This is a genomic window from Shewanella fidelis ATCC BAA-318, from assembly GCF_000518605.1.
Taxonomy (GTDB): Bacteria; Pseudomonadota; Gammaproteobacteria; order Enterobacterales; family Shewanellaceae; genus Shewanella; species Shewanella fidelis.
Map to the genome: position 1 here is coordinate 57,672 of NZ_JADX01000022.1, position 52,643 is coordinate 110,314.

Sequence of the window (52,643 nt, forward strand, 5' to 3'; positions counted from 1 at the left end):
GTTATTTGCGGCAGCGCTAAATTTTCCCGAGCTACTACCAGAGGTCGTTACTACGCTTGAAGCGTTAGTCGCGTTTGCTCGTAGCCGTAATGATTCAAACGATCTTTGGCTAGATGATTACAATGCCTTCGCTGTTGAGGGCTTGTATATGCTGGTGGTTACCGACAGTCGCTATAGCTGGATGCTAGCGCAGTTTTTGGTGCCGTACTGGGATACGCAAACCATGACGGCACCGCTTTGCTTACTCAGCGGCTTAGTTGGCAAGTATGGTTGGACCCGTGATTTGATCAAGGCTTATGTTTGGTGTGATAGCCCTGAGGTACGGCGCTATTTCTATGAAGATATCAACTATGATGCGGTGCAGACTGACTTACTTTCACACCTGCAATCTCACCATGATGATTACCTCTACTTTAAAGATGAACTGACTCTGCGATTGCAGTCTATGCCTATTTTACACATGGCAGATGAGGCTAGCTCGTTGACGCAAATGTTGGTGGAGTATTACAGCTCCATGGGCGCATGGCCACTGGGGTGTGAGCGCTGGGAGCTTGAAGATGATGCAGATGAGTTGAGCGATCGAGTTAAGCAGCAACTCATTTGTGGTGCCAAAGTTGAGGATGAAGTGAGCGCCATAGCAGCGACACTGACAGAAACTCGTAAAGCGTGTGAATTTTTTACACTTGCTGAATCACAACGTGATGGAGTTGAGGATAGCTATCAAGCTTGGAAAGCTCCCAAAGAGCCGGAGAACAGCGTTTCAGTTGCTGAGCCAGAGCCAGAAGCACCTGCAATTGAGTGGGATGAGGCTATGGGTCGCAAGATTTTTAGCTGTCTACATCCGAGAACAGATTTAATTACCCAAAGTCGACTTGAACGTCTTAACGATGAACTGGGCAATCGTGATGGCCAAGAGATTATTGAGGCGCTGCCTTTTATGCCATTGCATTTAGGCAGCAGTACTTATCTTGCGCTGCGATTGCATCAAGAGCCGAGTGAGGATGAACTCACAGCAATTGGCCAGTGGTTTGAGCAACACTTAAGTAAACTTCTGAGTGATTTTGTGCTTAAGTTTTGCAGCGTTGCCGATGAAGACAGTGAAGCGTTGAGACAGTGGATTTGCGGCTTAGATCTTGATGCTGGTCAAGCTGTTACTGCCGATATTGACGCCAAAATGATTGAACTTGTGCGTAGCCGGTCGGCAAAAGATGGCGGTAAGTCAGGACCTAGAATTAGCGCGAAACAAGCTGCGTACAGGAACTTGTTTAGTTACGATGCTGGTCAGCGCTGTATGTTAACGATTTTATTGCTACAAAGTGCTAGTCGCTTAACCCAATGCCGTACCTCTGAGTTGTTGAATTCATCTGGAGCTGTTGTTCAACTAGCCAAGCGTCACTGGCAATTGTGGTTAGCCATTGCGCCACAGCGAGCGATTAACCGTATTATCAAATTCCAAGCTAATTATGGCTTATATGCGGCCATTGATGATCAAGATGCTGAGGCATCGCTATTTGATTTATTACAGCAATTCGGTGTAACAGACGCCATGCTGGAAGCATTTACATTAATGACAGATCAACAGGTTGCCGATTATCGCCCTGCCGATGCGCGTTTTGGTCAACGTTATGCCGCCAAAGTTGAGCAATATGCTGCCGTCGATAGCACGGACACGAGTATGATTGGCCGCCAGCAACTCAAGCAGTTCGAGGCGTTATTACATGAGCTTGAGTATTGTCGTGAAGATCAAGTATTGGAATTTTTCCAACATCTTAGCGCATTCAACTCAGAGCTTGAGCTACCGATTATGCCGATGTTTGAGCAAGCCTTATTGAATACGTTAAAAGAAGGTTTTGACGACGATAGTGCACAAAGCTTATATGACAATATCATGGCTTACCTTATTAGTGGTGATGGCTTAGATAGCTTGAGTCCGCAGGCGCTAAATAAACCAAAATTACAGGGCTGGAATCCTTACCCTATGTATCGCAGTAAAGTGGGGCCTGCAGATTTTGTCTGGTTATTGCCACCTGAAATGGCACAGCGTTTAGTACTATTTTTAGCGCAGCTTGGTAAACGTGGTTTACATTGGTTGGGGCGTGCTTCAATGGAAGAGGCATATGTGGCTAGTCGTATGCAAGCGGGGGAGATCACCATGGCCGAGCGTTGGCGTCATCCTGAAGTTGGTAATGAGCGTCATGGTGACAGTGATATACGCGATGCACTCGATGTGGCGAAGCAGAATTGGGCGCTGAATTGGCTTGATAAAGCGGGTGTACCTGAGGCGGCATTGGTGTACTTTGCGGTACATGAAGGCTATGAGCAGCAACAATTTGTTTGCCGATTGGCCGCTGAAAACCGCTTACCCGATCTGCAAGATTGGTTAACTGCAAATGAGCGGGTGCAATTACTAGAAATGCTTGCAGATATTGAGTCACTGTCAGAGCCTAGCAAACAGAGCTTTCTACAGGATTGCTCAAGCGCGGTAAAACAGTTAGCGAATAAGCTGTTTAGCCATCGCTCTTAAACTGATTGCTATTATTAACAATTGTGAGGGGATTTTCCCCTCCTGTTGATTACTGTTAATTCCCTCCTTGTTATTCGTTACAGGCTCAAAGCCTGCTACTTCTTGTTGCACAAAGCTTAATCTGTTCTCTCCATTTGCTGTCACTTTAGCCAACAGCGCTGAAATTTCCTTGTTGAGTAGAGTTTAATTTTGTTGACCACACTCAAGGTGATGTAGTTCACATAAAAGTTGTCTTGGTTAACTTTTGTTGACATTGTTTTTGTTGGAACTATTACTTTAGTAACCCTTAAATTTGTTTATCTTACTTTTTGGTGTATTTCTCAGGTCAATAAATAGATGTTTTACTAGAGCTTTGTCACATAAAGTTTCTGTAATTTGAGGTTTGTTGCATATCTGGCTTTAAGCTAGCGACTTTAGCTCAAATAAACCCATCACGCTGCATTGGTCACATTTTTTAACTTAGCTATGGGTAAAATGCCTATCGAAGTAAACAAAACTTAACTGAAATCTGTGCTTTTCTATTTGCTCAATACATTTTGCATTATGTTAATGAGCAAAAAGCTTAGCGCAGATCCCAAGATCCTGATCTCCCTTGAGCCATCGCAATCTGCTCAAGCAGGACATTAAAGGTAAAATAACAATGAATATCACCAATAAAGATGTTGTACTAGGATGGACTGCTGCAATTGCTGTAGCTGTGATTTGGGGCGTAACTGGCGTAGTTTCTAAGCCACTATCTATGGCTGTAGATCCAATGACATTAGTGTTTTTCCGCTATGTAACTGCGGTGATTGGCTTATCTATTATTTTCTTTTTCACCTCTCGTAGTAAAAGCCTCAGTCAAGATCTAGGTGGTTCACTAAAAATTGATAAAAAAGATATTCTAAAAATAGCGCTATGCGGCATTATCGGCCAAGGTGCCTTTTCATTATTTAACTTCTTATCACTATCGCATATTGGTGCAACTGAAAACGGTGTTATTCAAGGTATGCAGCCATTTGCGACGGTTTTTTTCGGCATGTTGTTCATGAATTTCCGAATGAACAAAATCCAGTGGGGAGCGTTTATCGCTTCAGCACTATGTATTTATGCAATGAGCGTTGGACCAACTAATAGCATTGAAGGCGGCACGCCTTTACTTGGCTATGTGTTTGTAACTTGTTCTATGTTGTCTCTTGCTTGGACAGCTCACTTACGTGCGAGTTTAGCCGACAAATATGGTTCAGTGGTTTCAATGCTTTACCAATACATCTCGGTAGCAGTGGCTGGCTTCTTTGTTGTGATAGCTATGGGCTTAGACTTAAGCCAAATCTTTATCATTTTAGATAGCCCGTTATTACTAGGTTTGTTGATTTTCTTAGGTACAGGTATTTCTGGTGGTAGCTACTTAATTCAGCTGTATTCTTTTAAGCGTATCGGTGTTGAAAAAGCGACTATGGCGCTAAACCTTATGCCACTAGTGGGTTACATGGTAGCGGTATTGACACTAGGTGAGCAGATGGAGCTGAGCAAAACCATTATCGTATCGTTAATCGTGGCTGCTCTATATGTGTTCACTAAATATGAAACTAAAGCGGACATTGCTAATAAAACTAACCAAGACAAAGATGCATTGTCGATGAAGACTCAAAAAGCTTAAAGTTTCTCCCTGTTTCCCCTAAGACTAACTACCTTAGGGGATTTTTCATTGCGTGTTACAGAACGAGATATTTGAGAGCCTTTATATTACTCAGTATAAAGGCTCGCTCTGTAGGGGCCGCAATTCCTTATACTGCCAGCCTTAATCCCTTCTTTGGTTTTTATGTGATAGTTCTGTTTTTACTTTAATTCAGGATTATTAAGTCGTGCCAGTGTGTAGCAAGCTGCCCGCTTTAATAGCCTTAATAAGTTTTAATATTTTTTGAGTTCAATAATTGAACAGCTTGACTGATTATCTAGCAAATTCTATTGACCTACATGTGTGCCACATGACGAAACGAACCTCAAATAACCGTCTCACTTTTTCACTATTATTCTCTTACTGCAGTGTGTTGTTGACTATAAATTCACAAATGGCTGCAGCAACTGAATTTTCTGATCCTTTGCAACAACAAATTCAAACTGCAGACGCAGAGCAATTGGGGTTTTACCTTGGAGCTAAGGCGGGCGCTGCTTCTTATGTGGATAGTTGCTTCACTCAGGGAGTCTCATGTTCAGACTCCACCTTTGGCTATGGTCTTTTTGGTGGCTATACATTTGACCAATTATTCAGTGTTGAGCTATCCGTTAGCGATTATGGTTCTCCTCAAGCTAAGGGGGATATGTCAAATGTCGACGTTAATGTTCGAGGTGCAGAGGTGGGAGTTAGGTTCGCCCTACCTAAATTATGGCGGCTCGCGCCATACTTCCGCGTTGGCACCCACTACATCGATTCTGAACAAACATTACATAGTCCAGAAGGAATAAGTCGCTTCGGGTATAACGGTTGGCGACCTAGTTTAGCGCTGGGAGTGAGTTATCCGCTGGCTAAGCGTTGGGAGCTCCAGTTGGAATACCAGTATGTCAACGATATTGGAAGTAGCGAAACTATAGAATCAGACTTAGGGTTTCTTTCATTGGGAGTGAGCTATCGCTTTGGCCAACCAAGTTGGGGGGGGATTAGCGATAAGACTATCAGTGATGCTGATATGGATGGCGAATTTGAATTAATTTCACTAGATACATTAAAAGATCAATCCACCCCCGCAATAGATTCGACTTCCAGTGCGCTAGAAAGGCACTTCAAATATATACAGAAGTTTAGCTATGACTCTTATCAGTTGGAAGGGCGTCAGCAATTTGAAAAATGGCTAGTTACCTTACCTAATGAACCTGTCGATATAATCGTCATCGGCCACACCGATAGCATAGGAAATGCTGCATATAACCAGCTGTTGTCAGAACGTCGGGCTAAAGCTGTTGAAAAAATGATAACTGAGGCATTTAAGCAAAGGCATAAGAAAATTAACAGCATGATAATTCAAGGAATGGGGGAGCTTGTTCCTACTGATGTTAATGATACTGCCGATGGGCAGGCAAGTAATCGTCGTGTAGAGATTTTTGTTATTTATAAACAAGACGTTGAACAATGAAAAAGCAGTGCTTCACAGCGTCGAAAACTTTTGTGTATGCCAATTAAGTGATTTGTAGTTAGGAGGTTGAAATGTCGGAATTTCGAGCATGGAAGTTAGAAGCTTGGATGAAAGGTTGGCGATTGACCAAAAAGAAAATATTGTCTCAACGTGGGATAAATAACAATCAACGTAAGTATAAAAAGCAGCACAAACAAAACCAAAGTAAGTGAAATCATTCCGTTGTGATGACTTTTAGACTAAGTAACCAAGCTACTCATTACTTTTTACACTTTATTTTTAGATGGCTCAGATTTAAACGAAGCCAGTCTTTCGCTACATATTCACATGGGGATGGTTTTGAGCGAATATTCTTATAATGAACTTTTAAACAACGTAGTGAGCTCTGCACTGCTTCATCTATATTTAACCGTTGATGAAAGTACTCGCTTTATTCCTAAAGCCCAGCGTAATAGCTTGTTGGTTCGCTATTTAAAACCCAAATTAAAGTTATCTTCGCATCGGCCTGTAAAAAATGAGCTAAGAAAGTTGCTTGCGATAGGGCGCTCTGAAAATGAAAGTTTAGAGAGCAAGTTGAATGAGCTAAATAAATTGTTTGTACAAAGGGGCGCAAACCCGAATGATGCAGATAAGCTATTTAATTTGCTGGAACTATTGAGGATTGAGTACCAGTTAGATAGTCGTTTTGTATTTGAATCAGAACGCCGGGTACCAGGTATTATTTATATATTAAAAGAGTGTGTTATACGTGCTTTTGCTGATTCAGGCAGTCAATTATCACCGATCTCACTCTTTCTGGAATCGGCAAAAGCACTCGAGTTAGTCGATATCATCAATCAAACCAAGCTGTTTAGGGCTGAAATGAAACAATTTGACCGAGAGTTGCAGCTTGGTCATATAGTGTTACATCCGTTTTTGGCCAAGCAAGCTAAGAGTTAGAGTGTTAACGATACCCGTAGCGATAGACCATGGGCATACCGAATAGAGCTCAAGTGCCAAGTTGCTCGCTGTCTCCTGTGCTTTTGTAATCTTTTTTGTTTCTGCTGCTTGAGCTTCCAATGCCTTTGCTTTAAGTATTGTCGCTTCAATTGTTCATCACTTTAGTATTCCATACCGACTTTTAAAGACGCTTTCAGAATTTAAAATGTTCATTATTTGATGCAACCTTAATCTCAGAGCTTTAACTTTACATAAGAACTGTTGTGCAATTTGTATTTGTTTCGAACAATAAAGCTTCTCTGAAAAAGAACATTAATGATGTTCTCGTTAGGCTATGTCGAATTCTTGTAGTTCTTGCTTTAGCTGTCTTTGTTCCATATGCCATTCTATTCCACGCCTAGTCGCGCACCTTTTTATCGCTTGTTTACTTGGGGATTTTGCTTTTTGTCTATGAGGAGACAGAGCTTGATAGTTTGTTCGAATGCTTTGGTTCTTTGAACTGTTTTTATTCGTTTGCGGGCTCGGCATGGTAACTTCCTTTTTTAGCCTAAGATGGTTGTTTAGTGATTATCGCCTGCTGCTAAGTGGCATCTCCTATAACAGGGGACTAAGGTTATTTTCTTCACATGAACCTCAATCTTTAAAGGCAATGTTGATAAAGCTTTTGTTTAAAGTGTTTAAATAAAAGACCCCATAAGCAGCCGAGGGTTAGGACAGAACGACTTATGGGGGAAGCATTAACTTCTTTTGGTCTAATGGTTAGTTACTATTCACTTCAGACCCACTTGCGAATGAAACACAAGTACAACTAAGGTGTGCCTTTTATTATCAAATAGAGCCGAACTGAATAGTAAGTTCGGCCCTCAGGCTCATACCCAAACTAGCGGTTAAGAAGGCGGGGGATCAAGCTTTCTTCGGTTAAGAAAAATTAAAAATTTATTAAGGATTCTAATTTCGTAGCTAGCCGATTTTATATAGAGCGGGCTTAGTGTTTTTTTGGACAGTAGGTGATAAAGCAGGAGCTAGAGTAAAATTAAAATGTTTAATTGCCTTGATGTCTGCTTAATCGGTTAAAGCTGAAATGATATGGTTGTTACAACGGGCTTTTTTAGAAGGTTTCATTTGGCTTTAATAATGTTTAAGCGCCTATTTTAAGCATTTTTATCATCTCGTTAATAAGCTATTTATCGGCTTAGCTTCACAGGTTAACTTAGATTTTCCAGATGCTAGCCAGCCTTGCATCGTTCTAGTCAAAATAAACTCGTCATAAAAGTGAGTTGGCTAGGGAATAGGATTATTAGTTTGATAGTTTAAAATGAGAAGGATAAGTCTCAGCTATTTTGTGTTTTTCTATTTCCTTTCTTTCGCACGATTGGCTATTTTTCTGTGCCTTAAATCAGTGTTCATATTCCTGTAAAGGAGATTGTTTCAGGATGACAATTTCCAAACTGCTTGAATGTATTCAGTCAGTTTTTAGCACTTTTTTACGAGAAGTTAATGGGCAGAAAAAGGATTGGGTTAGTCAGCTTTAGCTGCTTGACGTACTACATCTTTTGAATTTTGGCTGCTTAAATTTGCTAGAAGTTAAAAATGCCGCCGTTTTATTGTCAGCACTGCCTTACTTTTATAATGATGGCTTACAAAGCCTTATCTAGTCTCTGTTTGCACAATCTTGCTATGAGTTGTTGCCTGTTTTTCAGTCATGCCTTTGTGATTTTTTGTGGTTCAAAAATCATAAAATGAAGATTTTTATATCTAAAAAGATCTTTTTATATCGCCCTATCTTATTGTTTTTAAATGCTTATACATTTTTTATATCTAATCGCTTCTGATGGATTTTTTAGTGTGCTGTAGCGCAGATTTTTACTGTTTTTTATGTGGAAAATAGCCCTTGCTCAGTTGTTTAGCTCAATCGGTGAACGGTTAGTTTTAAAAAAGTGTGCTGTTAAAAGCCCACAAAAAACAGTGAAAAAATAAATAAAATAAGTAGGAGTGAATGATGAGACGGTGGAAACACAAGGTAGCATTAAGCGTGCTGTTTTGTTTTGGTGCCATTGCCAATGCGAACGCTGCTGGAAAATATGACAGCATCCCTCAGATGGGTAAAACCGCTAAAGGGGTTATTGCTAATTACGACGGTATGCAGCAGGTCAATGGTGTGAAAACACTGCAAGACTATATCGTTCAAGAAGAAGAGTTATTCGACTATCTTTTTGAAAACCACCCTGTATTTAAGTACCACGAAGCGGGTAACTTGATTGGTGATTACCATATCAGTGACCGTGGTGAAGAGTATTTAGATACTGGCCACAGCCCTAACTATAGTGAGCGCGTAGGTACACCACGTGCGGTTCAGTATCGTTTAGGTGCTAAATCAATTCTAGATTATCCAAACAACTTCGTTGGTCCTGAAAAGTGTGCTGAATGTCATGCGACTCAATATGAGAAATGGCAGCGTTCGCGTCACGCTAAAACAATTCGTTTCCCAGGTGAACACCCTGAAGTGGATAACGATATTGAAAAGACCATGTATAACACTAAAGACACTTCAATCTTGCCTGACGGTATTACGCCAGACATGATCTATGCAACCGTTGGTACACCTCGTACTAAATACGGTTTCATTGATGCGTGGCTAGTACGTGGTACTTACCATATCAGAGACGGTTTATTACGTGACGGTACCGGTAAAATGGTAGCGGGTGCTAACCAGTTCTCTCGTGGTTGGGCTGAGTGGCTAACCCCAGAAATGTCTAAGAAAATTAATGATGTAATCCCTGAATTCCCAACAACCTTAGCAGGCTTTGGTGGTTCTGGTTCGCACCAGCAAGGTATGAGTTCATACGGTGCTAAGTACGAAAAAGAGATGTTGTTCCAACCAGCAAGTTCTTACTGTGAAGTTTGTCATACGTTCAAGTTTGACTTCCAAAACAAGCAAGAGTTCTTTGATGCATTAGGCGATCCTAAGAAGCTACAAGAGCACACCATTTCTCGTGGTATTGCTTGTGAAGAGTGTCATGGCGCGGGTGGTCACTTAGATGGCGGTACTGGCGGTATGCAGTCTAACTGTGAACGTTGTCACCAACGCTTCCAGTACGACCCTACACTTGCTGACACGCCTCAAGCACAAGAGAAGCGTGAATACGCATTCGGTGTGAAGATGAAGTCTCTATGTCCATCATGTGGTACTGAAGGTTCTCAGATGTATAACTCTGAGCACTACGAGAAGGGCATGCGTTGTACTACATGTCACGATCCACATGAAGTAACAGATGGCGACTGGATGTCTGGTTTCACCACTCCAAAGCTTAAGAAAGACTGTAAAGACTGTCACGAAGCACAAACTTTGATTGCTGAGAACTCTGATACTCACAGTAACCAAACTTGTCAAAGCTGTCACATGCCTAACATGGGTAGCTGTGAAAACTTCAAGGCACTGCAGTTCCCTGACCAAGCTGGTTTCGACGCAGTACGTAAGTCTCATATGTGGAAGATCCAAGTTGACCCAACTATGAAGACCCTAAACCCACCAGAAGGTGAGCCACGTATCCAAGGTCCTAAGGCTGGTAAAGGCTGGACAGTTGCTAAGAACGAAGAAGGTCGTAACTACTTAGACTTAATGTGGTCTTGTGCTCGTACCTCTATCTCTGACCACGACGTGGTTGAGAACAAAGGTTGTCACAGCCAATTCCAGTCTGAGCTTGAAAAAGGCCTACATTACGAAGACCAGTTAGAGATCTACGGTGAAGTAATGAAGATGCAAACACCAGTTAAAGAAGTGTTCTCGAAAGTTGAACAAGCTCTTGTACGCATCGACCAACTATTAGAAGTAACTAAGCTGTCTACTGAAGACAAGACTCAGGTTCTGATGTTGGCTGAGAAAGCGGCAGAAACTGTTGAACTAATCAAGAAAGACGGTTCTTGGGGTGTGCATGGCTTCCGTTATAGCCAGAAGCGTCTAGATGCAGCGCTAACTTATGTTACGCAAGCACAAAACATTCTAGATGGAACAGGTTACGCAGCTAAGTAAGCCGCATAACTAGTTAACCGCCTCGGCATGAATTGCTAAGCAATGATTGCCGAGGCAATTAGAGAGAAAAATGATGAAAAAAGCACTGGGTCAAATTCTGCTAAGTCTTACGTTAATTGCAAGTTCAGCTAGCTGTCTAGCTGGCGGTGGTTCTGAGATGGCACCTGCTCATCGCTATGAGCACCAGCTCAACACTATCAGCATGATGGAAGCTGAATCCTTAGTTGGCAAGGAAGGGGTTTATTTCTTTGATGTGAATACGCTGGAACTGTGGGCAGAAGGGTTCATTCCAGGTGCAATTTACTTCAACGTTAAAGATTGGAAAAAGTTACTGCCAGCTAAGAAAGATGCAGTAATGGTGTTTTATTGTGCTAACCGCTTGTGCAATGCCAGCGAAATTGCTGCACATGAAGCATTAAAGATGGGCTACACCAACGTATTACAAATGCCTGATGGTATTTACGGTTGGCGTTTGTCTAATCGAGTTACAGAAAAACCGTAACAGCAGGATGTTGGGTCAAAACGTATTACGTACTGAATTGATTTAAAGAGATAACTATTATGAAAACATTTACAAAAACTACCCTAGCTGTTGTCACAGGCTTCACCCTGTTTATGTCTGCCAATTCAATGGCCGCGACCGAACTTAACTCTGATGTTCAAAAAGAGTCATACAGTATCGGTGCTTCTTTAGGTAAGTACATTTCAAGCCAAATTTATAGCCAAACTGAGCTAGGCGCTGAAGTGGACGTAGACCTTGTCATTGAAGGTGTGGTGGACGCACTTAAAAACAACCCACAGTTTTCAGATGAAGAGATCCTCACCTATTTAAATCAGCGCGCGGAGCAGCTAAACACAGCTCGCGAAGCTGCTGAGGCGAAAATTGCCTTAGAAAACCTTACAGCTGGTAATAAGTACCTTGCAGAAAACGAGAAAAAAGATGGCGTTATGGTCACGGATTCTGGATTGCAATATGAAGTGATCAGTGAAGGTGAAGGCCGTAAGCCAAACCCTGAAGATGTGGTTACCGTGCATTACAAAGGTTTCTTAATTGACGGTACTGAGTTTGATGATTCTTACAAGCGCAACGAACCAAACCGTTTTGCACTTATGAGTGTGATTGAAGGTTGGCAACAAGGGATCCCATTAATGAATGAGGGGTCAACTTATAAGTTTGCTATTCCAGCAGCACTTGCCTATGGCGACAAGCAAGTTGGCATTATTCCACCAAGCTCAACGTTAGTGTTTGAGGTTGAGTTGGTGAAAGTCGAAGCCCCAGGCGAGAACTCACATGGTATGGGTCTTAGCGGTATGGGTATGGGCGGCATGATGGGTGGCGGTCATTAGTCACTTAGCCCAGACATTGTAGTTTGAATTAGTTTCGCTTGTAGAGAGTCACTATGAATAGTTTAGCTATCGGCATCGCTGTTACTTTGTGTGCAGTTATCACCCTTATTTGGCGTCATCATCACTCTAGTCAAAAACATGGTGCAACCCTGATAGCTCAGCCTTTTGCTGATGGATTAAATGAGCACTCTGTCAGCATAAAGGTGCCTATGGCACTGTCTGTAGTGCTCTTTACAGCGACACTAACTCTCTATGCACAATTAGGTCACTTCAATAGTTGGGACAAGGGAGTGGTCGACACCAATATTGATTATCTGATCACCGCAGAAATCAATAGAAATGCCAAGCTCGTTAGTGAGCAACCTAGCAATGAAATTGCATTGTTAAATCTGGCTCAAGCCTACGTGGACGGCGGCTTGTACAGCGATTCGGTGGCAACGCTTGATGATTTGTTAGCCCTTTCTGGCGACAGCGCAAGCGTACTTGGTATGAAAGCTAATGCCATGTACTACCGCGATCAAAGACAGATGAGTTTAGATATCGATTTAGTCATCGCCAGAGCACTTGCGCTGGATGAATATGAACCACAATCGCGTCTACTTCTGGCCACCCACGCTTATTTAAACGCCGAGTATGACAAAGCCATCGAGCAATGGCTGAAGCTACTTGAAAGCAAGAGCCCAAGCGTAAACCGTGCTGCAATTAATAATGCAATTTATAGAGCCGAGCAAAAATTAGCTAATCGTTCAGTGGCTGCATCTGAGTAAAGTCACGTAAAACCTAAAAAGTATAAATATGTCAGCCAAATAGCTGACAGCTGGAGGATGCTGTGAGTGAAAATATAGAGAGACGGAGGTTCCTTAAGTGCTTAGGAGCCAGCTCTTTGATAATAGCGCCCCTAGGGTGCAGTTCCGTCAAAGAGGGTGAGTCAGATGCAAACAAGCCCCATTATGCGATGGTGTTTGATCAAAATAAATGTACTGGCTGCGGCGAGTGTAAAGAGGCATGTAATCTAGCTAACAACTTACCAGCGGGTAAGTCGAGACTGCTGATGGAGCAGCACTCAGGTGGGTTAGAAGGTCAGCCTTGTCCACACTGCGGTAAAACCACTGAGTGTGGTTGTGAGCGTAAGTTTGTCCGTGTCTCATGTCAGCAATGTAAAAATGCTCCTTGTGTTACTGTTTGCCCAACAGGCGCAGCGCACAGAGATGAGAAAACAGGCATTGTTACTATGGACGCAGCTAAGTGTGCAGGTTGTAAATACTGTATCGCCGCTTGCCCGTATGACGCACGTTTTATCAATAAAGAAACCGATGTCGCTGACAACTGTGACTTCTGCTTAAACAGCAAACTTGCCATTGGCGAACTGCCTGCTTGTGTACAGAAGTGCCGTTATGATGCACTGATTTTTGGTGATATTAACGACCCGACATCCTATATCAGTAAGCTGCTACGAGTAAAAGATTCTGTGCGTATTAAGCCAGGGTTTGGTACTGAGCCAAGCTTACGTTACATACCTATTGTTAAGCTAGGAGTATAGATATGGACGGCAATATTGAATTTACAATGGGTCTGTCTGAGGGGCTTGCTTGGCCTTGGCCAATTGCTGTGTACTTGTTTTTTGCGGGTATTTCCGGTGGTGCGCTAGCCACTGCGTTATTCTTGCGATTCTACAAGAAGCAAACAACCAATACGCCATTTTATAAGGCTGCAGCATTAATCTCATTTGTGACGATTAGCTTAGGTATGTTGTGTCTGGTTTTAGACTTAACTAACCCACTATTCTTCTGGCGAATTCTGGTTTACTACAACCTAAATTCAGTGATGTCGATTGGTGTTATCGCGCTATCGGTTTATATCCCGTTAGTGGCACTAATCTGTCTATACGCTTTTGAAGAAGAGATCCGCGAAATACCAGCACTAAAAGTATTAGTGCCAGTCGTTGAAAAGCTACAAGGTATTCGTCGTCCAGTTGAAATTGCTGTGCTTGTACTGGCTTTAGCTGTATGTGCTTACACAGGTTTCCTGATCTCGGCATTGGTGCGTTTCCCTATCATCAATACCTCTGTTTTACCGGCGCTATTTATTGCTTCTGGTATTTCAGCAGGTGCAGCAGCGGCCAAAATGGTTGCAGTATCGATGTTTAAAGAAGATCTACATAGCCAAGATATGAAGATCCTGCACGGTGCTGAATGGCCAATTATGATTGCTGAAATGCTATTCATCTTCATGATTGTTAGCTCACTAATGACAGGCAATGCCGGTGCACAAAGTGCATTCGAAGCTTTCCATACTGGAGAGTGGGCTGCAGTGTTCTGGTTTGGTGTTGTGGGTCTAGGTTTTGGTGGCCCGCTACTACTTAACTTTGCTACAGGTAAAACCTTCAGCCACAGTGCTAAAGCGTTTTATCTATCAGGCCTGTGTGCCGTGGCAGGCATGATGTGCTTGCGTATGTTTATCCTATACGCTGGCCAAATCTTTGCAATTTAACTCTCCGGTTATATTGGCAAAGTTAGCAAGATATTCGCTCCTGATACACCGCCCCTGCAAGGTTTGTGTTAGGAGTTGAATTCTCTGCTAAACAACTAAGCTCACGCCTTGCCAGAATAATTTGGCAAGGCAGTGAGTGCCTCATTACTCGTATTCTTCCAATTGGGTTCGCTATGAAAAAATTATTACTCACCTTGTTATTCATTCCATTTTTATACGCTTGTGGTCAAGGTGATGCAGCAACGCAGTCAACCGAAGCGCAACCTATTCACGACCATGATCGCTGTCATTTGTGTGGCATGATGATCACTAAATATCCGGGACCAAAAGGTCAGTTGGGATTAAAGGGCGAAACCATAGTGCCAAAATTCTGTTCGACCCGAGATATGTTTAATTTTGCCCTGCAGCCAGAGAACAAGCGTCAGATCACGCATTTGAAGGTGCATGATATGTCGGTTACAGATTGGGAACATCCAAGTGATAACAGCTTTATTGATGCAACCGACGCTTGGTATGTTTACGGTACGAGCAAGAAGGCGGTGATGGGACCTGCAGTTGCGTCATTTTCAACTGAAGCAGCAGCGACTCAGTTTGCCAATGACTTTGGTGGCGCAGTGTTGACTTATGATCAAATCACCATTGAGCTACTCGCTGGCGAGTAATGTCATCTAAATAGCGATAAACGCTTATGAGTAAAACAGTTTGTTATCGTTCTGCATCTAGTTACCTTGCTATGGTTTTGCGCCTTAGCATCTTGTTAGCCTCAGGGGCTTATGGCATCACTTGTCATGCTGCAACAGTTGAGGTGAGCAATAGTGTTGAATTAACCGCGGCGTTGGCAACGGCCAATGCTGGCGATAAAGTCATGCTGGCACCGGGGCGCTATCAAGCGCCATTTGCTGTGCGAGAGTCGATCACCTTAGCTAGCCTTGGTCAAAGCGTTATTGATGCAGCAGGCAAGGGCAGTGCTATTACTGTGTTTGCGAGCAATGTAGAAATCTCAGGTCTCACGATAAAAAACTGGGGTAATGACCATTACGAGCGAGATGCAGCCATATTAATCGAGCCTGGCTGTGACGGCGTCTATATTCATAATAATCACCTGCAAGGCAATGGTTTTGGTGTGCGAGCGGATGAGCTAACTAACATTAAAATTAATAACAATGTGATTGTGGGTAACAACAGCTTATACACCTTAGACAGAGGTGACGGCATTCATTTGCAGCATGTTATAGGCTCTGAAATTTGGGGAAATACTATCTCTGGCGTGCGTGATGGCGTGTATCTAGAATCCAGCAGTCAAAGTAAAGTGTTTGATAACCATTTATTCGATCAGCAATACGGTATTCATTACATGTATACCCATGATGATGAAGCCTATAACAATCAGAGTTATCAAGTCGATGGTGGTTACGCCATCATGGATTCAAAGCGAGTTCATTTACATCGGAATAAAGTTTGGGACGCGATCGACTTCGGCATCTTGCTCAATATGAGCAAAGATTCACGCGTTGAGCTTAACCATGTTGAGCAGATCGTTAACCGCAGTGCAAATCAAGTGCAAGGTCAAGAAGGCAAAGGTATTTTTGTCTATGGTGCCCGTGACAACATCATTATTAATAATCACTTTGCCAACAACGATATCGGCTTTTATATGGCGATGGGAGGCGAGGGCAATCAGGTTTATGGCAATCAGTTTATCGATAACTTTTCACAAGTAAAATATGTCGGTGACGCCCTGCTAGAGTGGAGCTTTCAAGGTCGTGGCAATTATTGGAGTGGTTACTTAGGCTGGGATCACAACGCAGATGGCGTTGGTGTAAACGCGTATCAGCCTAACGATAATATCGACAAGCTATTTTGGCTATATCCTGAGGCGAGTTTTTTAATGGATAGTCCTATTGTAGTCGTATTGCGCTGGGTGCAGCGTCAATTTGAAGTGACTGCAGCCACAGGCATTATTGATAGCTATCCATTGCTTAAGCGTAATCCTATTTTTGCGGAATAATTGAACCGTGCACAGAGTGTTGCCGCTGCTAATCGCTGCGGTAAGTTTGGAGAGTAAATGAGTGCTTCTATAGCAGTATCAGCTAGCAATATACGTCATCATTACGCAGATTTTCAGGCGTTGGATGATATCAGTTTTGCTGTTGAGCGCGGGCAAACTATGGCGTTGCTTGGTCATAATGGTGCAGGAAAGTCGACTTTAATTAAGATCTTACTCGGGCTGATTAAACCTAGCGAAGGTCGAGTTAATGTATTGGGTAAAGATCTATCAAGCTTGCGTAATCGTGCAGATCTTAAAATGGGTTACTTGCCAGAGAATGTTAGTTTTTATGACAAGCTGACAGGAAAGGAGATCTTAAACTATTTTGCTGCGCTTAAAGGGATTGGCAAGGTACGGGTTGAGCAGTTACTACAAGAGTTTGGTCTCGAATATGCCCAAGATCGCACACTTAAAACCTATTCTAAAGGTATGAAACAAAGGCTTGGGTTTGCTCAAGCGATATTATCTCGACCTGAGTTACTTCTACTTGATGAGCCGACGGTTGGCTTAGATCCGGTTGCTTCTAAGTTTCTGTATAGCAAAATCGATGAGCTAAAACAGCAAGGCTGTGGGGTGATAGTGTGCACTCACGAGTTATCTTTGATTGAAAACAATATCGATATGGCACTGATCTTAGCTAAAGGCAAAGCATTAGCTGCGGGTAGCTTAAGCGATTTACGTGCTGCAAGCGGCCTTAAAACACGTTTAACTTCGCCACAGCTGTTAGAGGCGATAGCGCTGCAACCACAGCTCACATCTATGCTGTGTGATGACGCTTTACTATTGGATAAACAACAGAAGTCGGCAGTGGTGAAGCTGCTCACCAATCAGTGTCAGTTATTTGATTTTAGCCTCAAGGAGCCTGCTTTAGCTGAGATCTATCATTTTTATATGGGCCAATGCGCTCAAGTTGTTGAGGTAAGTTAGGGCTATGTTGATGTCTCCTGTATGTGTCATTGCCAAAAAAGAGATCCAAGATAGCCTACGTAATCGTTGGGTGTTATTTATCTCACTAATCTTTCTGATTTTATCTTTGAGTGTCACCTTTGCGGGCAGCGCTGTAGCGGGGCACCTGTCTTTGCCTGAACTCAATGCGTTGATCTCTAGCTTGTCGACAATTTCGGTATTTATTATTCCGTTAGCAGCGATGCTGGCTAGCTATGATGCATTTGTGGGCGAGGATGAGTCTGGCACTTTATTATTGCTGTTATCTTACCCTATTAGCCGAACGCAAATTTTAATGGGTAAACTCGTCGGCCATAGTTTAATTATGAGCGCGACTATCAGCTTTGCATTTGGTGTAACTTTAGTGCTGTTGTTGCTACTTGGTGACAACTATCAGCCGCAGCTTTTATTGGTTCAATTCGGGCAATTCATTTTTAGCAGCATCTTGTTGGCCATCGCTTTTATATTGCTGGGATATATTGTTAGCCTTAAATCATCTGAAAAAGCTAAGGCGGTCGCCAGTGTTTTATTGGTGTGGTTTATGTTTGTGCTTATCTATGACCTGCTGCTATTAACAATTTTAGTTGCAGACTTGTCCTTTTTTAATCAGTATATTATTAATGCCTTAATTGCATTAAACCCAACAGATCTCTATCGTGCGATAAATCTAATCGGTATGGAAACTGGTAACGGAAGTTTGGCTCTATTTGCATCTTCTGCATGGGGGCTATCAGCACTTTATGGGATCATGTTGTTATGGCTTGTTATTTTGGTGGTAATTACTGGGCAGATGTTTAAGCGCAGAAGCTTATAAGGTAAATAAGCTTTAATTCAGTTTCAGTGTTGTTGGTTTTTATTTTTGATGCTTGATTTTTAGGGTGTTTTATATAACCGTTTGCAGATATAAGGTTTACTTATATTGTTTTTGAATGATAAAAATGTGAGATATGTGAACACTAACATGCTGATTTTAGATGGCTGTTTTGATTTCAGGACAAAATCACGTTTTTAATAAATTATTTTAGTAAACTCAGGTAAAGATTTGTCAGTTATTGATTTGAAGCTAGTGTATTTAGGAGTTTAGGGTGCTGAAAGTTACTCCTTATTTGGAGTTGGATGAAGAAGCTAAGCAATTAGTTGATCATGCGAATAACAAGACCGTCACATTGACCGTTTCAGAGTCAGCGGTTTTACATCAATTAATTTTGGCGTTGAGTTCAGTTTGTACCAAGGAAGACTTGCTCGCAGCAGGTTGGCCTGATCGTGTTGTTGCTGCAACATCATTAACTCAATGTGTTAGTACCCTCAGAAAGAAATTAGAACCCTATCCCGAAGTTATGTTGCGCACCATTGCAGGTCGCGGCTATCAATTAAATGTTTCTAACCGCTCACACATTAAGATGTTAGCGGTAAATGATGCAGAGTCTGTGCGTGCAGCATTAGTGGATGTGTCATTACTGGTTAAGCTAAGTGGCATTCTTATCGCGATCTTAATCGGCCTCTCTTTTTGGTATTTCAGTGATTACCACGGCGTGATTAAAGCTAAAAATAGCTGGGATGCCGATAAGCAGATAACTTTGAATATTGGTGGCACCAAACAAGATGTGCAGTTGATCCATAAAAACGATGTGGCGCACTTGCACGCCTCAATGTGGCAAAAACACCTTGCCCCAGAATCTAATCATCTAGCTGATTTAAGCAAATTTAATGGTTTTGCGGTTACCGATGGTAATTATTACTCAATGGCTGTTTGCCCTGAAGCGGACAAACAAAAATGTTCAGGTAATGGCTTAATTAATATTACCGCGATTGATTTGACGCCTGCGGGTTTGAACATGCAAACCTTTACCGATTTAACCCACGTCATGGAACAGCGTATCCGCTATAACCGGGTGATTATTCCTCATGATGAGCCGGGTACCAGCGGTTTTATTGAACATCATTATCATGCTGATGTTTATTTTCCGGTAAAAGGTAACATGTTGGTACGTTCAGATATCAGTTTGTCGCTGATCTATGAGGGTGAGAAAACCGGTAAATTTTATTCTGCAGCGTGTGTTACCGATGAAGAGTGCAAGACCACGCCAATTAAGTACAAGATTAAAGGCAACTTTACTCAGTACCAAGAGAAGATTAATGACCTAGATGTAGACGTATTCCACGTTAAAGTGTTGCAAAAAGAGTTGATGAAACCTGAGCAGGTTAGCTCATCTGCAATGCATTTTTATCGTGAAATTCGTAAGCATGAGATTATTGATAGCGATCTGTATTTTTACCGTATATATAAAGATCCTGATACCGCTGTATGGATTGTGCCTCTATTAGGTAACCTTGTGGCTTGGTATGAATACGACAAAGTGAAGCTTTAATAAAGTTAAAGCGGGTTTAGAGCCTAGGAAGAACAGAACCTAGGGAAAGCGGGGTAAAGCAATAGTTCAAAAGCAGCAAAGGTAGTGCTTTGGCTGTTGCTTTTCCTTTCAGTGAAGCCCTTTAAGGGCTAGGGGCTGTTTGTTAGATCTGTTTTGCCCATCGTCTCTCCCTCATTCTTTATTCACATCTTTTCATCGAGCACAGGTATTTCTGTTAGAGCCTTCACAGATCAAATTATTACGTCATGCAATATCGAAACGTTTTTATTATTCTACTAATTATCGAAACGTTTCGATGGTGGTTTTAGGGATAAATCACAACGCTTAGCATAATTTGCCACACTCGTTTTTGCGTTAGTCGTTTTACTTGCAGACCTATCTTCCTCTGCGCTCACCCCTAAACTGCAGTGAGCGAAAGTCAGAGAACATCAAGGAATATGTAAATGTCTCAGTTAATTGTTTTAGGCAGTGTCAATGCCGACCATGTATTACAAGTGCCATCTTTTCCACGTCCGGGTGAAACCCTGCATGGGCGTAATTACCAAATTATCCCGGGTGGTAAAGGGGCCAATCAAGCAGTAGCGGCTGCACGTTTACACGCTGATATTGGTTTTATTGCCTGTGTCGGTGATGACGACTTTGGACAAAAGATCCGTGGCGCATTTGCTCAAGATGGCATAGAGATTTCTGCGGTACACATGGTTGACAATACTCCAACTGGGATTGCAATGATCCAAGTGAGCGATTGCGGTGAAAACAGTATCTGTATTGCTGCAGAGGCTAATGATGCACTCACTGCAGATATTGTTAATCAGCATAGCAACCAAATTGCAGCAGCCAAGTACCTATTGATGCAGTTAGAAACGCCACTTGCTGGAATTGAGCAAGCGGCGAGTATTGCCAAAGCAAATGCCACCCAAGTGATCCTAAATCCAGCGCCTGCACGTGCTTTACCTGATGGGTTATTGGCAATGGTTGATATCATCACCCCAAATGAAACTGAAGCCGAAGTATTAACTGGTATCGCTATTACCGATGACGCTAGTGCAGCGGAAGCCGCAGCGATTTTACACGCGAAAGGTATTGCAACTGTGATGATTACCTTGGGGGCTAAAGGTGTTTACTTAAGTCAGCAAGGGAACGGTAAGATGATCCCAGGCTTTAAGGTTAAAGCGACTGACACAACTGCGGCTGGTGATACCTTTAACGGTGCGTTTGTAACTGGGTTGCTTAAAGGTCAAACGATTGATGATGCGGTTGTATTTGCCCATGGTGCAGCAGCTATCTCAGTTACTCGGTTTGGGGCACAAACATCAATTCCAACGCTAGCGGAAGTTGAACAGTTTTTAGCTGAGCAGTAATTTTCATCACTGACAACATAGGACGTTAATCCCGATGGCTACCATGAAAGATGTTGCCAAGCTTGCAAGCGTATCGACCTCGACAGTAAGTCATGTCATCAATGGTACCCGTTTTGTAAGTGATGATATCGCTAAGCGGGTGCAAGACGCCGCGCAGCAATTGAATTATCACGGCCCGTCTGCGGTAGCTCGCAGCTTAAAGCAAAACTGTACCAAAACCATAGGTATGTTAGTAACGACTTCAACTAACCCGTTTTATGCTGAAGTGGTTCAAAGTGTCGAGCAAGCCTGTTATCAGCAAGGTTATAACCTGATTTTGTGTAATACCGAAGGTGATGCGCAGCGTTTGAAACGCTCGCTAAGCACCTTAATCGAGCGCCGCGTTGACGGTTTGATCATGATGTGCGCAATGCTTGAAGGTGATGATGCACAGATTTACCGCCGCTTAGGAGGCTTACCTGTAGTGGTGATGGATTGGGGAGAAGTCGATTTCTCCTGTGACAGAATCCAAGGTCACTCGCGTCAAGGTGGTATTCTTGCAACCCAATACTTGATTGATAATGGTCACAGCGAAATAGGCTGTATAACTGGGCCGCGCAATCGTCAGCAGGCTAATTTACGTTACCAAGGCTTTGTTGATGCGATGAATGCAGCGAACTTGCCAATTAACCCTGCTTGGGTCATTGAAGCAAACTTTGAAACCGAGGGCGGTAAGGCGGCATTTGCTAAGTTACAAGCTCAAGGGGAGCTACCAAGTGCGCTGTTTGTGTGTAACGACATGATGGCGATTGGTGTGCTGCATGAAGCTCAGCGCAGTGGAGTGCAAATTCCACAGCAGTTATCGGTTATTGGCTACGACAACATTCAGCTGGCTAAATTTATGACGCCAGCGTTAACCAGTATTCACCAATCAAAAGCGCGTTTAGGTGCCGCGGCAGTCAATGCGCTAATTGCGCGTTTGCATGAGCCACACTTACCTCCGCAGTTTATGGACATTGAGCCTAGAGTGACCGAGCGTGCCAGTGTGGCAAGTAACGAAGTTAAAGTTAAAAATTAAAGCCAAGAGTTTGGGCGATAAAAAAGGCGAGTGGATTATTCATCCTCTCGCCTTTGTTAAATCGTACTGATTAGTTTTACTTAATAAACGCAAACGCATCACCGTAGAGGTGATCTTCTTCAACGCCCATAGTGCGGAATAGCTCACGCGCGGCACCAACCATATCAAAACGACCAGCAATATAGATGTCATAACCTTTTAAACTGTCGAAATCGTTTTTAATCTGCTCTAGTAGGTTAGCTTCTTTGCCTTTCCAGTCAGCGCTGGCTTCTTCAATGACTGGAATAAAGTTTAACCATGGGTGTGCATCATGCCATTCACGGGCAATAGTTTCGTAATACATGGCATCTTGGTTGCGGCAACCCCAGTACAAAGTCGTTTCAATTTTTTGGCCAAGGGCAATTTTTTGCTCAACAATACTCTTGATATAAGAAAATCCTGTACCGCCAGCAATCAGTAGGCGAGGGCGCTGGCTATCTGCGCGTAAGTGAGCATCGCCACCTGGTACTTCAATTTCAATGCTGTTGCCTGTGGCTAGGCATTCCTTTAGACGTTCAACCACTTGCATTGGGTAGCTTTCGCTAACAGCTGCGCCGATATGTAGCTCAATATGTTCAGCATCTGGGGCTGAGGCGATAGAGAATGGGCGTTTATCTTTTTCACCCATGACTACGCAAAGGTATTGTCCCGCTTTAAACTCAAACGGCTTACTTGGTTTTAAGATAACCTGAAATACCGCGTTATTAAATGGCGCTACTTTTTCTATTGTACAGCTTATGGTGTTCATCTTTGTTCCTTGATGAGCCCCTCTTTGGGGGCTTATTCAGTCTAAATTTATCCACCTGCTAACAGGCAGTAGGCAATATAATGATTAACTAATGCAAAGCGCATTATCGTTATAGGGTTGGTGCATCGTCAATGCCTAGATCATCCCAGATAGCATCGACTTTTTGTTTAACCGCTTCATCCATTACAATTGGAGTTCCCCATTCACGGTCAGTTTCACCTTCCCATTTATTGGTTGCATCCATACCCATTTTTGAGCCAAGACCTGCTACTGGTGAAGCAAAGTCGAGGTAGTCAATTGGGGTGTTGTCGATCATTACGGTATCGCGCTTAGGATCCATTCGGGTAGTAATTGCCCAAATCACATCGTTCCAATCACGGCAGTTAACATCTTCATCCACGATCACAATAAACTTGGTATACATAAACTGACGTAGGAACGACCATGCGCCCATCATCACCCGTTTAGCATGACCCGGGTATTGTTTACGAATAGAAATCACTGCCATACGATACGAGCAACCCTCAGGCGGCAAGTAGAAGTCGATGATTTCAGGGTATTGCTTGCGCAAAATGGGCACAAACACTTCGTTTAATGCTACACCCAACATAGCTGGCTCATCAGGTGGACGGCCGGTATAGGTGCTGTGGTAAATGGCATCTTTTCGATGAGTTATGTGGGTTACAGTAAACACTGGGAACGAGTCTGTTTCGTTGTAATAGCCAGTATGATCGCCGTAAGGGCCTTCTTCAGCCATCTCTTCTGGGTCGATATAACCTTCTAAGATGATTTCGCTGGTGGCTGGCACTTCTAAATCACAGCTGAGTGCTTTACATACTTCAGTACGTTCACCACGCAGTAGTCCGGCAAAGGCGTACTCGCTCATGGCGTCAGGCACTGGAGTTACCGCGCCTAAAATGGTGACAGGATCTGAACCTAAAGCAACAACCACTGGGTAGCGTTCTCCAGGGTGCTTCTCTTTGAAGTCTTTAAAGTCTAGCGCGCCGCCGCGATGGTCAAGCCAGCGCATAATGAGTTTGTTTTTACCGAGTAGCTGCTGACGGTAGATCCCTAAGTTTTGGCGCTTTTGCCTTGGCCCTTTAGTGATAGTTAAGCCCCAAGTGACAAGGGGGGCTACATCGCCAGGCCAACAATGCTGGATGGGTAGCTGAGTTAAATCAACATCGTCACCTGTCTTAACGACTTCTTGACAAGCAGGGTTACGCACGGTTTTTGGCGGCATGTTTAATGCTTGCTTAAACATGGGGATCTTTGAAATAGCGTCTTTAAATCCACGTGGTGGCTCTGGCTCTTTTAAAAATGCCAGTAGCTCACCTACATCGCGCAATGCGAGAGGATCCTCTTTACCTAAGGCCATTGCTACACGTTTTGGCGTACCAAATAAGTTAGCAAGCACAGGCATATCCTTGCCGACCGGATTTTCGAATAACAGAGCAGGGCCTTTAGCGCGTAAAACGCGATCGGCTATCTCTGTCATTTCCAAATGAGGATCAACTGGATGACTAATACGCTTAAGCTCACCATTGGTTTCTAGGTGGTCTATAAAGCTGCGCAAATCCTTAAAACTCATAGGGGAATTCTCATCGCTATAAACTGTGATATGGCGCGCACTATAGCATTATTCGAACGTGCGTTAAACGCTTGTTCATCAAAGCGTGGCCTCAAAATATTTCAGCGATTACTGATGCAATAACCATAATGCATAAAGGCGTAGCGACTGACATTGGTTTACTGCTTATTTGCGCGTACACTGAATTAACAGATTCTACATTTGTTGGCGATAAGCCACATTGGAGGATAGAGATGCAAACGTCAAAGTTAAGCGCCTCTGTGGCAGCTTTATCAGGCTTGTTATGGCTGATGCCTGTAGCGGCAGAAACTAGCGCGTCAGCTATGCTAACGCCGTCGCTAGTATTGAACAATGTCAGTGTCGGGGTCGGTTGGAGTAACTCTGATTATCGTGATCCTTGGCGCTGGAATGTCGGGGTGTCAAATGGTTGGTATGGTTATCCTTACAACAGCCGTTATTATCGCCCCGGTTGGCGGCCAGGGTACAACTGGGGAATTGGCTCTCGTTGGCGTTACCCTTATGGCTACGATAACCGTTATTACACACCTTATCGTTATTCGCGCCCTGCATATAAAGCGCCCGAGCCGAAAGTTATCCGCCCGCCAGAACGAGTCACAACAAGTGTTAGTTATGCATCTGGCTTAAGCCGGTTGCCAGAAAATGCGCGAGTGATCCAGCGCGATGGTCGCACTATTTATGAGTGGCAGGGCGTTGAGTATGTGTTCGATTGGCAAACAAACACCTATCAGAAGATAAATTAAGTGGTTTTATTTAGCGCTAGAATCTTGTTAACCTGATGAGCTAAGCCGTAGCTTAAAAGGGAGCACCATGGACTGGATGCAATTTACAATCGCGTTAATTGATAAACTGATTTGGCCGCTGGTAGTCGTGTTTGCGGTGGTCAGCTTAAAACGGCCGTTGGCTAAGCTTATTCCGCTGGCTAAAAAGTTAAAGTTTAAAGATTTAGAATTGGAGTTTGGCCAAGGGTTAAAGGCGGTGACCGCTCAAGCTGAAGGTGTGTTTCCTGAACTAAAAACCGATAAGAAAGCTTTGCTCATTGCCTCTGCAAATAACTTACCCAATTCAGCAGTTTTGGAAACTTGGGAGCAAGTAGACTTAGCTGCTGAGCGACTCATAAAACTGCATTGTGACAATATCACCTTAGATAAAAACACCCGTTATAAGCACATTGAGAATATTTTAATAAGTGAAGCACTGATAAACACTAAGCAAGGTAAGTTGTTTAGTGAACTGCGCCAATTGCGAAACCGAGTTGCTCATGCGGTAAATTATGAGGTGGGTAAGGCCGAGGCGATTCAATATATTGAACTGTGCTTTAAGCTTATTGATCACTTAAACAGTTTAACACCCTCTGAGACTGGCAGTTGTCATGTACAGGTGAAAGGCATCGCGAGTTAGTATGAAATGACAACAAAGTCCGCTGACTCAAAAAGGGCTCGTTGGACTTTATTGTCACTATATTGATGAGTATTGATCGTTGTTAGCTTTTTAAATACATATCGTAACGCTGGATCATAAAGCCAAAGCTTTGAAATTTTTTGTTGAAATTCATACCTAGCTTTTTCAGTACGTTGATTGAAGCATGATTACGGTCTACGACATCGCCAACGATATAGTCGAGATCCATATGAGCTTTAGCATAATCAATACAGGCCTGATTGGCCTCGGTGGCAAATCCTTGTCCCCAATATTCAGGTGCAAAGCGATAACCTATATCGGTCTCATTAATGCGATAATCGTTTTTAAAACCGCAAAAGCCGATGACTTTACCAGTTTGCTTTAATACTACAGCCCAGCGTGCATAACCAAATTGTAGGTACTCAGTTAGCCAAATATCGCGAATGATGCGTTCGGCATCAGCCAGAGATTTAATCACGCCTGCGTCACCAGTATAGAGATTGACTCTTTCGTCAGCATTAAAATCATATACAGCTTGTACGTCATCGAGGTTAAACTCTCTGATAATCAGTCTTGGTGTTTCGGTGATGATTTTGCTCATAATCTTCCTTGTCTCTCCTTTGGCACCAATCGCTATTACCAAACGACTTCGTCTATTGTGTTTTCTTTCTCACCAATAATAGTTTTAACCACTTTATTATCAGGATCTAATAAGATCAATCTTGGAATACCGCTATTAGCAAACATTGAATAGATGCTGCGATCTTCATCTGCAACCAGTGGAAAATTCAGTTCGTACTTAGTAGCAAAAGCAGTTAACGCATCGGCGTTCTCTTCTCGGCCTATGCCTATAATGTCAATATTAGGGCTTAAGTGCAGGTCAGAATTTGCTAGTTGCTGCATGGTGCGTTGAGAGTCGTGGCACCAGGTCGCAAATAGGATCAGCAGTTTATTGTTGCTTGATTGGGTCAAATCAATGTTGTTACCTTGGGTATCAACAAATCGACTGATTGGCACCTCATCACCTATCTGTACATAGGTAAGATACTCGGGAGGCTTGTTGTGATTAGCACATCCAGCCATAGCCAGTATAAATAGGCTTAACGCGGCAGTTTTTAGGGCTTTCATTCTAGTCCTTTTATTATGTTGATTGGCTAAACCGTTAAGTTTTCAGGCGAAATAATATGTATTCTAAATGGCTAAACTAGCAAAGTGATGAGCAGATGCCTAATATCAGTATGTAACGAAGTTTTAATCCAAGGTGTTTTGAGTCTATTTATTAACAATTAATCTAATATGTTTGTTGACAGTAGTACGCGGACAACCTATCGTGGGAGTTCATCTAACTAACTGTTATATAAGTACTTGATTAACAGAACTAACTAAGGAAAGTCACGTGTTATTAACACCTGTTCAGGCTTACTACTATCTATAGCCACAATGGCGTAGATAGAGGCTTTTCATTCTTCCTCATGTTTTAATCACTCCATTGTGGCAATTCCATTTTTCGGAAGTAGGCCACTATCAATGCCGGTTCCGAAGCCTTATCAATTAATTTGGAACACCATAAATGAATAAAAGTAAAATTTTCGGCAGCATGCTTATTATCGCAGGTACCACCATTGGTGCTGGCATGTTGGCATTACCCCTTGCAGCATCTGGTTTAGGCTTTGGCATGGCTAGTTTAGTGATGTTGTTAATCTGGTCACTAATGACTTACACAGCACTATTGATGATAGAAGTGCACCAACATGCACCTGTTGATGCGACTCTGCACACTTTGGCTAATAAGCTGTTAGGTCGTAAGGGGCAGGTTGTTGCCAGCTTTTCGATGATGTTTTTATTTTATGCATTGTGCTCAGCATACATAGCCGGAGGGGGCGAACAGATCCATAGCAAGTTAACCAATTGGTTTGACTGGCAACTTCCGATACAAGCTGGAGCAATAATCTTCACCTTGTTAATTGGTACTGTGGTCGCAATTGGTACTCGTTCGGTAGATATGATTAACCGTAGCTTGTTTACGTTAAAGTTAATTGCGCTGGTGGTCATGCTGTTTTTATTACTGCCGCATGTGTCGGTGGAAAACTTAGTTGCCTTGCCTGTACACCAAGGTTTAGTCCTCGCGTCTTTACCTGTTATTTTTACCTCTTTCGGCTTCCATGGCTCGATTCCGTCGATTGTGCGTTACTTAGGAAAAGATACTAAAGCGCTACGCTGGATTATCGTTGTTGGTTCGTCTTTACCCTTGATGGTATATGTTCTGTGGATGTTGGCGAGTCAAGGTGTATTGGCGCAACCTGACTTAATGGCAAGCCAAAGCCTTAATGGTTTTATTGGTTCATTAAGCCGTTTATTGCATAACCCGATGATTGCCAGTGCGGTGTCTGTGTTTGCTGATTTGGCATTAGCGACATCATTTTTAGGAGTGAGTTTAGGTTTATACGACTTTATTGCGGATTTGCTAAAGCGTAGCTCATCACCAAGTCATCGAGTGCAAGTTGGCCTAGTAACCTTTTTACCACCATTAGGTTTTGCTCTGTTTTACCCACAAGGTTTTATTACAGCGCTAGGTTACGCAGCATTTGCTTTGGTTATTTTGGCCATTTTCCTACCTGTAGCTATGGTATATGCGCAGCGCAAGCAGCAGATTGAAGGTTATCAAGTTAAAGGTGGGATCTTAGGCTTAGCCGCTGCAACTTTGGCTGGTGTATTGATTATTAGCGTGCAGTTGCTGCAAATGTTTAATCTGTTGCCAACGGTAGGTTAAGTGTCAATGTGCTCGAGTTTACGGATATAGAGCTATTGTAAACGGACACTTTTTGGCTAAACAGTAAGCTAAATTACATTATTTTCAGATATTGGCTTGTTTTTTAGGCTTTTGAAACAAAATACACTTTACATTGCCGCGGGTAGCCCCTATTATCTGCGGCGTTCGGAGAGATGGCAGAGTGGTCGAATGCACCGGTCTTGAAAACCGGCATGGGTTTGTAGCCCATCTAGGGTTCAAATCCCTATCTCTCCGCCATATTCAAGATGAAGGGCTAGTCGAAAGACTAGCCCTTTTTCGTTGTAGCGGTAGTAAATTTTAACCCTAGGGTTGTTATTGTTTAGAATCTGCTATCTCTGTGTCATATTTAAAAAAGCCCGCTATTTTATAGCGGGCTTTTTGCTATCTGGAATTTTTTAAGAACCATATGGTTCCGGTTTTTCATAGAGAGTTAAAGCCAGCTATCTCTGTGCCATATTTTGATGAGGCTCCAGCAGAAATGCTGGGGCCTTTTTGAATTTAGGAAGCTCACTTCGACCCCTAGGTTTGTTATGGCGAGAGGTTTGGGCTGTTGGCCGACTTTATCGTCGACGAATAAGTCTAATGAACCTGTACTGTTGTATATGTTCGTTATATCTAAACTGTTATGACAGACTGAACAATTGCTATTGTATGGTTATTAATCGCGGGTTTACACTGACTTTGATATTTACCATGCGTTATTCAACGGAGCGTTGCATTCAAGAAGGAGCTTCATCATGCTTGTAACTAATAAAATAACCACGAAGAGCTGGCTATGTTCATTGTTGTCGGTAACTTCTCTTGCGTGTCTTTTTACACTTCCGGTAAATGCGGCAACTGAACAGGCTGATAACATTAAAGACAAATGGCTAAAGCGAGTCGTTGAGATTACCGGAAACCATCAAGCCTTGAAGCCCGAAAAAGGCAGTTATGGGATGAAACAAGACGGTAGTTTTATTCATCCTAGTGCAACCTATCACACATATGAAAATAACCCCTTCGATGGAATGTTAAGCTATTGGGATAAAGAGCAGTATATTAAAAATATGACGGTTGAAGCTTATTACCCTATTACCGTAGAACCATTTCATACATGGCAAAATATTGTCGATTTCGATGGGCGTCGTTATCTTTATCAGTATGTGCGCCGAGAACTTAAAATCTTTGATATTACCGATGTGAAAAAGTTAAAGCTTATCCATACTCGTGGTAAACAGTGGGGGCCTAATGGTCCAGAAGGGGAGGAAGTTAACCCCTATTCTGAAGATGATATGTTCGGGGCGGCATCAATACAATGGAGCGAAGCCAGACAGCAATATGTAATGGTGCAGGCCTTTGAAATCCGCAGGTTTGGTTTACTAAAAAACAAGTTTACCCAGCCTGATAAAGTTAACGAGATCCGCAATGCTAATCACCTCAAGGGCTTTAAAGTATATGAAATGCGGGGGCCATTACCTAAAGATTGGGTGCTGCTAGCAGAGCGTACCACTGATATTAATAATCCAGATGCTCCAGTGGGTAAACAGCAGGGGTCGGGAGTTCGAGATATTCCAGCATGGTTTGGTGGTGATACGATGTTTGTCGCTGCGGCTCCTGATGCCAGCTATGGCTTAACAGAATACGGTAATGATCTATATTCCGCGGGATACCAATCATGGGATATGTCCAACCCTGCAGATCCCAAGTTTTTACAACAATTATCAGTTCCGGGACAAATTGTGTTTGATAAAAAGCATGAGTCTGCATACCTAGCTAATAAACGAGCAGGCAATCGAACCTCTTGGATGGGCGCTCGGATGTCTTTGTTTATTCCAACTCCCGTTGAGGAAGGGGGAAAGTATGGTTACGCCGCAATGGGTGGGTTAGGCTTTTATGTGGTAGATATTTCTAACCCCGCTGAAATGAAGGTTATTAGTCACCTTAATTTTGAACCAAGCGTAGCTGGTACCGAAGGTGACTTTATCGATGTTTCGCAAGTTGAGCAAACAGGTATTGTCTATTTTAGCGGCTATCCATTGAATGAAGATTGCTTTGAGCCTTATAAAGACGTGCATATGATAGATGTTAGTAATCCTGAGCAACCGATTAAGGTAGGAGTGCTGCCTCGTCCCAAGCCGCCTATTGATGCTAAGTTTACTGATTTTTGTCAGCGAAAAGGCAGTTTTGGGCCAAAAAGGACTGGTTACTATACTCAACCTGGGCAATCTAAGCCGGGGATATTACCCTTTAATTTTTACAATGCAGGCCTACAGGTGTTTGATGTTTCGGATACGAGTAAGCCAAAAATTACAGCATACTTTGTACCTCCATTTGCCCAAGATAAGGTACCAGAATTTGCCATGGGCAACTTATCTCACGCTGTATACGTAGAATATGATCGTAATATTTTCTGGTTATTTACCAATCATGGGATCTATGCACTGTCGAGTCCCGTTTTAGGTGTTCCACACTTAACTGCGCCGTTGCAGCCGTGGCCGAAAAAACCAGCGGTATCGATAACCGATAAAGTAGTATTTGCGCACTGATTTTACCATAGTATCGAATGTTATTAATTACGGTCCTTGTGGCCGTTTTTTTCTTTTGTCATGCAGAGTACTATATGGGTTTTGTTATATCTGTTGACAGGAATGTTATTTTAAAGTTAAAGATTGACTAGTTAGTATCCAATAATAATCATAAAAATAAAGACGTTATTTAACGCTTTATATTGGAGAGCAGTCAATATGAATATCCTTACTAGACAAGATTGTGAACGCCTTGATATCGATGATCCCCTCGCATTATTCCGCGATGAATTTCAACTCCCAACTAATAATATCTACCTTTGCGGGAATTCTCTTGGTGCTATGCCTAAAGCTGCATTATCTGTAGCATCAAAAGTAATTACTGAGCAGTGGGGGACTGATTTAGTCAAAAGCTGGAACCAGCATAGCTGGTTTAGCATGGCAGGTGATTTGGGGAACTTATTAGCGAAGACTATCGGTGCAGCCCCTGGTGAGGTTGTCATGACCGACTCTACCAGCATTAATCTTTTCAAAGTTGTTTCTGCGGCGCTAACTTTGCAGCCTCAGCGTCATAAAATTTTGATGGAAGGCAGTAATTTCCCGACAGATAACTACACAGTGCAGGGATTATTAAAGTTGCTGGGCGAGCGTTATGAAATTGTGTTTGCTGAGGGCAATGAAATTATCAGTGCGATAGATGAATCAATTGCGGTGGTGTGTTTAACCCAAGTGCATTATAAATCAGGGTGTGTACTTGATATGAAAGCCATCACTCAGCGCACGCAAGCAGCAGGGGCTATATCTGTTTGGGATCTTTGTCATAGCGCTGGAGCTATGGATGTCGACCTTAACGGTTGCAATGTCGATTTTGCTATAGGCTGCACTTATAAATACTACAATGGTGGCCCAGGGAGTCCAGCTTTCATCTATGCTGCCAGTCGTCATCACGGTAAAGGCTTGCAGCCATTAACTGGTTGGTGGGGTCATCAAGCTCCGTTTAATTTTGAACGGGATTATCGACCTGCAGATGGCATTACACAGATGCTAACAGGTACCCAACCCATAATAACGATGGCGGTTTCAAAGATCGGTATCGAAATCTCTTCACGAGCTAATATCCAGCAAGTCAGACAAAAATCATTAGCGTTAGGAGATATCTTTCTGCAGTTGTTAGAAACACACTGTGCGGAGTATGGCTTTGAGGTGATATCACCAACAGATAACACTCGAGGCAGTCAAGTGGCTCTGCGCCATGAACAAGGTTACGCGATCATGCAGGCGCTTATCGATCAAGGAGTGATCGGTGATTTCCGCGCTCCTGATACTCTCCGCTTTGGACTCACACCTTTATACATCCGTTACGTTGATATTTGGGATGCCGTTATGGCGATTAAATCCATTATGAGTGAGCAGCTTTGGCAGCTTGATAAATATCATCATCGCCAAGCTGTCACTTGATTTAAGCCCTCAGGTACTGATGTTAATTTAATATTTAAAGGGATTTAGTATGTCATATACAAGCATATCAAATTCAAGCCAACCTGCTTCGGCAAGCTTGAATAGCGGCCATGAACAGTGGTCATCTAAGGCGGGATTTATTATGGCTGCGGTGGGCTCTGCTGTCGGTCTCGCCAATATATGGCGTTTCCCCTATGCTGCGGGTGAAAATGGCGGGGGCGCATTTGTATTTGTTTATATCCTCGCAATTTTGGTCGTTGTACTGCCAATCCTAATGGCAGAGTTGTTAGTTGGCAGGCGCGGCCAATTAAGTCCGCCTAATGCGATTGTTCGGGTAGCCAAAGAAGCCAAAGTTTCTGAGCATTGGCGTTGGATGGGGTTCTTTGGAGTGATAGCCGCGATCGTTATTTTTGGTTTCTACTCCGTGGTTGGTGGATGGACACTAGCCTATGTATTTGAGTCGGGCTCTGGACGGTTAACTGGGTTGGAGCAAGCTGCAATTGAACAAACCTTTGATGGGATTAATGCCAGTGCTTCACAGCTATTCGTTTGGGCAACTAGCTTTTTGGTCATTACGGTAATGGTGTCAGCTAAGGGCGTTCAATCGGGGATTGAACGTGCGGTAAAATTGCTTATGCCTGTGTTGTTTATATTGCTGATAGTGATGGTGATTTATGCAGGGGTTACTGGTGACTTTCTAAAGAGCTTCAAGTTTCTGTTTGTACCTGATTTCTCGAAGATTACAACTGAGGTGATTATTGAGGCGATAGGTCAAGCCTTCTTTTCGATTGGTGTGGGGATCACTAACTTGATGGCTTATGGGGCTTACCTTAATCGGAAAACCTCAATTCCTAAAGCCTCTATGGTGATCATTAGTGCTGATACCTTGATAGCTTTATTAGCCGGAATGGCTATTTTTCCGATTGTTTTCGCTATCGGACTTCCACCTACAGGCGGCCCAGGCTTAGTGTTTATGACCTTACCTTATGCATTTGGACAAATGCCGGGAGGCGTCGTTATTGGACCTGTATTTTTCTTATTACTTTTTTTTGCAGCATTAACCTCGGCAATTTCTATGATGGAGTGTGCTGTGGCGTGGTTACGTGAGAAAGCGCAAATGCGCCGTGGGACTGCTGCAATCGCCGTGGGCATGGTCAGTTGGCTGTTGGGATTGTTGTCAGTCCTGTCCTTCAATATATTGTCTGATGTTTACCCATTAGGCTTCATTGAAATCTTCCAACAGAAAACATTTTTCGACTTATTTGACTACTTCATAACCGCAATGATGATGCCATTATGCAGCATCTTTGTAGCAATATTTGTCGGCTGGATTTTACCAAAATCGATCACTGCCGATGAGTTAGATGCTGTGAAATCACCATTGACTTATCGAGTGTGGAGGCTGCTGGTACGCTACATTGCACCGCTAGGGTTAGGAGTTGTGTTTATCTCAATGCTCAGCGTGTAACGGCATAACTAGCAGGCCCTTACTAATAAACCATGACATTGTTATTTAATGTCATGGTTTTTTATTGTCCCTATTCTTATTGATATAACGTTTAAAATATAGCAGTTGGCAAAAGATATATTTCTAACCTTGCTCTGACTCCCTTAGGTTGAATTAAACGGTGAGTAAATTTTATGCAGCTTCTCATCTGAAAAAATTATAACAATGGCCAAGTTTGAGGGAGCAAACACATGAATCATTCGGCAAACATTCAACAAGCTAGAATTAGTAGACATTTTCAACAGAGAATTTCACCGATCTCATTTGCGATATTATTAGCGCTAGGGGCTAATCAGCAGGTGTTCGCACAGGACTCAGAGACACAAGATGACGAAGTCAGCACTAAAGGGATTGAAGTTATCGAAGTCAAAGCAAGGCACAGAGTTGAAAGTCTGCAATCGACTCCAATAGCGATTACGGCCTTTGGTGCTGAACAAATGAAGGAGTCTAAGATTGAGGGGCTAAACGATATCGCTGAACGAACACCGGGTTTTCAAATGAATGCTTATAGTGCTGGTGAGCCAGAACTATTTATGCGTGGTATTGGTAGTGATATCGAGAGTGCTGGAGCCGCAGCGGCTATTGGCATGTATGTCGATGGAGTTTATGTCTCACGTGGTACCGCAGCTGCGATGGATTTGTTTGATTTGCAAAGCGTTGAGGTATTACGTGGTCCACAGGGAACATTATACGGCAAGAATGTGGTGGGCGGAGCGATTAACTTTATTACCCGCCGGCCTGATTTTGGCGATGCCACAGGCAGCGCCGAGTTGACCTTGGGCAATTACGGACTTTGGGAAACCAAAGGGTATGTTACCGGCGGTTTTTCTGACTCAGTAGCAGGTAAAATAGCTGTCAGTGCCGTTTCTCGAGATGGTTATGGTGAAAACATTTATACTGGAAATGATGCCGATGATCTAAGTCGTTATTCAGCGCGAGGGCAGATATTGTGGGAGGCCAGTGCAGATCTAGAGTTACTATTTACGGCGGGAGCTTCAACGTCGGATGGGACACCAAGGGTAAAGCACATTGGCTATAGTGAAGGTCGAAATGCTGCATTTATTAGTGATGATCCTCGTCGAGATGACAATAGTGTTGACGGGTTTGAGAATGCCGATAGCTATAATTTTAGTGTGCAACTGGATTGGTTTACCGATTTTGGAGCGTTAACGTCGATTACGGCAATGCGTAGCAATGATTATGATTTCTTTGAAAATGCTGCCGCTGGTTTAGTCGATAGTTCTCAGGTGTTTGATCCTTGGGGAGACCCTGCTGATAACACGGTCGGTTCTCATGAGGAGCTTGCGTTGATGCAGCCTGATGACGAATGGTTGTCACGTAAAAAAGAGTCGTCAAAGCAATACTCGCAAGAGGTTCGCCTTTCTGGTGATGACGGTAACTTTACTTGGTTAGGCGGTGTGTTTTGGATGCGTGAAGATATCTCGCGCTATGAAGATGTGGACTATTGGTTCCATACTCAATGGGGAACTACGACTGGAAATGTGGCTAATACCACTGAAAATGTTTCCGATAGTTATGCTGTTTTTGGACAAATTGCTTACGATTTCACTGATGATTTAACCATAACCGCGGGTCTGCGCTGGAGCCAAGATGATAAAACATTTGGTGGGGCTGCTTGGGGACGACGTTTTGATAATGGCGATAATTTACACGAAGACCTTAATGGTAATCGAGTTGAGCGCTATGATTTTGAAACTGAAGATTCATGGTCAGAATGGACGCCAAGCTTCAATGTAGAGTATCAGCTCACTGCGGATGTGTTCTTATACTATTCGCTTGCTAAAGGTTATAAGGCTGGTGGATTTAACGGCGAGGGAATGGAAAAGGCGATTGAAGCGATAACACCGTTTAAACCTGAAATAGCATGGAACAATGAAGTTGGTTTTAAAACTCAAGGCTTCGATAACACTGTTCGCCTAAACGGTGCTGTTTTCCATACTGAATACACTGATATTCAAAATCAAGTATGGGTAGAAACAGGAGAACATACCCCGCCGAATCTGCAGGTTATGAATGGCAGCGGCCGTGCTCAAGGTCTAGAGTTGGAAGCAACAGTGCTTGCGACGGATAATTTGTCATTTAATCTAGGTTATGGGTATTTAGACGCTAAATTTACCGAAGATCTAATTGTTGATGATAGCAATCTTAATGGTAATAAAATGCGTCGAACTCCAGAGCATATGTTTAATATTTACACAACTTATGCATGGGAGTGGTCAAGCATGGGCGATGCTAGTGTGAACTTGAATTATCAGTACCAAACTGATTACTTCTTTGACAACTCAAATAACCCTTTGACCAAGGTTGACGCCGAATATTCTGTAGATTTAGTGATCATGTTACGTGATTTTAATGATGTGTGGAGCGTGCAACTGTGGGGTAAAAACTTAACCGATGAGCTTAATATAGGTTCTACTACGCTTTACTCTGCTTGGGATGATACGGTATATAATGCGTACAAAGCCCCAAGGACTTATGGTGTAAGTGTGTCCTATAACTTTTAACTATCCGGTCCTATACCAATCACACCTTTAGTATGATTGGCATTAATAACAAGGTGCATTTTGCGCCTTTTTTATTGGCTGGGATTTACGCTTATTGTGCAGGCATAACTGAATGGGTTTAGAAGATAGAGTTACTCTGGAGGTATTTTATAGCATGATTTAACCGAGAATATCGAAGAACTCCAATAGCCCTAAACGACAGGTCCCTCAGCTTTCACTGAGCGATTAAATCTTGATATATTTGTTATCAATCACCAATGGCTTCAGCTTCGATTCGTAGCGCGTTGAGTAAGCTGTGACACACTGGAGGTAACTCGCGGTTGGCCTTAATCGTGATACCAATTGCCCCAGGATCACAGTGTAAATCAATAGGTAATCGCTTTAAGATACCGACAGTTTCATAATTCTTAATCACTTCGTTGGGTAAAATTGAAATCATATCGGTTTCTTGTAGCAGGGTACGATTGGCTAGTATAGAAATCGATTCTGTAGCATTGGCTGGTACGATTAAGTTTTCGCGATGAAATAAATCCTCAATTTCTCGACGTAATAAGGTTTCTTTAGGCGGTAAAATCCACTCATATTGCAATAAATCTGTTAATGATAAGGCGCTCTGGAGCTGGGCGGGATGATCGGCTCGGGCAACCAATGAAAATGGGTCGTGATATAGCATTTCATTCTGTAGTTGTTCTTCATCATTGATTTCAGAAATACGACCAACAACTAAATCGATATCGTTGATTTTCAAAGCAGACATTAATTTGTCGGCGGTTCCTTCAACGATCACAACAGACACATTGGGACACTCGCGTTTTAATCTGGCAATCGCTTTGGGCAATAATATGGCGCTAGCGGCGAGTAAAGTACCGATAGTGACACGGCCTGATAAACCACCTTGAAGTGATGACAGTTCTTCGCTGGCATGCTTAACTTGCGATAGAATTAATTTGGCATGTTTGATCAGTACATCTCCAAATAACGTCGGGGTCACACCACGAGAGGAACGATCAAATAGCTTTATTTCTAATATATCTTCGATATCTCTGATGATCTTAGTGGCTGCAGGCTGCGCCATATTGAGTATTTGCGCCGCGCGAAAAATATTCCGTTCTTCCCCCACAGTTACTAATAACCTTAAGTATTTGAACTTTAGCCGTGAAAGCAGGTGCTGTTCTAAGTTATTAGGTCCCATCAAAATATACCGTTGATTAACGTTAATGTTACGTTATATTAAATTTGCTATAGTGTGAAGGTTAACTGTTATTTTTTTTATATGCTTGGCCTTTGTAAGCTGTTGACCATAATTGAAAGCTCATGAGGTCAGGAGTGCTAGAAGGCAAGTTAATAAGAACAATATGTGCAGTCACTCTGATTTTGATAGGCACGAATACGGCTTTAGCCTCAACCAATGAAATTGTTATGACCGAAGAGGTGATTAAGCTTTTTGAACGGAGTGACGATATTCAATCTTTGCTGCCATTCTCAGCGCAGAATCTGATTTATGCTGATGTTGATCGCTACCCTTTGTTGAGTTGGGGGGGAGAATGGGTAGCTCAGGCTGGGAGTAAGCCAAGTGGTGAGTTAGATAGTGATATTCAAGAGACTCATTATTTTGCCAATGAGGTTAAACTTGGGCTTAACTTAGGCGTAAATCAGTATATTGGCTCATATATTGATTTGGTATGGCAACGTACTTTTTATGCTGAAAAAGCATCAGATGTAGGGTCGCTTGCTATTGAATCAGCTTACGTAAATTTTTCCACTCAACAACAGGATCTGCAACTGCGTATAGGTCGGCAATACTATGAAGATAGCCGTGGTTTTGTGTTTCACGATAGTCTCGACGGTCTACATGCCGATGCTAGTGTGAATTGGTATACATGGCAGTGGCAATTGCGATTGGCTGTTGCTAAGCATGAATGGATATCGAACAATTTACTGACCAAGCAGCTGAGTAATGGTGATGATTATCAATTTCTTCAAGCCTCAACAAGCATGGGCAGTCACAATGGTGCAGTGTATTTACTCAATCGCTATCAGCAATCTCGCCCTAATACGGTACAGCGCGAACACGTGTTGCATACTGGTCTGCGTGGCCATGGTGTTTTAGATGCGGTGGCTATTAGAGAGCAACCCTTTACGTATTGGTATGAATTGATCTACGCCTCTGGTACTACTTGGCAAGATAACTCGAGTAGGCGAATTAAAGGGGTTGGCTTTGATTTAGGGCTATTAATTCCAGTCGACCACTTGCTTAGCGTGGTTGCCAATATCTTACCCACTACTTGGTTCACGGCTGGGGAAGATAATCGATTCATTACCGCGTATGCCAGAGGCAGTGGTGACAAGGGCGGTGCGAGTACAGATACTCGTTTCAGGCAATCTGGCTTGCAGTTAAATACCGGTTGGCTTGGCGAAGGAGGGGCAAAGCTCAAATATTATGGTGAGATAGTCAAGCCTGAACTTAGTAATATTAATATATCGACCTTAGGCGTTCGGTTTCGACCGAGTGCTCAGTCATCCATAGAGTTGCTTTGGCATGATTATCAGCAAGATGTTCCTTCTGCATCCTTTTTTGGCTCCGGTCTCAAAGCACTCCCTAACGGAATTCACTCTGATCTTGGACAAGCCTGGGATCTGGTATTAAGTTATCGCCATATTGACAATCTTGTTGTGGAGCTTGATTTTGCGTGGTTTCAACCGGGTAATGCTTTTCCTGCTGATAAACAAGATATTTATATGATCTATTCTGAATTAAGGTACTTTTTTTAGACTGTTTCCATCTGAGCTTGTTATATGTTTTTTTATATTTCAAAGTCTAATTTTGTTATTTTCCTATTATGTCTCGACATCGTAGAGTGGACTCATCACTCGATAACACTTGGATCATCTTCGGGCTAAGTGTTCAATGTCAGGACGGAATTATGCAGCTAGGAAAGCCTACCCATGTCCCCCATGCCGGCGGAATCTTAAAAAATTATATTAATGGTGCGTTTACTTGTGGTGAACGATATTTCGACAATATAAATCCCGTCAATGGTCAAGTAATAAATCGAGTTTGTGAGGCGAGTCAGGCACAAGTTGATGCGGCTGTCCAAGCGGCTAAGACTGCACTCACAGGCTGCTGGCAGCAACTTAGCGTAGAGGAACGCTGCGCGATTCTACACCGTGTGGCAGATGGTATAGAAGCACGGTTTGAAGAGTTTGTTGCTGCCGAAATGGCCGATACAGGTAAGTCGCTTACTCAAGCACAAACTATTGATATTCCTCGGGCTGCAGCCAATTTTAGAGCGTTCGCCGATGCAGTTAAATCACAGTCTGCTGAATGCTTTCATACCGATACTCCCGATGGTCGTGGTGCGTTAAATTATTCTGTTAATAAGCCCATTGGAGTGGTTGCAGTTATTGCGCCTTGGAATCTACCGTTATTGCTATTGACTTGGAAACTTGCTCCGGCTCTTGCGACAGGCAATACCGTGGTTATTAAACCGTCAGAAGAAACCCCTGCCACAGCAACGTTGTTGGCGGAAGTTATGGATGCAGTAGGGGTACCAGCAGGCGTGTTTAATTTGGTACACGGATTTGGTGATAATTCTACTGGTGCCATGCTGACTCAACATTCGCAAATTGATGCGGTTACTTTCACCGGCGAATCACGCACAGGTAGTGCAATTATGCGAGCGGCTTCGGCAGGGGTAAAGTCATTGTCATTTGAATTAGGTGGTAAAAATGCGGCGTTAATTTTTGCGGACTGCGATTTTGAAGCCGCTGTCGCGGGAACTCGCCGCTCGGTATTTACTAATGGCGGCCAAGTGTGCCTCTGCACAGAGCGTGTTTATGTGGAACGCAGCATATTTGATCGTTTCGTTGCAGCAATGAAGGAGCAAGCCGAAGCCATTAAGATTGGTTGGCCAACAGAGCTTGATACTGATATGGGACCACTTATATCGCATAAGCATCGCGATAAGGTGCTCTCATATATCGCGGCGGCTAAGGCCGATGGTGCAAAGGTCATCTGTGGTGGCGGGGTTCCAAGTTTTGGTGATGAAAGAGATTTAGGAGCCTTTGTTGAGCCGAGTATTTTTACCGGCCTGTCGGAAAGCAGCCAGTTACAGCGTCAAGAGGTCTTTGGTCCCATTTGTCATATCACTCCATTTGACTCTGAAGAGGAGGCCGTTGCGCTGGCTAATGATTCTGATTATGGCTTAGCTGCAACAGTATGGACTCAAGATTTATCCCGTGGTCACCGGGTCGCTCAACAAATGGATGTAGGCGTCGCTTGGGTTAACTCATGGTACCTCAGAGATTTAAGGACGCCGTTTGGTGGAATTAAGTTGTCAGGTGTCGGTCGTGAAGGTGGCATGCATTCATTAAGCTTCTACTCTGAGCCGATGAACATCTGCATTAAGTTATAAGGAAATATCATGTCTGATGAACAACTACAGCTAATTGCCGCACAGTTACGACAAGCCGAAATGACCGGAGTTGCTTGTAAACCAGTTAGAGAGCAACTCGAGAGCGGCGGTATTGATGCGGCTTATCAAGTTCAACAAATCAATGTTAAACATTGGAAAGAGCAAGGGCGTCGTGCTGTTGGTTATAAGATTGGTCTCACATCAGCATCGGTGCAAAAGCAACTAGGGGTTGACCAGCCAGACTTTGGCGGGCTCTACGCTGATATGGCCGTAGCCGACGGTGACGAAGTGTCATTTGGGCAGGTGTTACAGCCAAAAGTTGAAGCAGAAGTCGCATTAGTATTGGCTCAAGATTTATCGATGTCATCGCCAACCATGGCTGACTTGATTCGTGCTACTGCATTTGTGCTGCCAGCAATCGAAATAGTAGGTAGCAGAATAGAAAATTGGGATATAAGCATTCTAGATACGATTGCAGATAACGCATCTTCTGGAATGTATGTACTTGGCAATATGCCAACACAATTGCAAGACGTAGATTTACGTTTGTGCGGCATGGTGATGGAACGAAACGGTGAACCTGTTTCGGTAGGAGCGGGGCAAGCTTGCCTTGGTCACCCATTAAATGCTGCACTGTGGGTCGCTCGGACGTTTGCTGCTCGCGGGCAAGGGCTATGTGCGGGGGACACTATCTTAACAGGTGCATTGGGACCAATGGTAACAGTGAATCCTGGCGATAGATTTGAAGCTAATATAGCGGGCTTAGGTTCCGTTCGCGTTGGTTTTAGCAAGGAGGCGTAGCATATGAAACAGCACCTAAATAAAGTCAAGGTAGCTATTATCGGTTCGGGCAATATTGGCACTGACTTAATGATAAAAATCTTGAACAGCTCAGAGCTATTAACCATGGCGGCGATGGTGGGAATTGACCCCGATTCCGATGGGTTAGCTCGTGCTAAAGCCATGGGCGTTGCAACGACGAGTGAGGGCATTGATGGGTTAGTCGCTATGGATGATTTTGCGGATATTAAGCTGGTATTTGATGCGACATCGGCTCATGCACATCATCACCATAATGCCATATTGCAACAGCATGGTAAGCAAGTGATTGATCTGACTCCTGCCGCGATTGGCCCCTATACCGTCCCAGTCGTTAATATTGATGAGCATTTAGATAAAGGTAACGTCAACATGGTGACTTGCGGTGGACAAGCAACCATCCCCATCGTCGCTGCAATAAGTCGTGTGCTACCAGTGCATTATGCTGAAATTATCGCCTCTGTATCCTCTCGTTCAGCAGGGCCAGGTACTCGTGCCAATATTGATGAATTTACTCAAACAACAGCGCAAGCGATTGAATCAGTTGGCGGTGCTCAGCATGGTAAGGCCATAATTGTCCTTAATCCAGCAGAGCCACCAATGATAATGCGTGACACAGTGTTTGCCTTTGCCGCGTTACCTGAGATACACGATAAAACAGAACAAGATATTGCTGATTCTATCTCTGCTATGGTGGCGGCCGTTCAATCATACGTTCCTGGATACCGATTAAAGCAATCAGTACAGTTTGAGCGTTTTGACCAAGCCCCAGGGCTTAAAATGCCCGGCATTGGGACTTATATTGGCATCAAGATATCCGTTTTCTTAGAAGTTGAAGGTGCGGCACATTACTTGCCTGCTTACGCGGGGAATCTCGATATTATGACATCCGCTGCTTTAGGTACCGCAGAGCAAATCGCTTTATGTAAATTTCTTCCCAATAGGAGCAACAAACATGGATAGAAAACTCTATATCCAAGATGTCACCTTACGGGATGGTATGCATGCCATCAGACATCAATACAACATAGAGCAAGTGCAAAATATTGCTAAAGCTCTTGATGTCGCAGGTGTTGACGCTATAGAAGTTGCCCATGGTGATGGCCTTGGGGGATCTAGCATGAACTATGGCTTTGGAGCGCATTCTGATCGTGAGTGGATCGAAGCGGCTGCCGATGTGCTGACCAAGGCAAAGCTCACCACGTTAATCTTACCCGGAATCGCAGTTAAGAAAGATCTGTTGTGGGCATGGGATGCGGGAGTTCGTTCGGTACGCGTAGCGACTCATTGCACTGAGGCCGATATTTCTCGACAGCATATTGAATATGCGCGTGAGCTTGGCATGGATACCTGTGGTTTCTTAATGATGTCGCATATGAATAGTCCACAGCAGCTAGCGAAACAAGCCAAATTGATGGAGTCATATGGTGCGCAAGCTGTGTACGTAGTTGATTCTGGAGGTGCTATGAACATGGATGATGTGGCGGCTAGAGTCGATGCTTTTAAAGCGATTCTAGAACCCACGACTGAGATAGGCATCCATGCCCATCATAATTTGTCATTAGGTGTGGCGAACTCGATTGTTGCGGTACAGCACGGTGTTACACGAGTTGATGCGTCGTTGGCTGGAATGGGGGCCGGTGCCGGAAATGCACCTTTAGAAGTTTTTATTGCCGCGGCAGAACGTATGGGCTGGGATCATGGTTGCGAACTATTTGGTTTGATGGATGCGGCTGATGACTTGGTCAGACCCTTACAAGACCGAGTTGTGCAAGTGGATAGAGAAACGTTATCGCTCGGGTATGCCGGTGTGTATTCTAGTTTTTTACGTCACGCAGAGAAAGCAGCTAAGTTGTATGGAATTGATACTCGTTCAATTTTAGTCGAACTGGGTAAACGAGCCATGGTAGGCGGACAAGAAGACATGATAGTCGACGTTGCTTTAGATCTAGTGAAAAGACAGCTTAAGCAACCCCTCGTCCAAGATGCCGCTGAGGCTTAGCTCACCCAAATAAGGTCGCAAGATGAAATCGAATAATAATGGATCTATCAAAGAATTGGCTACGTTAGTTGACAGCGCCGCAAGTCAAGCATGTGCTATCACCCAATTATCTGCACAAGGGGTCTCACTATCTTTAGCGCAAGCCTATCAAGTTCAAGCTGCATCTGTCGCTAAACGCATTGCCCGCGGTGAAGTACAAGTCGGGATAAAAATGGGCTTCACTAGCCGAGCGAAAATGCTTCAAATGGGCGTTAATGATGTAATTTGGGGGCCACTAACGGATGCGATGTTAATTGAGGAGGGGGCACCATTGGATTTGTCCCGATTTATTCACCCGCGTATTGAACCTGAAATTGCATTTTTATTGAAAAAGCCACTCTCTGGAAAAATTAGCTTGCTTGAAGCTAGAGCTGCTGTTGAAGCGATAGCTCCAGCGTTGGAAATTATTGATTCACGCTATAAGAATTTTGCATTTTCACTGGAAGATGTCGTGGCTGATAACTGTTCATCTTCTGGGGTTGTATTGGGACAGTGGCATTCCGCCGATATTGACATTGCCAATATCGGCATGGTGATGGAATGCAATAGCCAAGCGACACAAATAGGTTCAAGTGCTGCGATACTCGGTAACCCCTGGCGTTCTTTAGTGGCAGCAGCCCGTTTAGCAGGAGAGGCCGGTGTTGAATTGGCGGCAGGAAGCATTGTATTAGCAGGAGCTGCAACGGCGGCCGAGCCATTAAGGGCGGGCTGTCATATTAAGTTGTTAACTGAAGCATTGGGCAGTGTTAGCGTTTCAACCTTGACTGATGAAAACGGGGAGCGGGCAGATGAAAAATAGTCAAGTGATTGCAGGAAAGGCACTGCCGAGGGGAACCTTTCCCCACTATAAGCGCGCAGGAGACTTGGTTTTTGTCTCAGGAACCAGCAGTCGTCGTGCTGACAATAGCTTTGAAGGGGTCGCCGTTGATGAGTTTGGGACTACAGAGCTTGATATCGAAGCGCAAACTCGTGCCGTAATCCGTAATATTGGCGAGATCCTTGAGTGTGCTGGTGGCAGCCTTGATGATGTGACTGAGATAAGTACTTTTTTAGTCAATATGAATGACTTCGGTGGTTACAACCGCGTATACAGCGAATATTTTGATGAAAGTGGCCCTGCAAGGACAACAGTCGCTGTTCATCAGTTACCTCATCCACATTTGCTGATTGAAATTAAAGCCGTAGCTTATTGTCCAGTAACAATAGCGCCGCAGACGACAACGAAAGGGATTTAGAATTATGACTACAGAATTGATTAGCAGCACGAGTAAATTGGTCGGATTTAATTTTCAACAATGGCTGCAAGAACATGAGCACCTTCTTAAGCCACCAGTTAATAATGCCTTGATCTGGGAAGATGCTGATTTAATGGTTACCGTTGTTGGTGGGCCTAACGCTCGCTTGGATTACCATGATGATCCGGTAGAAGAATTCTTTTATCAGTTTAAAGGTAACGCATATTTACGGATCATGACCGCAAGTGGTCCAGAAGAAGTGCACTTAAAAGAAGGGGATATATTTTTGTTACCGCCCCATGTTAGGCATTCTCCCCAGCGACCTGAAGCGGGTAGTTTATGTTTAGTGATTGAACCGAAGCGAGATGCAGGCGACAAAGACGGCTTTGAATGGTATTGCCAAGAATGTCATACATTAGTCCATCGAATCGAAGTACAGCTGAAAAATATCGCAACGGATCTACCTCCTGTATTTGATGAATTTGCAAATGATCCGCTGTTAAGGACCTGCTCTCAATGCGGGCTTATTCATCCTGCCGGTAAATAGCCGCTGAGCCAAAGAGGTCAACACAATGACAGTCGTAGATATGCACACTCATTTTATTCCTAAGCAATGGCCTGATTTAGCAAAAAAATTTTCTACCCCTAACTGGCCATGGATGCGGCATACAGAGGCTGGTAAAGCAATGATAATGTTGGGGCAAGATGAGTATCGTCCAGTGTATCAAGCACTGTGGGATCCGAGTATCCGCCTTGAAGAGATGGATCGTGATGGAGTGGACATTCAAATTATGAGCGCCACTCCTATTTTGTTCAATTATGAAAGGCCAGCAGCTCAAGCGATAGAGTGTGCAGAACTATTTAATGATCTTGCTTTGGAGCTATGCCAATACAAACCAAACAGACTTAAGGCATTGGCACAGGTACCATTGCAAGATATTGATGCATCTTGTAAGGAAGCTTCTCGTGCGATGTCTAATGGTCATCTTGGGGTGCAAATCGGTAATCATGTAGGAAGTAAAAACTTGGATGATGAGGGCATTGTGACATTTTTGCAGCATTGTGCCGCTGACAATATTCCAGTATTAGTTCACCCGTGGGACATGTTAGGCCGAGAGCGTATGAGTAAGTATATGATGCAGTGGTTGGTTGCAATGCCGGCAGAAACTCACTTGTCGATTATGTCGCTAATTTTGTCTGGTGCATTTGAACGTATCTCCACTGATTTAAAGCTTTGTTTTGCTCATGGTGGTGGGAGTTTTGCTTATTTAATGGGGCGTGTCGATAATGCTTGGCGTCATCGTGATATTGTTAGAGAGGATTGCCCTAATCTACCTTCATCTTATTTAAGTCGATTCTCAGTAGATTCAGCAGTATTTAGTGCAGATGCTTTGGCACTTTTGATTAATGTTATGGGTGAAGACAAAGTGCTTTTGGGATCTGATTCACCTTTTCCACTAGGTGAGCAAAAAGTTGGAAAGCTAGTTCGAGAGCAGTCGCTTTCTGAGCTAGGCCGCGAGCGTATCCTTGGTGGTAATGCGATTGATTTTTTCAACATTTAGTAACTTGATAATGTTGAGTTCCTTTAGCTCATAACTTAGGGAACAGGAGTTCGGTAGGGCGTATTTTCAGCAAATACTTAGTTGAAATAGCCTTTCTAGCTGCGTTTTTGTGCAAACAGACGATTTTGGCAAAATTAGGCTTTACATTGCCTCTGAGTATCCCTATTATTTGCGGCGTTCGGAGGGATGGCAGAGTGGTCGAATGCACCGGTCTTGAAAACCGGCATGGGTTTATAGCCCATCTAGGGTTCAAATCCCTATCCCTCCGCCATATTTAGAGAAAGGGCTTCCAGTAATGGAAGCCCTTTTTCGTATGTTCAAATTAAAGTTGAATCCTAGGGTTCCTATCGCTCAGAGTCGGCTATCCCTCTGCCATATTTAAAAATGCCCGCTATTTTATAGCGGGCTTTTTGCTATCTGGAATTTATTTATAAGAACCCTAGGGTTCCTATTGCTCAGAGTCGGCTATCCCTTAGCCATATTTAGAAACCATCACTGCTGATAAGCGGTATCAACTTCCGACTGTATTGTGCCTAAAAGGCTATAGATCGTGCATATCTGCTTGATATTGCGTCACAATTACTGATTTATCATTTTATGCGCTCAAATATTATGGGATCTTTACTATGCTGCTAGAATGTTTGATTTTCTTGAGATATCACACAGCTTCAGTAAAGTCTTGTATTCATTAACTATCAAATGCTGATATAACACACCCCACAACATAAGCTGCAGTATGCATTTGCCATCCGTAAGCAGCGATGACCTCAATTTATAGATACCCTGGAGCACCAAAATGAGCTGCGATATGACTCTTGACAGTTTTCTTTCAACCGTTGCCGAGCGTAACCCGAATCAACCAGAGTTCTTGCAAGCAGTAAAAGAAGTACTCACGTCTATCTGGCCTTTTGTTGCTGCACGCCCTGAATATTTAAATGCAGGGATCTTAGAACGTCTAGTAGAGCCTGAGCGCTTGATCCAGTTCCGTGTATCTTGGGTGGATGATAGCGGTAAGGTGCAGGTTAACCGTGCTTTCCGCATTCAACATAACTCGTCAATCGGGCCATTTAAAGGTGGTATGCGCTTCCACCCATCAGTGAACCAATCTGTACTTAAGTTTTTAGCATTTGAGCAAACATTCAAAAATGCGCTGACAACCTTGCCTATGGGCGGCGGTAAAGGCGGCAGTGATTTTGATCCTAAAGGCAAGAGTGAAGGCGAAGTTATGCGCTTCTGCCAAGCATTAATGTTAGAGCTTCACCGTCACTTAGGTGCTGATACTGACGTGCCTGCTGGTGATATCGGTGTTGGTGCTCGTGAAGTTGGTTACATGACGGGGATGATGAAGAAGTTAACTAACAGTGCTGAATGTGTGTTTACAGGTAAAGGACTAACTTTTGGCGGCAGTCTGATCCGTCCTGAAGCGACGGGGTATGGTTTGCTGTATTTCGTTGAAGCGATGTTAAAGGCAAAAGGTGAAAGCTTAGAGGGTAAAACCGTTACAGTATCTGGTTCAGGTAACGTTGCTCAGTATGCCATTGAAAAAGCAATGGAGATGGGCGGTAAAGTCATTACAGCATCAGATTCAAGTGGTGTTGTATTTGACCCAGAAGGCTTTACACCAGAGAAACTAGCTAAGCTGATGGAAGTGAAAAATGAGCGTCGTGGACGTGTTGCCGATTACGCACATGAAATGGGCTTAGAGTATGTTACTGGAGGCACACCTTGGCAGTTTGCTACCGATGTAGCTTTACCTTGTGCGACTCAAAATGAATTAGATGCAGAACATGCTGCAATGTTGATTGAAAATGGTGTGCAGATTGTAGCTGAAGGTGCCAACATGCCAAGCACTGCAGAAGCGATCCTGTTAATGCATGAAGCGAGAGTATTGTTTGCTCCAGGTAAGGCGGCTAATGCTGGTGGCGTAGCAACGTCTGGTTTAGAGATGAGCCAAAATGCATTACGTTTAAGCTGGACTCGTGAAGAGGTGGATGTGCGCTTACGTGACATCATGTATTCAATTCATGCGACATGTGAGCAATATGGCCGAGAAGGTGAGCACATTAACTACGAGCTAGGTGCAAACGTGGCTGGCTTTGTAAAAGTGGCTGATGCAATGAAAGCTCAAGGTGTTTACTAGTCTTGCGCGATAACAGAAAAGGGCCTTTAGGCCCTTTTCTGTATCAAATGCAATGAATAACCATGACAGGGTTGTTTATCTATAGCATTGCTGAATAATGAATTTGAGGGGATCAACATGATAGCTGTAATTTTCGAAGTGCATATTAGCGAAGATAAGAAAGCCGAGTATCTAGATATTGCCGCTGAGCTTAAGCCTTTGCTGGTAGACATTGATGGTTTTATTTCAATAGAACGATTTCAAAGCTTAAATGATGACAGCAAGATCCTATCATTGTCTTTTTGGCGTGATGAGCAAGCTATAAAGCAGTGGCGAGAGCTAGAAACACATCGATTGGCGCAAAGTAAAGGCCGAGCAGGGGTATTTGATAATTATCGTTTACGAGTTGCTGGTGTGATCCGTGATTATGGTATGCATCAGCGAGAGCAAACTCCTGAAGATAGTGTGATTGCCCATAATAGCTAAACATATTGTGGATAGCCCAAACATAGTTTGAGCTATCCAGTTTACTGAGTTAGAAAGTAAACGACGTTTGAATGACCGCGCCTAGCTCGTTGTCACTGGCGTAACTGGCAGATAGGTCGATATGGAAAGTATCGAATGGTGATAAGCCCAAGCCTGCAGTAAATTGATCGGCTAGATTATCTGATAAGTCAGTCTGATAACCTGCGCGCACCTGTGCCCAATCGAAGGCATTAAACTCGACACCGATACCTGCCATTTGCTTATTATCAGCTTTGGTATCGACAGCATTCAATGTGCCAGCAATTGAATCGTAGCCTTCTGCTTCATTTAGATCTACATCGACACCGACAGTAAATAGTCGATGGTTATAGCTTGCGCTAGCAATGTAAGTCGGGTTAATTACATATTCACCATTAATCCCTTTAGTCGCTGAGGTTTCATAACTGTTCTTGACTAAGTTTTTACCGACTAAGCCAAATGCGAAGCCATTATTCATGTGGTAAGCAAAGCCAATATCTAAGTTGATGTTACTTTCTTCAGTTTGATATTTATCATCATCCCAATCATCAAACTCATAGTTTTCAATATCAGTAACATAGTTAATAGTCGTTACTTGTTGGTATTTAGGTGTGATCCCGTAATAGAAAGTACCGTGGCTTGATTGATAAGATTTTGCAAAGCTCACGCCAGCTTCAGCAATCACTACACCCATCGTCAGAGCTTGCGATGTTAGTGAGCCGTTTTCGATCAGTTTGTCGGTATTTAGATCATCTTCCGCAATATCGGCAAAGATAAATGCGTCAGCATACGCCTTGATGAACATATTCACTGACACATATTCATTTGGTATGGCTACAGCTAGGCTAACGTTAGCTTGAACATTTGCACGGTTGCTCTGTAATTCTTCTAACGCATCGATAACCAACTGTGCGTCTTGCTCCGTAGGGTTGGTAATTGCTGAAAAGCGATCATAAATGTCAGAGAAATCTTCAGTCTTATCGATGATTTCTTCACTATCATCGACTTGAGCCCCTATAGATGGAATGAGAACACCTACATCATCATCCTCACCATATCGTGCCGTTAATGCTGGGTTGTGGAATGTCGCTGTTAAGTAGTCCGCCGTTGAAGCACCTATGCCTCCCATTGCAAAAGAGCGTGCGTCAAATGACTGTACTGCAGCGTAGGAATTAGCAGAGACAAGTGTTGCAATTAAAGTGGGAGCTAAAAGGTATTTACGTGCCATATCAAATCCTTGAATGTATTGCTTTTGGTTTAAAAACGGCAGGAAAATACCACTATTTGATGTGAGGAAACAATGAGATGATTCACTAAATGTTATTTAAATTAGCTAATTGCTTAACGTTATTACCTTCAATTGGGATATTTTGACACATATGTGGCAACACACAGTCAATATAAAGCTGTGAAAAAAAGTCTTGTTGGCATCCCTGCTAGCTTGTCATTGGTTCGATCGCCATTGGGTAAATTTATATATCTGGTAATAATGAGGAAGTAGGCATGAAAACAATCGGTATGCTTGGCGGAATGAGTTGGGAGTCTACAGCGAGCTATTACAACGCACTCAATCAAGGGGTTAAAGCTGAGCTTGGTGGACTACATTCAGCAAAGGTAGCTTTATATAGTGTCGATTTTGCAGAAATCGAAGAGTTGCAGCACAAAGGCGAGTGGCAACAAACTGCCGCCATTCTTAGTTCAGCAGCTAAATCAGTTGAAGCAGCGGGCGCAGACTTTCTACTTATATGTACTAACACCATGCACAAGGTCGCAGATGACATACAAGCTAATATCAATATTCCAATTTTGCATATAGCCGACGCTACAGCAAGTCAGTTGGTTACCGATGGAATTAAAAAGGTAGGGCTGCTAGGCACTGCTTTTACTATGGAGCAAGACTTCTATAAAAGCCGCTTACAAGACAAGTACGCGATAAACGTGATTGTTCCTGAAGAGCCTGACCGAAGAATAGTACATAGTATTATTTATGAAGAACTATGCCGCGGCGTTATTTCGGCAAGGTCTCGTACACAATATTTAGCGATCATTGCTGCATTAGAAGCACAGGGAGCAGAAGCTGTGATCTTAGGCTGTACTGAAATTGCATTACTTGTTCAGCAGCAAGATACTCATGTCCCCTTATATGACACTACAGAGATCCATGCTTCCAAAGCGGTTGAGCTAGCGTTAATGGATAGCTAATAAAAGACGGCACCTTATCTAGGGTGACATTACTTAATAGTGTATCGATCACTAAACCTATATTGTCGTGACTAAGATGCCATCATCGCACTTTATTAGAGAGTTAATTAAAGCAGGGGAAGGTAAAGACGGGTCAGTTAAAGTTGAGAGTATTTAAATCGACAGGCATAACTCGTCGGCTGGCATAAGAGGTCGCTTTTTATAAGAGAACATCATAAACGTTAGTTATAAAAGCCGAGGAGATATTGTTTATATAGACTGCTTGCCGAACAATACCGACTTAAGTGGCCATAATTAAGTTTCCCTCACATGCTTTAGTTACCTAACGCGACAATTAACCTAGAGGCCTGAAAGCCAATATGCTTGATTCTACTGGTCTCTAGCGGATGTTTTTTACACTTACAATGGCGCTGATGTGTATAACTCTGTGGGTATTTGGTGAGTATGATGTGCTTAAAAAAGCTTTTTCAAAAAAGCGTAATTTTCTTTAAAAAAGCGCTTGCGCTCTTTTAAAATCTCCCTATAATGCGACCCCACTGACACGGCGAAGCAGGCCATCTACCCAGCGTTAAGCTAGATAGAAAGGGACTTGCAGCAGAGTTAGAGAGATTAACTTCTAAGAAATTTAATCTCAGGTGACAAGCGGTTTAAGAGCTTCACGCAACGACTTCTGATTAAGAAATCGGCGCTTGAAAAACTTCTTAAAATAAACGCTTGACGCCAACAATGGGAAGTGTAGAATACGCATCCCTAGCCACTTGAAGCGGTTCGCAAGAACACCAAGCTGGCAACGCTCTTTAACAATATGACAAGCAAATCTGTGTGGGCACTCACAGAGATTAAGTTATTCGAAATTGTCTTTAACAAGACAATCAAAAATTTCTTAATGAACGAGTGTTCATAGCAATATGTAAAAAGTTTGATTTCGTTTTTCCGAAACAAATC

General features: G+C 43.1%; 44 protein-coding genes and 2 tRNA genes (1 of these 46 only partly in view). 39 read left to right on the top strand and 7 right to left on the bottom strand.

Translation table 11 applies throughout. The annotated features are described in order from the left end of the window. From L884_RS0111810 to L884_RS0111830, 5 genes are all read left to right on the top strand, one after another. Window positions 1-2,524 carry the 3' portion of a hypothetical protein gene (locus L884_RS0111810; RefSeq protein ID WP_028767705.1) on the top strand. It extends 266 nt beyond the left edge of the window, so the window shows 2,524 of its 2,790 coding nt (coding positions 267-2,790); the start codon falls outside the window, past its left edge; it ends in the stop codon at window positions 2,522-2,524. Window positions 2,525-3,164: 640 nt separating this feature from the next. Further along, the gene (locus tag L884_RS0111815; protein WP_028767706.1) at window positions 3,165-4,163 is read left to right on the top strand and encodes a DMT family transporter; all 999 of its coding nucleotides are present in this window, start codon (window positions 3,165-3,167) and stop codon (window positions 4,161-4,163) included. A gap of 328 nt (window positions 4,164-4,491) precedes the next feature. Beyond that, on the top strand, window positions 4,492-5,634 hold the full coding sequence (locus tag L884_RS0111820; protein WP_084221435.1) for an outer membrane beta-barrel protein: 1,143 nt from the start codon (window positions 4,492-4,494) through the stop codon (window positions 5,632-5,634). Between the two features lie 71 nt (window positions 5,635-5,705). After that, entirely contained in the window at window positions 5,706-5,846 is a 141-nt protein-coding gene (locus L884_RS23050; protein ID WP_156925685.1) for a hypothetical protein, read from the top strand. A 127-nt stretch (window positions 5,847-5,973) separates the two neighbouring features. Next, the gene (locus tag L884_RS0111830; RefSeq protein WP_169731787.1) at window positions 5,974-6,573 is read left to right on the top strand and encodes a DUF2913 family protein; all 600 of its coding nucleotides are present in this window, start codon (window positions 5,974-5,976) and stop codon (window positions 6,571-6,573) included. Between the two features lie 327 nt (window positions 6,574-6,900). Here the strand turns inward: L884_RS0111830 and L884_RS23460 are convergent, their stop codons facing one another. After that, window positions 6,901-7,101, bottom strand: coding sequence for a PA3496 family putative envelope integrity protein (locus tag L884_RS23460; protein WP_028767709.1), 201 nt, complete (start codon window positions 7,099-7,101; stop codon window positions 6,901-6,903). 1,471 nt (window positions 7,102-8,572) lie between these two features. Between L884_RS23460 and L884_RS0111840 the strand changes: the two genes are divergently transcribed. The 13 genes from L884_RS0111840 to L884_RS0111900 all read left to right on the top strand — a co-directional run bounded on the left by L884_RS0111840 (window position 8,573) and on the right by L884_RS0111900 (window position 22,219). Continuing rightward, a complete protein-coding gene (locus L884_RS0111840; protein ID WP_028767710.1) occupies window positions 8,573-10,603 on the top strand; it encodes a cytochrome c3 family protein in 2,031 nt (676 codons plus the stop codon). Window positions 10,604-10,676: 73 nt separating this feature from the next. Continuing rightward, window positions 10,677-11,105: a rhodanese-like domain-containing protein gene (locus L884_RS0111845; RefSeq protein ID WP_028767711.1), complete on the top strand. Its 429-nt coding sequence runs from the start codon at window positions 10,677-10,679 to the stop codon at window positions 11,103-11,105. A gap of 59 nt (window positions 11,106-11,164) precedes the next feature. After that, entirely contained in the window at window positions 11,165-11,950 is a 786-nt protein-coding gene (locus tag L884_RS0111850; protein ID WP_028767712.1) for an FKBP-type peptidyl-prolyl cis-trans isomerase, read from the top strand. A 53-nt stretch (window positions 11,951-12,003) separates the two neighbouring features. Then, entirely contained in the window at window positions 12,004-12,717 is a 714-nt protein-coding gene (locus tag L884_RS0111855) for a tetratricopeptide repeat protein (RefSeq protein ID WP_028767713.1), read from the top strand. 62 nt (window positions 12,718-12,779) lie between these two features. Further along, window positions 12,780-13,490: a 4Fe-4S dicluster domain-containing protein gene (locus L884_RS0111860; protein WP_028767714.1), complete on the top strand. Its 711-nt coding sequence runs from the start codon at window positions 12,780-12,782 to the stop codon at window positions 13,488-13,490. 2 nt (window positions 13,491-13,492) lie between these two features. Continuing rightward, entirely contained in the window at window positions 13,493-14,440 is a 948-nt protein-coding gene (gene nrfD / locus L884_RS0111865; protein ID WP_028767715.1) for an NrfD/PsrC family molybdoenzyme membrane anchor subunit, read from the top strand. 173 nt (window positions 14,441-14,613) lie between these two features. After that, window positions 14,614-15,102: a nitrous oxide reductase accessory protein NosL gene (locus tag L884_RS0111870; RefSeq protein WP_028767716.1), complete on the top strand. Its 489-nt coding sequence runs from the start codon at window positions 14,614-14,616 to the stop codon at window positions 15,100-15,102. A 26-nt stretch (window positions 15,103-15,128) separates the two neighbouring features. Continuing rightward, a complete protein-coding gene (gene nosD, locus L884_RS0111875; RefSeq protein ID WP_028767717.1) occupies window positions 15,129-16,448 on the top strand; it encodes a nitrous oxide reductase family maturation protein NosD in 1,320 nt (439 codons plus the stop codon). Window positions 16,449-16,505: 57 nt separating this feature from the next. Further along, a complete protein-coding gene (locus L884_RS0111880) occupies window positions 16,506-17,414 on the top strand; it encodes an ABC transporter ATP-binding protein (RefSeq protein ID WP_028767718.1) in 909 nt (302 codons plus the stop codon). A 4-nt stretch (window positions 17,415-17,418) separates the two neighbouring features. Then, window positions 17,419-18,246 carry an ABC transporter permease gene (locus tag L884_RS0111885; RefSeq protein WP_028767719.1) on the top strand — a complete coding sequence of 276 codons (828 nt, stop codon included), beginning with the start codon at window positions 17,419-17,421 and terminating at the stop codon, window positions 18,244-18,246. A gap of 271 nt (window positions 18,247-18,517) precedes the next feature. After that, the gene (locus L884_RS0111890) at window positions 18,518-19,801 is read left to right on the top strand and encodes a winged helix-turn-helix domain-containing protein (RefSeq protein ID WP_028767720.1); all 1,284 of its coding nucleotides are present in this window, start codon (window positions 18,518-18,520) and stop codon (window positions 19,799-19,801) included. A gap of 443 nt (window positions 19,802-20,244) precedes the next feature. After that, window positions 20,245-21,162, top strand: a complete 918-nt coding sequence (rbsK, locus tag L884_RS0111895) for a ribokinase (RefSeq protein WP_028767721.1) — start codon at window positions 20,245-20,247, stop codon at window positions 21,160-21,162. Window positions 21,163-21,196: 34 nt separating this feature from the next. Then, complete coding sequence (locus tag L884_RS0111900) at window positions 21,197-22,219, top strand: substrate-binding domain-containing protein (protein ID WP_028767722.1); 1,023 nt, start codon at window positions 21,197-21,199, stop codon at window positions 22,217-22,219. Window positions 22,220-22,295: 76 nt separating this feature from the next. Here L884_RS0111900 and fre read toward each other — a convergent pair whose 3' ends face one another. Beyond that, window positions 22,296-23,006 (bottom strand): NAD(P)H-flavin reductase, encoded by a 711-nt coding sequence (fre, locus tag L884_RS0111905; RefSeq protein ID WP_028767723.1) that lies wholly within the window; start codon window positions 23,004-23,006, stop codon window positions 22,296-22,298. 109 nt (window positions 23,007-23,115) lie between these two features. Next, window positions 23,116-24,597, bottom strand: coding sequence for a 4-hydroxy-3-polyprenylbenzoate decarboxylase (gene ubiD, locus L884_RS0111910; RefSeq protein WP_028767724.1), 1,482 nt, complete (start codon window positions 24,595-24,597; stop codon window positions 23,116-23,118). A gap of 128 nt (window positions 24,598-24,725) precedes the next feature. Here ubiD and L884_RS0111915 point away from each other — a divergent pair, with 128 nt between their 5' ends. Next, entirely contained in the window at window positions 24,726-25,358 is a 633-nt protein-coding gene (locus tag L884_RS0111915) for a hypothetical protein (RefSeq protein ID WP_245603116.1), read from the top strand. A 67-nt stretch (window positions 25,359-25,425) separates the two neighbouring features. Beyond that, window positions 25,426-26,016, top strand: a complete 591-nt coding sequence (locus L884_RS0111920; RefSeq protein ID WP_028767726.1) for a TM1812 family CRISPR-associated protein — start codon at window positions 25,426-25,428, stop codon at window positions 26,014-26,016. A gap of 82 nt (window positions 26,017-26,098) precedes the next feature. On the opposite strand, the gene L884_RS0111925 is transcribed toward L884_RS0111920, so the two are convergent. Further along, window positions 26,099-26,617: a GNAT family N-acetyltransferase gene (locus L884_RS0111925; protein WP_028767727.1), complete on the bottom strand. Its 519-nt coding sequence runs from the start codon at window positions 26,615-26,617 to the stop codon at window positions 26,099-26,101. Window positions 26,618-26,652: 35 nt separating this feature from the next. Then, window positions 26,653-27,144, bottom strand: coding sequence for a TlpA family protein disulfide reductase (locus tag L884_RS0111930; RefSeq protein WP_028767728.1), 492 nt, complete (start codon window positions 27,142-27,144; stop codon window positions 26,653-26,655). Between the two features lie 442 nt (window positions 27,145-27,586). Between L884_RS0111930 and L884_RS0111935 the strand changes: the two genes are divergently transcribed. From L884_RS0111935 to L884_RS0111960, 6 genes are all read left to right on the top strand, one after another. Beyond that, window positions 27,587-28,786, top strand: a complete 1,200-nt coding sequence (locus L884_RS0111935; RefSeq protein ID WP_028767729.1) for an aromatic amino acid transport family protein — start codon at window positions 27,587-27,589, stop codon at window positions 28,784-28,786. A gap of 167 nt (window positions 28,787-28,953) precedes the next feature. Next, window positions 28,954-29,044 (top strand) — tRNA-Ser (locus L884_RS0111940). 500 nt (window positions 29,045-29,544) lie between these two features. Then, window positions 29,545-31,332 carry an LVIVD repeat-containing protein gene (locus L884_RS22020; protein WP_051435619.1) on the top strand — a complete coding sequence of 596 codons (1,788 nt, stop codon included), beginning with the start codon at window positions 29,545-29,547 and terminating at the stop codon, window positions 31,330-31,332. Between the two features lie 198 nt (window positions 31,333-31,530). Continuing rightward, complete coding sequence (kynU, locus tag L884_RS0111950) at window positions 31,531-32,769, top strand: kynureninase (RefSeq protein WP_156925686.1); 1,239 nt, start codon at window positions 31,531-31,533, stop codon at window positions 32,767-32,769. A gap of 49 nt (window positions 32,770-32,818) precedes the next feature. After that, the gene (locus L884_RS0111955; protein WP_028767731.1) at window positions 32,819-34,237 is read left to right on the top strand and encodes a sodium-dependent transporter; all 1,419 of its coding nucleotides are present in this window, start codon (window positions 32,819-32,821) and stop codon (window positions 34,235-34,237) included. Between the two features lie 230 nt (window positions 34,238-34,467). After that, on the top strand, window positions 34,468-36,801 hold the full coding sequence (locus tag L884_RS0111960) for a TonB-dependent receptor (RefSeq protein ID WP_028767732.1): 2,334 nt from the start codon (window positions 34,468-34,470) through the stop codon (window positions 36,799-36,801). Window positions 36,802-37,048: 247 nt separating this feature from the next. Here the strand turns inward: L884_RS0111960 and L884_RS0111965 are convergent, their stop codons facing one another. Then, window positions 37,049-37,993: a LysR substrate-binding domain-containing protein gene (locus L884_RS0111965; RefSeq protein ID WP_028767733.1), complete on the bottom strand. Its 945-nt coding sequence runs from the start codon at window positions 37,991-37,993 to the stop codon at window positions 37,049-37,051. A 122-nt stretch (window positions 37,994-38,115) separates the two neighbouring features. On the opposite strand from L884_RS0111965, the gene L884_RS0111975 reads away from it, so the two are divergent. From L884_RS0111975 to L884_RS0112030, 12 genes are all read left to right on the top strand, one after another. Then, window positions 38,116-39,573: an alginate export family protein gene (locus L884_RS0111975; RefSeq protein ID WP_084221436.1), complete on the top strand. Its 1,458-nt coding sequence runs from the start codon at window positions 38,116-38,118 to the stop codon at window positions 39,571-39,573. A 152-nt stretch (window positions 39,574-39,725) separates the two neighbouring features. Next, window positions 39,726-41,216 carry a 2-hydroxymuconic semialdehyde dehydrogenase gene (locus tag L884_RS0111980; RefSeq protein ID WP_051435620.1) on the top strand — a complete coding sequence of 497 codons (1,491 nt, stop codon included), beginning with the start codon at window positions 39,726-39,728 and terminating at the stop codon, window positions 41,214-41,216. Between the two features lie 9 nt (window positions 41,217-41,225). Next, window positions 41,226-42,017, top strand: coding sequence for a 2-keto-4-pentenoate hydratase (gene mhpD, locus L884_RS0111985; protein ID WP_028767736.1), 792 nt, complete (start codon window positions 41,226-41,228; stop codon window positions 42,015-42,017). Window positions 42,018-42,020: 3 nt separating this feature from the next. Beyond that, entirely contained in the window at window positions 42,021-42,998 is a 978-nt protein-coding gene (locus tag L884_RS22025) for an acetaldehyde dehydrogenase (acetylating) (protein WP_037410858.1), read from the top strand. Further along, entirely contained in the window at window positions 42,991-44,037 is a 1,047-nt protein-coding gene (gene dmpG, locus L884_RS0111995) for a 4-hydroxy-2-oxovalerate aldolase (protein ID WP_028767737.1), read from the top strand. Before L884_RS22025 ends, dmpG begins: the two co-directional genes overlap by 8 nt. Before the next feature lie 22 nt (window positions 44,038-44,059). After that, on the top strand, window positions 44,060-44,875 hold the full coding sequence (locus L884_RS0112000) for a 2-keto-4-pentenoate hydratase (RefSeq protein WP_028767738.1): 816 nt from the start codon (window positions 44,060-44,062) through the stop codon (window positions 44,873-44,875). Beyond that, window positions 44,865-45,311, top strand: a complete 447-nt coding sequence (locus tag L884_RS0112005; protein WP_037410860.1) for a RidA family protein — start codon at window positions 44,865-44,867, stop codon at window positions 45,309-45,311. The genes L884_RS0112000 and L884_RS0112005 overlap by 11 nt, the downstream gene beginning before the upstream one ends. Window positions 45,312-45,315: 4 nt before the next feature. Beyond that, a complete protein-coding gene (locus tag L884_RS0112010; RefSeq protein WP_051435621.1) occupies window positions 45,316-45,858 on the top strand; it encodes a 3-hydroxyanthranilate 3,4-dioxygenase in 543 nt (180 codons plus the stop codon). Window positions 45,859-45,883: 25 nt separating this feature from the next. Next, the gene (locus L884_RS0112015) at window positions 45,884-46,873 is read left to right on the top strand and encodes an amidohydrolase family protein (RefSeq protein WP_028767741.1); all 990 of its coding nucleotides are present in this window, start codon (window positions 45,884-45,886) and stop codon (window positions 46,871-46,873) included. A gap of 180 nt (window positions 46,874-47,053) precedes the next feature. Further along, window positions 47,054-47,144, top strand: a tRNA-Ser gene (locus L884_RS0112020). 525 nt (window positions 47,145-47,669) lie between these two features. Further along, on the top strand, window positions 47,670-49,013 hold the full coding sequence (gene gdhA, locus L884_RS0112025) for an NADP-specific glutamate dehydrogenase (RefSeq protein ID WP_028767742.1): 1,344 nt from the start codon (window positions 47,670-47,672) through the stop codon (window positions 49,011-49,013). 117 nt (window positions 49,014-49,130) lie between these two features. Continuing rightward, window positions 49,131-49,478, top strand: coding sequence for an antibiotic biosynthesis monooxygenase family protein (locus L884_RS0112030; RefSeq protein ID WP_028767743.1), 348 nt, complete (start codon window positions 49,131-49,133; stop codon window positions 49,476-49,478). 49 nt (window positions 49,479-49,527) lie between these two features. Here the strand turns inward: L884_RS0112030 and L884_RS0112035 are convergent, their stop codons facing one another. Next, a complete protein-coding gene (locus L884_RS0112035; RefSeq protein ID WP_028767744.1) occupies window positions 49,528-50,724 on the bottom strand; it encodes a conjugal transfer protein TraF in 1,197 nt (398 codons plus the stop codon). A 275-nt stretch (window positions 50,725-50,999) separates the two neighbouring features. Here L884_RS0112035 and L884_RS0112040 point away from each other — a divergent pair, with 275 nt between their 5' ends. Then, window positions 51,000-51,698, top strand: a complete 699-nt coding sequence (locus L884_RS0112040) for an aspartate/glutamate racemase family protein (RefSeq protein WP_028767745.1) — start codon at window positions 51,000-51,002, stop codon at window positions 51,696-51,698. Window positions 51,699-52,643: the final 945 nt, after the last annotated feature.

What these genes read in the sequence shown, in the direction of transcription:
- L884_RS0111815 (WP_028767706.1), top strand. Translation starts at nt 3,165, where the DNA reads ATGAATATCACCAATAAAGATGTTGTACTAGGATGGACTGCTGCAATT.
- L884_RS0111820 (WP_084221435.1), top strand. Translation starts at nt 4,492, where the DNA reads ATGACGAAACGAACCTCAAATAACCGTCTCACTTTTTCACTATTATTC.
- L884_RS23050 (WP_156925685.1), top strand. Translation starts at nt 5,706, where the DNA reads ATGTCGGAATTTCGAGCATGGAAGTTAGAAGCTTGGATGAAAGGTTGG.
- L884_RS23460 (WP_028767709.1), bottom strand. Translation starts at nt 7,101, where the DNA reads ATGCCGAGCCCGCAAACGAATAAAAACAGTTCAAAGAACCAAAGCATT.
- L884_RS0111840 (WP_028767710.1), top strand. Translation starts at nt 8,573, where the DNA reads ATGAGACGGTGGAAACACAAGGTAGCATTAAGCGTGCTGTTTTGTTTT.
- L884_RS0111845 (WP_028767711.1), top strand. Translation starts at nt 10,677, where the DNA reads ATGAAAAAAGCACTGGGTCAAATTCTGCTAAGTCTTACGTTAATTGCA.
- L884_RS0111850 (WP_028767712.1), top strand. Translation starts at nt 11,165, where the DNA reads ATGAAAACATTTACAAAAACTACCCTAGCTGTTGTCACAGGCTTCACC.
- L884_RS0111855 (WP_028767713.1), top strand. Translation starts at nt 12,004, where the DNA reads ATGAATAGTTTAGCTATCGGCATCGCTGTTACTTTGTGTGCAGTTATC.
- nrfD (WP_028767715.1), top strand. Translation starts at nt 13,493, where the DNA reads ATGGACGGCAATATTGAATTTACAATGGGTCTGTCTGAGGGGCTTGCT.
- L884_RS0111870 (WP_028767716.1), top strand. Translation starts at nt 14,614, where the DNA reads ATGAAAAAATTATTACTCACCTTGTTATTCATTCCATTTTTATACGCT.
- nosD (WP_028767717.1), top strand. Translation starts at nt 15,129, where the DNA reads ATGAGTAAAACAGTTTGTTATCGTTCTGCATCTAGTTACCTTGCTATG.
- L884_RS0111880 (WP_028767718.1), top strand. Translation starts at nt 16,506, where the DNA reads ATGAGTGCTTCTATAGCAGTATCAGCTAGCAATATACGTCATCATTAC.
- L884_RS0111885 (WP_028767719.1), top strand. Translation starts at nt 17,419, where the DNA reads ATGTTGATGTCTCCTGTATGTGTCATTGCCAAAAAAGAGATCCAAGAT.
- rbsK (WP_028767721.1), top strand. Translation starts at nt 20,245, where the DNA reads ATGTCTCAGTTAATTGTTTTAGGCAGTGTCAATGCCGACCATGTATTA.
- L884_RS0111900 (WP_028767722.1), top strand. Translation starts at nt 21,197, where the DNA reads ATGGCTACCATGAAAGATGTTGCCAAGCTTGCAAGCGTATCGACCTCG.
- fre (WP_028767723.1), bottom strand. Translation starts at nt 23,006, where the DNA reads ATGAACACCATAAGCTGTACAATAGAAAAAGTAGCGCCATTTAATAAC.
- ubiD (WP_028767724.1), bottom strand. Translation starts at nt 24,597, where the DNA reads ATGAGTTTTAAGGATTTGCGCAGCTTTATAGACCACCTAGAAACCAAT.
- L884_RS0111915 (WP_245603116.1), top strand. Translation starts at nt 24,726, where the DNA reads ATGCATAAAGGCGTAGCGACTGACATTGGTTTACTGCTTATTTGCGCG.
- L884_RS0111920 (WP_028767726.1), top strand. Translation starts at nt 25,426, where the DNA reads ATGGACTGGATGCAATTTACAATCGCGTTAATTGATAAACTGATTTGG.
- L884_RS0111925 (WP_028767727.1), bottom strand. Translation starts at nt 26,617, where the DNA reads ATGAGCAAAATCATCACCGAAACACCAAGACTGATTATCAGAGAGTTT.
- L884_RS0111930 (WP_028767728.1), bottom strand. Translation starts at nt 27,144, where the DNA reads ATGAAAGCCCTAAAAACTGCCGCGTTAAGCCTATTTATACTGGCTATG.
- L884_RS0111935 (WP_028767729.1), top strand. Translation starts at nt 27,587, where the DNA reads ATGAATAAAAGTAAAATTTTCGGCAGCATGCTTATTATCGCAGGTACC.
- L884_RS22020 (WP_051435619.1), top strand. Translation starts at nt 29,545, where the DNA reads ATGCTTGTAACTAATAAAATAACCACGAAGAGCTGGCTATGTTCATTG.
- kynU (WP_156925686.1), top strand. Translation starts at nt 31,531, where the DNA reads ATGAATATCCTTACTAGACAAGATTGTGAACGCCTTGATATCGATGAT.
- L884_RS0111955 (WP_028767731.1), top strand. Translation starts at nt 32,819, where the DNA reads ATGTCATATACAAGCATATCAAATTCAAGCCAACCTGCTTCGGCAAGC.
- L884_RS0111960 (WP_028767732.1), top strand. Translation starts at nt 34,468, where the DNA reads ATGAATCATTCGGCAAACATTCAACAAGCTAGAATTAGTAGACATTTT.
- L884_RS0111965 (WP_028767733.1), bottom strand. Translation starts at nt 37,993, where the DNA reads ATGGGACCTAATAACTTAGAACAGCACCTGCTTTCACGGCTAAAGTTC.
- L884_RS0111975 (WP_084221436.1), top strand. Translation starts at nt 38,116, where the DNA reads ATGAGGTCAGGAGTGCTAGAAGGCAAGTTAATAAGAACAATATGTGCA.
- L884_RS0111980 (WP_051435620.1), top strand. Translation starts at nt 39,726, where the DNA reads ATGCAGCTAGGAAAGCCTACCCATGTCCCCCATGCCGGCGGAATCTTA.
- mhpD (WP_028767736.1), top strand. Translation starts at nt 41,226, where the DNA reads ATGTCTGATGAACAACTACAGCTAATTGCCGCACAGTTACGACAAGCC.
- L884_RS22025 (WP_037410858.1), top strand. Translation starts at nt 42,021, where the DNA reads ATGAAACAGCACCTAAATAAAGTCAAGGTAGCTATTATCGGTTCGGGC.
- dmpG (WP_028767737.1), top strand. Translation starts at nt 42,991, where the DNA reads ATGGATAGAAAACTCTATATCCAAGATGTCACCTTACGGGATGGTATG.
- L884_RS0112000 (WP_028767738.1), top strand. Translation starts at nt 44,060, where the DNA reads ATGAAATCGAATAATAATGGATCTATCAAAGAATTGGCTACGTTAGTT.
- L884_RS0112005 (WP_037410860.1), top strand. Translation starts at nt 44,865, where the DNA reads ATGAAAAATAGTCAAGTGATTGCAGGAAAGGCACTGCCGAGGGGAACC.
- L884_RS0112010 (WP_051435621.1), top strand. Translation starts at nt 45,316, where the DNA reads ATGACTACAGAATTGATTAGCAGCACGAGTAAATTGGTCGGATTTAAT.
- L884_RS0112015 (WP_028767741.1), top strand. Translation starts at nt 45,884, where the DNA reads ATGACAGTCGTAGATATGCACACTCATTTTATTCCTAAGCAATGGCCT.
- gdhA (WP_028767742.1), top strand. Translation starts at nt 47,670, where the DNA reads ATGAGCTGCGATATGACTCTTGACAGTTTTCTTTCAACCGTTGCCGAG.
- L884_RS0112030 (WP_028767743.1), top strand. Translation starts at nt 49,131, where the DNA reads ATGATAGCTGTAATTTTCGAAGTGCATATTAGCGAAGATAAGAAAGCC.
- L884_RS0112035 (WP_028767744.1), bottom strand. Translation starts at nt 50,724, where the DNA reads ATGGCACGTAAATACCTTTTAGCTCCCACTTTAATTGCAACACTTGTC.
- L884_RS0112040 (WP_028767745.1), top strand. Translation starts at nt 51,000, where the DNA reads ATGAAAACAATCGGTATGCTTGGCGGAATGAGTTGGGAGTCTACAGCG.